62 protein-coding genes, 1 tRNA gene and 1 pseudogene (2 of these 64 only partly in view) are annotated in these 55,813 nt (G+C 64.0%); 33 read left to right on the top strand and 31 right to left on the bottom strand.

Going from position 1 to position 55,813, the window contains the following annotated elements; genetic code table 11:
* The 3 genes in view from folP to FFS35_RS02520 are tightly spaced (at most 36 nt apart) and all read left to right on the top strand, a layout consistent with a single transcriptional unit that may run on beyond the window.
* A protein-coding gene (folP, locus tag FFS35_RS02530; RefSeq protein WP_249341411.1) for a dihydropteroate synthase crosses the window boundary here: on the top strand, positions 1-1,018 show its 3' portion. It extends 29 nt beyond the left edge of the window; only the last 1,018 of its 1,047 coding nucleotides appear in the window; its start codon lies beyond the left edge, outside the window; its stop codon occupies positions 1,016-1,018.
* Between the two features lie 36 nt (positions 1,019-1,054).
* Complete coding sequence (locus FFS35_RS02525; protein ID WP_137785516.1) at positions 1,055-1,939, top strand: bestrophin family ion channel; 885 nt, start codon at positions 1,055-1,057, stop codon at positions 1,937-1,939.
* A 5-nt stretch (positions 1,940-1,944) separates the two neighbouring features.
* Entirely contained in the window at positions 1,945-2,640 is a 696-nt protein-coding gene (locus FFS35_RS02520) for an HAD family hydrolase (RefSeq protein ID WP_137785515.1), read from the top strand.
* Between the two features lie 21 nt (positions 2,641-2,661).
* Here the strand turns inward: FFS35_RS02520 and FFS35_RS02515 are convergent, their stop codons facing one another.
* Positions 2,662-4,083 (bottom strand): sigma-54 dependent transcriptional regulator, encoded by a 1,422-nt coding sequence (locus tag FFS35_RS02515; protein WP_137785514.1) that lies wholly within the window; start codon positions 4,081-4,083, stop codon positions 2,662-2,664.
* A 212-nt stretch (positions 4,084-4,295) separates the two neighbouring features.
* Here FFS35_RS02515 and FFS35_RS02510 point away from each other — a divergent pair, with 212 nt between their 5' ends.
* The 7 genes from FFS35_RS02510 (at position 4,296) to FFS35_RS02480 (ending at position 8,991) form a co-directional block, all read left to right on the top strand.
* Positions 4,296-4,421: an aa3-type cytochrome c oxidase subunit IV gene (locus FFS35_RS02510; protein WP_137785513.1), complete on the top strand. Its 126-nt coding sequence runs from the start codon at positions 4,296-4,298 to the stop codon at positions 4,419-4,421.
* Positions 4,422-4,426: 5 nt separating this feature from the next.
* On the top strand, positions 4,427-5,548 hold the full coding sequence (locus tag FFS35_RS02505; RefSeq protein WP_137785512.1) for an NAD(P) transhydrogenase subunit alpha: 1,122 nt from the start codon (positions 4,427-4,429) through the stop codon (positions 5,546-5,548).
* Positions 5,545-5,910, top strand: a complete 366-nt coding sequence (locus FFS35_RS02500) for a hypothetical protein (RefSeq protein WP_137785511.1) — start codon at positions 5,545-5,547, stop codon at positions 5,908-5,910. The genes FFS35_RS02505 and FFS35_RS02500 overlap by 4 nt, the downstream gene beginning before the upstream one ends.
* Positions 5,911-5,914: 4 nt before the next feature.
* On the top strand, positions 5,915-6,214 hold the full coding sequence (locus tag FFS35_RS02495) for an NAD(P) transhydrogenase subunit alpha (protein WP_137785510.1): 300 nt from the start codon (positions 5,915-5,917) through the stop codon (positions 6,212-6,214).
* A gap of 90 nt (positions 6,215-6,304) precedes the next feature.
* Positions 6,305-7,786, top strand: a complete 1,482-nt coding sequence (locus FFS35_RS02490; RefSeq protein WP_137785509.1) for an NAD(P)(+) transhydrogenase (Re/Si-specific) subunit beta — start codon at positions 6,305-6,307, stop codon at positions 7,784-7,786.
* A 148-nt stretch (positions 7,787-7,934) separates the two neighbouring features.
* Positions 7,935-8,867, top strand: a complete 933-nt coding sequence (locus FFS35_RS02485; RefSeq protein ID WP_137785508.1) for a hypothetical protein — start codon at positions 7,935-7,937, stop codon at positions 8,865-8,867.
* A 48-nt stretch (positions 8,868-8,915) separates the two neighbouring features.
* Positions 8,916-8,991 (top strand) — tRNA-Val (locus FFS35_RS02480).
* Positions 8,992-9,047: 56 nt separating this feature from the next.
* Here FFS35_RS02480 and FFS35_RS02475 read toward each other — a convergent pair.
* From FFS35_RS02475 to FFS35_RS02435, 9 genes are all read right to left on the bottom strand, one after another.
* The gene (locus FFS35_RS02475) at positions 9,048-9,359 is read right to left on the bottom strand and encodes a hypothetical protein (RefSeq protein ID WP_137785507.1); all 312 of its coding nucleotides are present in this window, start codon (positions 9,357-9,359) and stop codon (positions 9,048-9,050) included.
* Between the two features lie 20 nt (positions 9,360-9,379).
* Positions 9,380-10,612, bottom strand: a complete 1,233-nt coding sequence (locus FFS35_RS02470; protein WP_137785506.1) for a hypothetical protein — start codon at positions 10,610-10,612, stop codon at positions 9,380-9,382.
* Positions 10,609-12,831 carry a polysaccharide biosynthesis tyrosine autokinase gene (locus FFS35_RS02465; RefSeq protein ID WP_137785505.1) on the bottom strand — a complete coding sequence of 741 codons (2,223 nt, stop codon included), beginning with the start codon at positions 12,829-12,831 and terminating at the stop codon, positions 10,609-10,611. Before FFS35_RS02465 ends, FFS35_RS02470 begins: the two co-directional genes overlap by 4 nt.
* Positions 12,832-12,846: 15 nt before the next feature.
* Positions 12,847-13,560 carry a polysaccharide biosynthesis/export family protein gene (locus tag FFS35_RS02460; RefSeq protein ID WP_137785504.1) on the bottom strand — a complete coding sequence of 238 codons (714 nt, stop codon included), beginning with the start codon at positions 13,558-13,560 and terminating at the stop codon, positions 12,847-12,849.
* 41 nt (positions 13,561-13,601) lie between these two features.
* Entirely contained in the window at positions 13,602-14,969 is a 1,368-nt protein-coding gene (locus FFS35_RS02455; protein WP_171007478.1) for an O-antigen ligase family protein, read from the bottom strand.
* Positions 14,970-15,384: 415 nt separating this feature from the next.
* Positions 15,385-15,855 (bottom strand): hypothetical protein, encoded by a 471-nt coding sequence (locus FFS35_RS02450; RefSeq protein ID WP_137785502.1) that lies wholly within the window; start codon positions 15,853-15,855, stop codon positions 15,385-15,387.
* A 103-nt stretch (positions 15,856-15,958) separates the two neighbouring features.
* Entirely contained in the window at positions 15,959-16,372 is a 414-nt protein-coding gene (locus FFS35_RS02445; RefSeq protein ID WP_137785501.1) for a DUF6527 family protein, read from the bottom strand.
* Positions 16,373-16,385: 13 nt separating this feature from the next.
* Positions 16,386-17,567, bottom strand: a complete 1,182-nt coding sequence (locus FFS35_RS02440) for a ThiF family adenylyltransferase (RefSeq protein WP_137785500.1) — start codon at positions 17,565-17,567, stop codon at positions 16,386-16,388.
* A complete protein-coding gene (locus tag FFS35_RS02435) occupies positions 17,527-17,979 on the bottom strand; it encodes a hypothetical protein (RefSeq protein ID WP_137785499.1) in 453 nt (150 codons plus the stop codon). Before FFS35_RS02435 ends, FFS35_RS02440 begins: the two co-directional genes overlap by 41 nt.
* Positions 17,980-18,151: 172 nt before the next feature.
* On the opposite strand from FFS35_RS02435, the gene FFS35_RS02430 reads away from it, so the two are divergent.
* Positions 18,152-18,526, top strand: a complete 375-nt coding sequence (locus FFS35_RS02430; RefSeq protein WP_137785498.1) for a helix-turn-helix transcriptional regulator — start codon at positions 18,152-18,154, stop codon at positions 18,524-18,526.
* A gap of 25 nt (positions 18,527-18,551) precedes the next feature.
* Positions 18,552-19,394, top strand: a complete 843-nt coding sequence (locus FFS35_RS02425) for an ImmA/IrrE family metallo-endopeptidase (protein ID WP_171007477.1) — start codon at positions 18,552-18,554, stop codon at positions 19,392-19,394.
* A 93-nt stretch (positions 19,395-19,487) separates the two neighbouring features.
* On the opposite strand, the gene FFS35_RS02420 is transcribed toward FFS35_RS02425, so the two are convergent.
* From FFS35_RS02420 to FFS35_RS02390, 7 genes are all read right to left on the bottom strand, one after another.
* Entirely contained in the window at positions 19,488-20,660 is a 1,173-nt protein-coding gene (locus FFS35_RS02420) for an XRE family transcriptional regulator (RefSeq protein WP_137785496.1), read from the bottom strand.
* Positions 20,661-20,674: 14 nt separating this feature from the next.
* A complete protein-coding gene (locus FFS35_RS02415; RefSeq protein ID WP_137785495.1) occupies positions 20,675-21,292 on the bottom strand; it encodes a hypothetical protein in 618 nt (205 codons plus the stop codon).
* 155 nt (positions 21,293-21,447) lie between these two features.
* On the bottom strand, positions 21,448-22,131 hold the full coding sequence (locus FFS35_RS02410; protein WP_137785494.1) for a hypothetical protein: 684 nt from the start codon (positions 22,129-22,131) through the stop codon (positions 21,448-21,450).
* Positions 22,132-22,848: 717 nt separating this feature from the next.
* Positions 22,849-24,123 carry a cation:proton antiporter gene (locus tag FFS35_RS02405; RefSeq protein WP_137785493.1) on the bottom strand — a complete coding sequence of 425 codons (1,275 nt, stop codon included), beginning with the start codon at positions 24,121-24,123 and terminating at the stop codon, positions 22,849-22,851.
* Positions 24,124-24,450: 327 nt separating this feature from the next.
* Positions 24,451-24,981, bottom strand: a complete 531-nt coding sequence (locus FFS35_RS02400; RefSeq protein ID WP_137785492.1) for a hypothetical protein — start codon at positions 24,979-24,981, stop codon at positions 24,451-24,453.
* Positions 24,982-24,997: 16 nt separating this feature from the next.
* Entirely contained in the window at positions 24,998-26,311 is a 1,314-nt protein-coding gene (locus FFS35_RS02395) for an Nramp family divalent metal transporter (protein ID WP_212742153.1), read from the bottom strand.
* Positions 26,311-27,063 (bottom strand): CBS domain-containing protein, encoded by a 753-nt coding sequence (locus FFS35_RS02390; protein ID WP_171007476.1) that lies wholly within the window; start codon positions 27,061-27,063, stop codon positions 26,311-26,313. Before FFS35_RS02390 ends, FFS35_RS02395 begins: the two co-directional genes overlap by 1 nt.
* Between FFS35_RS02390 and FFS35_RS19885 the strand changes: the two genes are divergently transcribed.
* The 5 genes from FFS35_RS19885 (at position 27,043) to FFS35_RS19880 (ending at position 32,378) form a co-directional block, all read left to right on the top strand.
* Entirely contained in the window at positions 27,043-27,375 is a 333-nt protein-coding gene (locus FFS35_RS19885; protein WP_171007475.1) for a hypothetical protein, read from the top strand. The two genes, FFS35_RS02390 and FFS35_RS19885, sit on opposite strands and share 21 nt — an antisense overlap.
* Positions 27,376-28,195: 820 nt before the next feature.
* Positions 28,196-29,209, top strand: a complete 1,014-nt coding sequence (locus FFS35_RS02385) for a HAMP domain-containing sensor histidine kinase (protein ID WP_212742152.1) — start codon at positions 28,196-28,198, stop codon at positions 29,207-29,209.
* Positions 29,206-29,835 (top strand): response regulator transcription factor, encoded by a 630-nt coding sequence (locus FFS35_RS02380; RefSeq protein ID WP_137785489.1) that lies wholly within the window; start codon positions 29,206-29,208, stop codon positions 29,833-29,835. The genes FFS35_RS02385 and FFS35_RS02380 overlap by 4 nt, the downstream gene beginning before the upstream one ends.
* A 276-nt stretch (positions 29,836-30,111) precedes the next feature.
* Positions 30,112-31,479: a magnesium transporter gene (gene mgtE, locus FFS35_RS02375; RefSeq protein ID WP_137785488.1), complete on the top strand. Its 1,368-nt coding sequence runs from the start codon at positions 30,112-30,114 to the stop codon at positions 31,477-31,479.
* A 725-nt stretch (positions 31,480-32,204) separates the two neighbouring features.
* The gene (locus tag FFS35_RS19880; protein WP_171007474.1) at positions 32,205-32,378 is read left to right on the top strand and encodes a hypothetical protein; all 174 of its coding nucleotides are present in this window, start codon (positions 32,205-32,207) and stop codon (positions 32,376-32,378) included.
* Between the two features lie 132 nt (positions 32,379-32,510).
* On the opposite strand, the gene FFS35_RS02365 is transcribed toward FFS35_RS19880, so the two are convergent.
* Together FFS35_RS02365 and FFS35_RS02360 are read right to left on the bottom strand one after the other, a co-directional pair.
* On the bottom strand, positions 32,511-32,690 hold the full coding sequence (locus tag FFS35_RS02365; protein WP_137785487.1) for a hypothetical protein: 180 nt from the start codon (positions 32,688-32,690) through the stop codon (positions 32,511-32,513).
* Complete coding sequence (locus FFS35_RS02360) at positions 32,687-33,079, bottom strand: hypothetical protein (RefSeq protein ID WP_137785486.1); 393 nt, start codon at positions 33,077-33,079, stop codon at positions 32,687-32,689. The genes FFS35_RS02365 and FFS35_RS02360 overlap by 4 nt, the downstream gene beginning before the upstream one ends.
* Before the next feature lie 135 nt (positions 33,080-33,214).
* Between FFS35_RS02360 and ligD the strand changes: the two genes are divergently transcribed.
* The 3 genes from ligD to FFS35_RS02345 are packed head-to-tail and all read left to right on the top strand — an operon-like array spanning position 33,215 to position 36,797.
* On the top strand, positions 33,215-35,098 hold the full coding sequence (ligD, locus tag FFS35_RS02355) for a DNA ligase D (RefSeq protein ID WP_137785574.1): 1,884 nt from the start codon (positions 33,215-33,217) through the stop codon (positions 35,096-35,098).
* A complete protein-coding gene (gene xth, locus FFS35_RS02350; protein ID WP_137785485.1) occupies positions 35,095-35,892 on the top strand; it encodes an exodeoxyribonuclease III in 798 nt (265 codons plus the stop codon). The genes ligD and xth overlap by 4 nt, the downstream gene beginning before the upstream one ends.
* On the top strand, positions 35,889-36,797 hold the full coding sequence (locus FFS35_RS02345; RefSeq protein WP_249341400.1) for a hypothetical protein: 909 nt from the start codon (positions 35,889-35,891) through the stop codon (positions 36,795-36,797). The genes xth and FFS35_RS02345 overlap by 4 nt, the downstream gene beginning before the upstream one ends.
* On the opposite strand, the gene FFS35_RS20165 is transcribed toward FFS35_RS02345, so the two are convergent.
* From FFS35_RS20165 to FFS35_RS20160, 3 genes and pseudogenes are all read right to left on the bottom strand, one after another.
* A complete protein-coding gene (locus FFS35_RS20165; protein WP_212742151.1) occupies positions 36,770-36,919 on the bottom strand; it encodes a hypothetical protein in 150 nt (49 codons plus the stop codon). The two genes, FFS35_RS02345 and FFS35_RS20165, sit on opposite strands and share 28 nt — an antisense overlap.
* Entirely contained in the window at positions 36,910-37,161 is a 252-nt protein-coding gene (locus tag FFS35_RS20270) for a TetR/AcrR family transcriptional regulator (protein ID WP_349290315.1), read from the bottom strand. The genes FFS35_RS20165 and FFS35_RS20270 overlap by 10 nt, the downstream gene beginning before the upstream one ends.
* Positions 37,156-37,263, bottom strand: a pseudogene (locus tag FFS35_RS20160) (hypothetical protein); the annotation flags it as partial. The gene FFS35_RS20270 and the pseudogene FFS35_RS20160, both read right to left, overlap by 6 nt.
* Before the next feature lie 185 nt (positions 37,264-37,448).
* On the opposite strand from FFS35_RS20160, the gene FFS35_RS02335 reads away from it, so the two are divergent.
* Positions 37,449-37,694 (top strand): DUF6582 domain-containing protein, encoded by a 246-nt coding sequence (locus FFS35_RS02335; protein ID WP_137785483.1) that lies wholly within the window; start codon positions 37,449-37,451, stop codon positions 37,692-37,694.
* Positions 37,695-37,696: 2 nt separating this feature from the next.
* Positions 37,697-37,870: a hypothetical protein gene (locus FFS35_RS19875; protein WP_171007447.1), complete on the top strand. Its 174-nt coding sequence runs from the start codon at positions 37,697-37,699 to the stop codon at positions 37,868-37,870.
* A 515-nt stretch (positions 37,871-38,385) separates the two neighbouring features.
* On the opposite strand, the gene FFS35_RS02325 is transcribed toward FFS35_RS19875, so the two are convergent.
* The gene (locus FFS35_RS02325; RefSeq protein WP_137785482.1) at positions 38,386-39,183 is read right to left on the bottom strand and encodes an alpha/beta hydrolase; all 798 of its coding nucleotides are present in this window, start codon (positions 39,181-39,183) and stop codon (positions 38,386-38,388) included.
* 293 nt (positions 39,184-39,476) lie between these two features.
* A complete protein-coding gene (locus FFS35_RS02320; RefSeq protein ID WP_137785481.1) occupies positions 39,477-39,944 on the bottom strand; it encodes a hypothetical protein in 468 nt (155 codons plus the stop codon).
* A gap of 235 nt (positions 39,945-40,179) precedes the next feature.
* On the opposite strand from FFS35_RS02320, the gene FFS35_RS02315 reads away from it, so the two are divergent.
* The 9 genes from FFS35_RS02315 (at position 40,180) to FFS35_RS02270 (ending at position 47,439) form a co-directional block, all read left to right on the top strand.
* Entirely contained in the window at positions 40,180-40,434 is a 255-nt protein-coding gene (locus FFS35_RS02315) for a YciI family protein (protein ID WP_137785480.1), read from the top strand.
* 5 nt (positions 40,435-40,439) lie between these two features.
* Positions 40,440-40,841, top strand: coding sequence for a hypothetical protein (locus tag FFS35_RS02310; protein ID WP_137785479.1), 402 nt, complete (start codon positions 40,440-40,442; stop codon positions 40,839-40,841).
* 52 nt (positions 40,842-40,893) lie between these two features.
* Positions 40,894-41,526: a YoaK family protein gene (locus FFS35_RS02305; protein WP_137785478.1), complete on the top strand. Its 633-nt coding sequence runs from the start codon at positions 40,894-40,896 to the stop codon at positions 41,524-41,526.
* A 128-nt stretch (positions 41,527-41,654) separates the two neighbouring features.
* Positions 41,655-41,891 carry a hypothetical protein gene (locus tag FFS35_RS02300; protein WP_137785477.1) on the top strand — a complete coding sequence of 79 codons (237 nt, stop codon included), beginning with the start codon at positions 41,655-41,657 and terminating at the stop codon, positions 41,889-41,891.
* A gap of 250 nt (positions 41,892-42,141) precedes the next feature.
* The gene (locus FFS35_RS02295) at positions 42,142-42,852 is read left to right on the top strand and encodes a Crp/Fnr family transcriptional regulator (RefSeq protein ID WP_171007473.1); all 711 of its coding nucleotides are present in this window, start codon (positions 42,142-42,144) and stop codon (positions 42,850-42,852) included.
* A gap of 65 nt (positions 42,853-42,917) precedes the next feature.
* Positions 42,918-43,124 (top strand): hypothetical protein, encoded by a 207-nt coding sequence (locus FFS35_RS02290; RefSeq protein ID WP_137785475.1) that lies wholly within the window; start codon positions 42,918-42,920, stop codon positions 43,122-43,124.
* A gap of 1,297 nt (positions 43,125-44,421) precedes the next feature.
* On the top strand, positions 44,422-44,919 hold the full coding sequence (locus tag FFS35_RS02280; RefSeq protein ID WP_171007472.1) for a YetF domain-containing protein: 498 nt from the start codon (positions 44,422-44,424) through the stop codon (positions 44,917-44,919).
* Positions 44,916-45,428, top strand: a complete 513-nt coding sequence (locus FFS35_RS02275) for a CinA family protein (RefSeq protein WP_137785472.1) — start codon at positions 44,916-44,918, stop codon at positions 45,426-45,428. The genes FFS35_RS02280 and FFS35_RS02275 overlap by 4 nt, the downstream gene beginning before the upstream one ends.
* Before the next feature lie 136 nt (positions 45,429-45,564).
* Positions 45,565-47,439, top strand: a complete 1,875-nt coding sequence (locus FFS35_RS02270; RefSeq protein ID WP_137785471.1) for a YhjD/YihY/BrkB family envelope integrity protein — start codon at positions 45,565-45,567, stop codon at positions 47,437-47,439.
* A 265-nt stretch (positions 47,440-47,704) separates the two neighbouring features.
* Here FFS35_RS02270 and FFS35_RS02265 read toward each other — a convergent pair whose 3' ends face one another.
* From FFS35_RS02265 to cyoA, 6 genes are all read right to left on the bottom strand, one after another.
* On the bottom strand, positions 47,705-48,409 hold the full coding sequence (locus FFS35_RS02265) for an NAD(P)H-dependent oxidoreductase (RefSeq protein WP_137785470.1): 705 nt from the start codon (positions 48,407-48,409) through the stop codon (positions 47,705-47,707).
* Between the two features lie 249 nt (positions 48,410-48,658).
* Positions 48,659-49,357: an SURF1 family protein gene (locus FFS35_RS02260; protein ID WP_249341399.1), complete on the bottom strand. Its 699-nt coding sequence runs from the start codon at positions 49,355-49,357 to the stop codon at positions 48,659-48,661.
* Between the two features lie 34 nt (positions 49,358-49,391).
* A complete protein-coding gene (gene cyoD / locus FFS35_RS19870; protein WP_249341398.1) occupies positions 49,392-49,775 on the bottom strand; it encodes a cytochrome o ubiquinol oxidase subunit IV in 384 nt (127 codons plus the stop codon).
* Positions 49,772-50,404, bottom strand: a complete 633-nt coding sequence (gene cyoC, locus FFS35_RS02250; protein WP_137785468.1) for a cytochrome o ubiquinol oxidase subunit III — start codon at positions 50,402-50,404, stop codon at positions 49,772-49,774. Before cyoC ends, cyoD begins: the two co-directional genes overlap by 4 nt.
* Position 50,405: 1 nt before the next feature.
* Positions 50,406-52,403, bottom strand: coding sequence for a cytochrome o ubiquinol oxidase subunit I (cyoB, locus tag FFS35_RS02245; RefSeq protein ID WP_137785467.1), 1,998 nt, complete (start codon positions 52,401-52,403; stop codon positions 50,406-50,408).
* Positions 52,400-53,554, bottom strand: a complete 1,155-nt coding sequence (cyoA, locus tag FFS35_RS02240) for a ubiquinol oxidase subunit II (protein WP_283214509.1) — start codon at positions 53,552-53,554, stop codon at positions 52,400-52,402. Before cyoA ends, cyoB begins: the two co-directional genes overlap by 4 nt.
* Positions 53,555-53,748: 194 nt before the next feature.
* On the opposite strand from cyoA, the gene FFS35_RS02235 reads away from it, so the two are divergent.
* Together FFS35_RS02235 and FFS35_RS02230 are read left to right on the top strand one after the other, a co-directional pair.
* A complete protein-coding gene (locus tag FFS35_RS02235) occupies positions 53,749-55,083 on the top strand; it encodes an MFS transporter (RefSeq protein ID WP_137785465.1) in 1,335 nt (444 codons plus the stop codon).
* Positions 55,084-55,249: 166 nt separating this feature from the next.
* Positions 55,250-55,795 (top strand): hypothetical protein, encoded by a 546-nt coding sequence (locus FFS35_RS02230; protein WP_137785464.1) that lies wholly within the window; start codon positions 55,250-55,252, stop codon positions 55,793-55,795.
* On the opposite strand, the gene FFS35_RS02225 is transcribed toward FFS35_RS02230, so the two are convergent.
* Positions 55,792-55,813: the final stretch of a Crp/Fnr family transcriptional regulator gene (locus FFS35_RS02225; RefSeq protein WP_249341397.1), read on the bottom strand. Its footprint extends 689 nt past the window's final position; only the last 22 of its 711 coding nucleotides appear in the window; its start codon lies beyond the right edge, outside the window — the gene reads right to left on this strand; the stop codon is at positions 55,792-55,794. The genes FFS35_RS02230 and FFS35_RS02225 overlap by 4 nt on opposite strands.

Genomic DNA, 55,813 nt, shown 5'->3' with positions numbered 1-55,813 from the left:
CACGCCTGTCGGCTTGCCGGAAGGCAGCGTCGCGCGGCTCGCGGGAGGCATGCTGTGGTTCGCTGCCTATGAGGTGCGCGAAGGCGCTGCACGGCGGATCGTGCCGCTGTCGGAAATCGCGGGCCTGGGCGCGCGCGCGCACCTGCTGCACGAGCGGATCATTGCGTCTCGGCCGCCGCTGACGCTGGGCGAACGGACGCTTCGGTTCGACCAGCCGGTCGTTGCAGGCATCCTGAACGTCACGCCGGACAGTTTCTCCGACGGCGGCGCGCATGCCGACGATCCGGTCGGCGCGGCGGCTGCGGGGACCGACATGCTCGCCGCCGGTGCGGCGCTGATCGATCTTGGCGGCGAATCGACTCGTCCCGGCGCGCCGCTTGTCTGGGAAGGCGACGAGGCGAAGCGGGTTGCGCCGGTGGCCGCGCAACTGGCGGCGGCGGGCGGGCTCGTTTCGATTGATACGCGCAAGGCGCCGGTGATGGAGGCGGCGCTCGCCGCCGGCGCGCGGATCGTCAACGATGTGTCCGCCCTGCTCTGGGACGAGCGATCTTCCGACGTGGTCGCGCGGGCCGGCTGCCCGGTGATCCTGATGCACTCGCCCGATCCGAAGGCGGGGCCGCATGGCGGCGTGGGATATGCCGATGTCGTGGGCGAGGTGTTCGAGTGGCTCGACGCGCGGATCGAGGCGGCAGTGACAGCCGGGATCGATCGCGCCCGCATCATCGTCGATCCCGGCATAGGCTTCGGAAAATCGCTCGCAGACAATCTCGCGCTCATCAACAATCTTGCGCTTTTCCATGGGCTTGGATGCCCGATCATGCTCGGGGTGAGTCGCAAGCGGATGATCGGCGCGCTATCTAACGAGGCGCCGGTGGGCGAGCGCCTGGGCGGCTCGGTCGCGCTGGCGGTGAAAGGTGCGGATGCGGGTGTGCAGATTCTGCGCGTTCATGATGTGGCGGAAACGGTACAGGCGCTGCGCGTCTGGCGCGGGCTGCGGGATCGTGCGCTCGTCGGCTGACGCATCGTTATTCGCGCACGAGCGTTGCTGCGCGCGATGATCGTTTCACCCGCCCCCCGCTTCAGCCGGCTCCTCCACGAAGTATGGCGCCCGCTCGCCATATTGTTCGTGTGGGACGTAGCCGTAACCATTGTCTATTTCGTGCTGCCGTTTCGCGCCCCGTCGCTGCCGCTCACCCTGTTCGGCTCGGCGCTCGCGCTGTTCCTGGGGTTTCGCAGCAACTCCGCCTACCAACGCTGGTGGGAGGGGCGCGTATTGTGGGGCGCGATGATAAACGCCTCGCGCAGCCTTTCGCGCCAGGCGCGAAATTTCCTGAACTTTCCCGAGGCGCATGATTTGCGACGGACGATCGTCTTGCGCCAGCTGGCCTATGTCAACGCGCTGCGCTGCCAGCTTCGTCGCCAGCCGGTCGATGGCGAAGTATTGCGCTTTCTGTCGAAGGGAGAGGCGGAGCCGGCGCTGGCGCGCGTGAATATCGCCAACGGGCTGCTCGACGGCACCGGGCGGCGGATTGACGACGCCCGGCGGCGTGGCTGGATCGACACGATCCTGCAATCGCGGCTGGAGGCGACGTTGGTGGATATCGCCAATGCGCAGGGCGGAATGGAGCGACTGAAGAACACGCCGCTGCCGACCCAGTATCGCTTCATGCCGACATTGTTCGCGCATGTATTCTGCGTCCTGCTGCCGATCGGGCTGGTCGAATCGCTCGGTTTCGCAACGCCGCTGGGATCAACCGTGGCCGGTCTGATGTTCCTCGCCGTGCTCAGGATCGGCGACGATCTGGTCGATCCGTTCTCGAATACGGTGCACGACGTGCCGCTTTCCGCCATGTGTCGCACGATAGAGATCGACCTGCTCCAGTCACTGGGAGATGAGGCGCCGGCGCCCCTTGCGCCCGAGCGCGGTATCCTCTGGTAACGCTGATGACCGTCGATCTGATCTGCCTGGATGCGGACGATACGCTCTGGCACAACATGCGCTTCTTCGCCGCGGCTGAAGAAGCGCTGATGGCCATGCTCGCCCCGTTCGCTGACGCCGGGATCGCGCGCGAGACGATGGCGGCGGTGGAGCGGCGCAACCTTGAACTCTATGGTTATGGCGCGAAGAGTTTTACGCTTTCGATGATCGAGGTTGCGCTCGAGCTTGGCGGCGAGGCGCTGCCGATCGCGGCGGTGCGCGAGATTCTGGCGGCGGGGCGCGCACTGCTCGCCCACCCGGTCGAACTGTTCGACGGGATCGAGGAGACGCTGGAGCGGTTGGCGGCGCGCGGGCGGCTGGTGCTGGTGACCAAGGGCGATCTTCTGCACCAGGAAATGAAGCTAGCCGCCTCCGGGCTTGGCAGCCGCTTCTCCGCGATCGAGATTGTCAGCGACAAGACGCCGGATACGTTTCGCCGCCTGTTCGCGCGGCATGATGCGCGGCCCGAACGCTGCGTCATGGCGGGCGATTCGATGCGCTCCGATGTATTGCCGGCGCTTGCGGCCGGGGCATGGGCGGCGTTCATCCCGCAGGCGGGCGGATGGGCGCACGAAGCGGCCGCGCCGCCGGACGACCGCGCCCGCTTCACCACGTTGCAGCGGCTTGGCGATCTCCCGCGCTGGATCGACAGCATCGCTTGAACAGGCCGCGCATCGGCAATGCTACGCCGCGTTGTCGATCCCGAGTTCCACCAGTTTGCGGTACAGGGTCGAGCGCCCGATCCCCAGGCGGCGCGCCACCTCTGTCATGCGCCCGCGATAGTGGCCGATCGCGAGCCGGATCACGTCCGCCTCGATTTCTTCCAGCGCGCGCATGTGTCCGTCAGCGCGAAACAATGTGACGCCGCCGGAAGTCGCCATCCGCTGTGCGGCCGGCACGGCATCCCGCCGGCCCGCAAGCGCCGCTATCTGCGGGAAATCGCCGCGCGTCAGCGCATCGCCTTCACAGACCACCGCGGCGCGGAAGAGCGCGTTCTGAAGCTGGCGGACATTGGCCGGCCAGTCATATTCGACCAGCAGCGAGAGCGCATCATCGGTGATGCCAAGCTGGCGCAGCCCCGGCTGGCGCGCGATCCGCGCCAGCAGATGCCGCGCGAGCGCGGGGATATCGCCGGTCCGCTCGCGCAGCGGCGGGATCGTCACCTGCACGGCACTGAGACGGAAGAAGAGATCCTCGCGGAACCGCCCTGCCTCCACCTCTTCGCTCAACTTCCGGTTCGTCGCCGCGATCACGCGCACGTCCACCTCGCGCGCGTGGCGCGCGCCGATCGGCTGCACTTCCCCGGTCTGGAGCACACGCAGCAGCTTTACCTGGGCCTCCATCGGCAACTCGCCGATCTCGTCGAGAAAGATCGTGCCGCCGTCGGCATCGATGAACTTGCCGACCTTGCGATCGAACGCGCCGGTGAAGGCACCCTGCTCGTGCCCGAACAGTTCGCTTTCGATGAGATTGGCCGACATCGCGCCGCAATCGACCGTTATCATCGGTTTGCGCCCGCGCGGCGATGCGGCGTGCACGGCTTCGGCGACCACTTCCTTGCCGACGCCGCTCTCGCCCTCGATCAGCACGGCGACGCGTGCACGTGCCGCCTTGGCGGCGATCGCGAGCGCGGCGCGGAAATCGGGCGCGGAGCCGACGATTTCGTCGAAGCCGAGCATTGCCGGGATCTTCTCCGTCAGCGGCCGCAACTCACCGGCGTCGGTGCCGGCGACCGCGGCCTCCAATGCCGTAAGCAGCCGCTCCGGCGCGAGCGGCTTGACGAGAAAATCGGTCGCCCCGGCGCGCATCGCCTCCACAGCGTGTGAAACGGAACCGTCGGTAGCGGTCACCAGCACCGGCAGCGCGGGGCGGCGCGCGCGAATCTCGCCGATCAGGATGCCGGCGGAATCGTCGGTGCCGCGCTGATCGAGCACGATCGCGTCGAGCTGCATGCCATCCTGGGTGCCGAGCGTCGCGAGTGCCATCTCCGCATCGTCCGCGAATATCGTGCGCCAGCCGCCACGCGCGGCGAGAGTCGCCACCAGGCGGCGCTGGCCGGGCTCGTCGTCAATCAGCATCAGCAGCCGTTGGCCGTTACGCGTCATTCCATTGATCCATTCCGATACGGCGGGGACGGATTCGGCTGATAGGACAGGATGGGTAAAAGGCGGCTTAAGCACCCGGCCCGGTGCTTCGGAACGGAATCGAGCGACGGTTGTGTGTCCGCGCTACGCACCGTCGCAGCAACCGGTCGGGCTTGAGGCGCGAGGCAAGCGTCGATAAGGAGCGAGACGAATCAGGGGAGCGAGAGGACGCCATGGCCGAAAAGTCAGAAATCAAGGCGCACATCGCGACCTATAACAGCGTCATCGAACTGCTGAAATGGGGCTCGGTCGGCGTGGCGTTGATCGCCGCGCTGGTGATCTGGCTTATCTACCGCTGACCGGCATGAAGATCGCCGTCCTCAAAGAAACCGTGGATGGCGAAAGGCGCGTCGCCGCCACGCCCGAAACGGTCAGGAAATTTATCGCGCTTGGCGCGGAAGTCTCGGTCGAGCACGCAGCCGGCGCGGCTGCGGACTTCGGCGACCAGGGATATATAGACGCTGGCGCGACGCTGGCTGACCGGGCAGGCGTGGTTTCCGGCGCGGATATCCTGCTGGGCGTGCAAGGCCCCGATCCGGCGAGCATCACAGGAGTGAAGCAGGGCGCATGGCTCGCCGCCGGACTGAACCCGTTCGGCGAACGCGCGCGGGTCGATGCCTATGCGGCGGCCGGGATAGAGGCGCTGGCGATGGAATTCATGCCGCGCATCACGCGCGCGCAATCGATGGACATCCTCTCGTCCCAGTCGAACCTGGCCGGCTACAAGGCGGTGCTTGACGCGGCCGCCGAATACGGGCGCGCCTTTCCGATGATGATGACGGCGGCGGGCACGATCACCGCCGCGAAGGCATTCGTCATGGGCGTCGGCGTGGCGGGGCTTCAGGCGATCGCCACCGCGCGCCGGCTGGGTGCGCAGGTTTCCGCCACTGACGTGCGGTCCGCGACGAAGGAGCAGATTCAGTCGCTCGGAGCAAAGCCGATCTTCGTCGAGAATGTCGCCGGTATCGAAGGCGAGGGATCGGGGGGATATGCCACCGAGATGTCGCCCGAATATCAGAAGGCGCAGGCCGAGCTGGTATCGGCGCACATCGCCAAGCAGGATATCGTCATCACCACCGCGCTGATCCCCGGCCGCGCCGCGCCGCGCCTGATTTCGGACGCGCAGATCGCGACGATGAAGCCGGGCAGCGTGATCGTCGATCTCGCGGTGGAGCAGGGCGGCAATGTCGAGGGGGCGGTGGCCGGCCAGGTCGTGGAGCGGCATGGCGTTAAAATCGTCGGGCATCGCAACGTGCCGTCGCGCCTCGCGGCGGACGCATCCGCGCTGTTCGCCCGAAACCTCTACAATTTCCTCTCCGCCTTCTGGGATAAGGAGCAGGGCCGCCCGATCCTCGATGAGGAAATCGGTGATGCGGTGCGGCTGACCAGGGACGGCAAGGTGGTCAATGCGAGGTTGCTCGGATGATCCTCGCGCTTCTGCTTGCCGTTGCTGCGCCGGCGGCGGCCGATCGGCGGCCGGTGGACGTTCGCGCAACCGGCGAGGGCGTGCTGACGCAAAAGCTGTCCGACGCGCTGATCGCCAGCCTGGGCAATGCCAAGCGGCTGCGCGCGGCTGGCGGGGATGACAAGCCAGGGCTCTCGCTCGTCATCCTCGGTGACGTCGCCGAAAAGGGTGACCGCTTCGACTATATGGTCGACCTGGTCGAGCCGGGCAGCAACCTGTCTTCGCGGCGGATCGCCTCGATGAGCGGCACGTGCCGCAACGCGCAGGTCGCGAAGTGTGCGGCGGACATCGTCGCCAGGGCCGAGCGCAAGGTGAGGAGTTAATCCCGTGGATTTCATCGCGATCCTGTCGATCTTCGTGCTGGCATGTTTCGTCGGCTATTATGTGGTGTGGTCGGTCACGCCTGCGCTGCACACGCCGCTGATGGCGGTGACGAACGCGATCTCCTCGGTCATCATCGTGGGTGCGCTGATCGCTTCGGCGGCGACCGGCAGCGCCAGTTCGAAATGGCTCGGGCTGATCGCGGTGACGCTGGCGAGCGTCAATATCTTCGGCGGCTTTGCCGTCACCGCGCGGATGCTGGCGATGTACAAGAAGAAGGACCGGCCGGCGGCCGCCAAGCACTGACGCTTGCATCACCCCGGCGAAGGCCGGGATCGTCCGGCGTGATGACGTAATCTAACCCCGGCGTTCGGGGCGACGTTTTGGGGGAATGGAATGGAACACGTCGCGGTAAATCCCTGGGCGGCATTGGCCTATCTGATTGCCGGCGTGTGCTTCGTTCTCGCATTGCGCGGGCTGTCGAGCCCGGTTTCCAGCCAACGCGGCAACCGCTTCGGCATGATCGGCATGGCCATCGCGGTGGTAACGACGCTCCTCACCCACGCGCCGACGATCGAGGTGCTGGTCGTCGGGCAGACGCCCGAGATCGATTACTGGGCGGTGTTCAGCCGGCTTGATCCGGTTGCCTTCGGCGAAATCCTCCTGGCCATCGGCATTGGCGCCGCGATCGGCATCACGACCGCGCGCCGGATCGCGATGACGGCGATGCCGCAGCTCGTCGCGGCCTTTCACAGCCTCGTCGGCATGGCGGCGGTGCTGGTCGCCTGCGCCGCCTATCTCAACCCGGCGGCGTTCGGCATCGTCGATGCGGCGGGGCAGATTCTTACGGTCAGCCGGATCGAGATGGGTCTCGGCGTCGCGATCGGCGCGATCACCTTCTCCGGCTCGGTCATCGCCTTTGCTAAATTGAACGGCAATATGGGCGGCGCGCCGATCATGCTGCCCGCGCGTCACGTGCTCAATCTCGGCGTGCTCGTCGGCATTCTCGTCCTGATCGCCTATTTCACACAGGATCAGTCGCCGTGGGTATTCTGGACAGTGACGGTGCTGAGCTTTGTCATCGGCTTCCTGCTCATCATCCCGATCGGCGGCGCGGACATGCCGGTAGTGGTGTCGATGCTCAACAGCTACTCCGGCTGGGCGGCGGCGGCGATGGGCTTCACCCTTCATAATACGGCGATGATTATCACCGGCGCACTGGTCGGCTCGTCGGGCGCGATTCTCAGCTACATCATGTGTCGCGCGATGAACCGGAGCTTCATCAGCGTGATCGCTGGCGGCTTTGGCGCCGAAGCTGCGAGCAGCGGCGATGCGGCAAAGATCGATCGCCCGTGGAAGCGCGGGTCGGCGGAGGACGCCGCGTTCCTGATGAGCCAGGCCGAACAGGTCATCATCGTTCCCGGCTATGGCATGGCGGTAGCGCAGGCGCAGCACGCGCTGCGCGAGATGGGCGACAAGCTCAAGGAGCACGGCGTCCGCGTGAAATATGCGATTCACCCGGTCGCGGGGCGAATGCCGGGGCATATGAACGTGCTGCTCGCCGAGGCGAACGTGCCTTATGACGAGGTGTTCGAACTGGAGGACATCAATTCCGAGTTCGCGCAAACCGACGTAGCCTTCGTGATCGGAGCCAATGACGTGACCAACCCGGCGGCGAAGACCGACAAGACCTCCCCGATTTATGGAATGCCGGTACTTGATGTGGAGAAGGCCAAAACGGTGCTGTTTGTTAAACGGTCGATGGGCGGTGTCGGCTATGCCGGTGTCGACAACGACGTTTTCTACATGGACAACACGATGATGCTGCTGGCCGATGCGAAGAAGATGGTCGAGGAAATCGTAAAGTCACTCGACTGAGTTTCTGCAGATTCCTCCATTTCGGACGTAGTCCGGGCGAAAATTGTCGATTCTACTCCGTAATGGAGATGTATCGGCTGCGCCATTTCGGTTCTTTGCATAATTTCAACGGATTGCCGCAGATCGGAGAACCGGGATGTTTCACGATATGACGGAGCCGTACGAAGCTGTCGCGCGGTTCGACGCGCTCATCGTCGCCGGGCCAGGCCTTTCCCGCGATCAGCCGCTGCGAGATGCCGTGCGCGTGGCCGGCGGGCGAGTTCTCGCCAGCGTAGATTGGGAAGGCGCGCTCGATCAGTTCGAGGAAACCGCCGCCGAACCGTTGCTCCTCCTCGATGCGCGCGACGTGGACGACCAGCGCCTTGCGTCCACGCTTTATCGGCTCGACGGCATCGCGACCGGGCGTAATTTGGCGATTGTGGCGGGTATTTCTCCCGCGCAGATCGATATCGCCGGTGCCGGCCTGATCGGGCGGCGGGTCGATCTTCTCTGTGACCCGACCCTAGCGGATTGGGCGATGGCCATTTCGGTATGGCGGGCGGTGAACGGCGCGCAGCTGCGCGATCATATCGCAGAGAACGAAGCGACACGGCTAGCGCGGCTCAACGAGGAGGTCGCACGGATAGCGGATGTGCTCGCACGGCTCAGCAGGCCGCAGGCCGCGCATCCCGGGGAGCCCTCTTCCGTTGCCGACGCGCGCCCGGTTTATGCCGCGCGAGAAGATGAGCCGATCGCGATCGATGCAGGCGAGATCCGCCAGCTCATCCGCGCGCGCCGGCTGCGTGACAGGCAATTCGGGAAGGGGCTATTCGAGGATCCGGCGTGGGACATGATGCTCGATCTGTTCGCTGCGCATCTGGAGCGGGCGGACGTATCGGTCTCCAGCTTGTGCATCGCCGCCGCCGTGCCACCCACGACCGCGTTGCGCTGGATTACGCGGATGAGTGACGCAGGTAGTCTTGAGCGGCGCCCCGACCCGTTCGACCGGCGACGCGCGTTCATGGGCCTGACCAAGTCAGCGCTCGATGGGATGCGCTCCTATGTTGGCGCCGCCCGAGCAATGGGCTTGCCGCTGGCCTGACGGCTAAGGCTTGCGATCTGCGACCGGGTCTGCCATCGGCTGCGGCGAGGGCGGTTAGCTCAGTTGGTAGAGCATCTCGTTTACACCGAGAGGGTCGGCGGTTCGAGCCCGTCACCGCCCACCATTGACTTGGGTCGCATCAGCAGTGATCGACACGCGAGTCGCGACCAACCGCGTGAGTTACCGGCCTTGGGGCTTTCCGGCGGAGCGCGCCTGATCGCCGGCGACCTTGAATGGGGAAGTCGCGTTGGCCTGTGGATCGTAGTTCCGGTCGATGCGATTGCGAATACGCGATTGGATGCGGTTCTGGATGCGATTGTCGATCCGTGCCATCGGCTTGATACCGGCCACGCCAACTTCCTTTGTCCGACGCAGGCCCGCGTCGCCGACCGTGGAGCTCGCTACGCGCCCGCCGGACACGTCCTGCGCCATCGCCGGGAGCGCAACCACCAGCGATATCACGGCAATCGAATTGGCCAAGCGCTGTAGCATCGTCGTTCCCTCGCTGCCGATCAATGCGCCGGGGCCAGCTGCACCCGGTCAACCTGCCCGCTCACCCCGCCCACTGCATCGGATGGTTGGACGACCAGCGATAGATATTGCGTTACGCATCCTGCGGGAACGGTGAACCGTCCAGCGAAATTGCCGCCGGCCTGGGCCGACTTGGGAAAGGCGACGCGCCCAAGCTCGCGCCCGTCCTGGCAAGTCAGTGTCCAATACGGTCGCGAACCGCCCGGCGGATCGATGTTCAGGCTATGGCCCCCAAGCACATAATCACCGGCCGGCAACAGCTGCATCTGCCGCAAGACTGGCCCGCCGACGCTTGCCGGCGCGGAGAAATCGAAGATACCATTCCTGCCTTCCCTCTGGATCGAGGCGGAAATGCCGCCATCGGCGATCGGCACCCAGTCCAAGGGGGAGGGCGTGTCGAGCGCGGCGACGAAGCGCGGATCACGCGACATGCGCCGGTCTGCCCCGGGGCGAATCGACGCGTAATAGCTCCAGGCCTCGTCGCGAAAACCGGCGCTCAGCAGCGCGTTGAGCAGCACCGCGCTGGCGTTGCCGGAGATCGGCACCCCGATGCGCCGCAGCCTGGCGAAAAGTCCGCCGGCGCTGCGCGGATCGGGCGCATGACTGGCGGCATAATCGATGAATGCCTGCGCCCAGACCGGCTGCGCGGCGAGCGTGCCGACAAGCGCATCGCGGATCGCCGGATCGGCTATCGCGGAGGACAACACCGGGAATAGCAGATCCGAACCATATGTGGAGGTGCGGAGCGTGATGTCATATTGCCTCAGCGCCCCCGCCACGTCGCCACGCCCCACCGCATCCTCGATCGCCCAGAGGCGGGTACGCAGGTCGCGCCGGGAGAGCATCTGTGCATAAGCGAAAATGCGCCGCGCGCCGGCGGTATCGCCGCGAAGCTGAGCATCGATCCCGAGCGTAGCCGCAGCGGGCACGGCGGTGGGATCCTGCCGCAAGGCGAGGCGGGCCAGCTGGTCAGCCTTGGCGCGCTCGGCGGGCGTGGCCTCCGGGCCGGACAGTTTCTCCGACAGGAGCGCCGTGATCCGCCCGTCGCCGGGCGCGAGCTGGTGCGCCAGTTCAGGGGCGGCGCCGCGTTCCGAATATGCCAGCGACTGCATCACCGACCAGGTTCCCACCGTCGCCATAACCATCGCCAGCGCGATGCGAATGCCCCATTCGCTGGCTCCTCGTCGTGGCAGGATACGGCGTCGTCGACTCATCCCCCGCGCGCCGCCTTGTCGACCTTGCCGTCACGGCCGTAGCCGTAGCCATATTCATAGCCATAGCCGTAATGCGCCTTGCGCGCCTCGAACTTGGTGAGCACGCCGCCGATGATATGTGCGTTGGCGCTGACGAGCCTGCCCAGCGCGGTCTTGACCAGACTGGAGCGGATACCGTGCGATTCCACGGCGTAGATCACGCCCTCCACCCGCGAGGCAATCAGCGGCGCGTCGGCCAGCCCCATTACCGGCGGAGAATCGATCACGACATGATCGTAGGTTTCCAGCAGCCGCTCGATCAGCACCGCAAGGCGATTGCCGGTCAGCAGCTCTGCCGCATTGGGAGGGATCGGCCCGGCCGACATGGCGGTGAAGCCCAGATCGGTCATGGCGAAGGTCAGCGAGGCGATGTTGTCGTCACCCGAGAGGAAGTTGCTGAGCCCACGTTCATGGCTAACCCCGCCAAGGTGATGGACCGAGGGCGAACGCATGTCGCCATCGACCAGGATTACCTTGCGCTGCGCACGCGCCAGCGTGGTGGCAAGCGCGAGCGAGGTAGTCGACTTGCCCTCCGCCGGCCGTGTCGACGTGACCGCTAAGGAACGCGGCACGCCGTGTTCGGTAGTGAAGGCGAGGTTGGTCTGAACCGCGAGATAGGCATCGAACAGATCGGACTTGCGATCGAGCAGCGCCTCCTTCGGAGTGGCCCCCTCCACCTTCGGTACCGAACCGAGCAGCGCCAGGCCGAGCCGCCGCTCCACTTCCGCCGGATCGGCGATCGCTTCGTCCATCTGTTCCAGCGCGAAGGCTGCGAGTGCGCCAATGCCCAACCCAGCGAACAGCGAGATGGCAAGGTTGATCAGCAGACGCGGACTGGACGGTTTTTGCGGCGTATCGGCCGGATCGACGACAGAGATATTGTTGACGCCAACACCGCCGGCAACGCCGATTTCCTTGTAGCGCTGAAGCAGACCGTCATAAAGCGCGCGGTTCGTATCTACCTCTTGCTGATAGATATTATATTGAATGCTGCGCCGGCGCAGATCGAGATAGCTGCCCTTGAGTTGGTCGACCTTGGCCTGCAGCGATCTTTCGCGCTCCTGCGCCTCGCGATAATCAGCCTGCAGCGACCCTGAAACACGGCTTTCCTCGCGCGCAATCGAGCGGTCAAGCTGGTCGATCTGCGACTGGATCGCCTTCGCGGCGGGATATTCCGGCTCGAACTGCATCATCATCCGCTGATATTCAGCAGACAGCTCCGCGCGCTTCTGCCGCAGCCCGTTAATGGCGATATTGCGCAGCGCCTCTGTTGAGGCGCCGGCACGTCCCGCCTGTTCGTAGCGCGCCTCCGCCTGAATGCGATCGGCCGTCGACTGCGAAAGCGCCGCGTTGAGCGAGGCGAGATCATCCGCGACGATCGAGCGTTCGCCCGTTGTTTTGCCATCTCCCGACTGGGCCGGCAGGTTGATGATCTTCTCCGCCGACGCGTAACTGACGAGTTGGCGGAGGGATTCGTCCAGCTTGTCTTTCAGCTGCCCAAGCTGCCGCTGCAGCAGGTTGCGGCCATAGGATGTTGCCTGGGTCTTGCGCTCCAGATTGGTCTGGATGAAATTGTCGGCCCAGGCATTGGTGACCTTGGCGGAGAAATCGGGATCGGGGCTGGTGAAGGTGACATCGACCAGCCGCGACAGTCTCGTCGGGCTGACACCCAGATATTTCAGCAGCGTCTCGCCAGCCACGCGCTGGCGCTCCTGCCTGCCCATGGACGGATAACGCCCGTTAACGAGCTGAAATGCCGGATTCTTATCCGGAATGCCGAACATCTGGAAGAACTTGGGATCGTCGACGAGCCGCAACTGCGTCGCCACCCGTTCCGAAAGCGAGCGCGATTTCAACAGGCCATATTGCGTCTGATAGAATTCCTGATCGGCGACGCTTGCTTCGCGGTCGACCCCCTGGAAATTGGTGACCTTGTCTGATTCGCGCGAAATCTCGATTGTCGCCGTGGCGGTATATTTCGGCGTCATCAGCAGGGTAGCGATTAGGCCTAGCAGAACACAACCGGCCACCGCGCCAAGAATTACATAGCGCCAGCGCAGCGCGACGCGCAGATACTGACGGATCAGCGGGATGCGATCGTGCGTGCCGATACCCGTCTGGGCGACTATCGGCCCGGTGGCCGGGCCGGCGCCCAGCAAATTGGAAGTGACCAAGTTCATGTCGGTTGCCCCTTCCTAGTTCACGATCGCGATCAGCGGCGCGGCAAGAATAGGCGAAAGCGAGACAAAGTCGCGGAACAGGCGACGCTGCGGCGAATCCCCGACAACGATCACGTCGTTCGCATAGATCGGCGGATCGTCATATCCCCCCCGCCGGATAGCGCCGACATTGTAGAGACCTGCCATTTTTCGTCCATCCACGGTGCGCAGGATCACGACATCGTCCTGCCGCGCATATTCCGACAGGCCCTTGGCCGAGGCGATAGCCCGCATCAATGTCATCTGGTTGGTCACGGGATACAGCCCCGGTTCCACCACCTGCCCGTCGACCGTCACCACCTGGCTCACCGAGCTCTTGATGTTCACCGTCACTTCCGGATTGCGCACGTAGCGACCGCGCAGCGCCGCCTCGATGGCCTCCGCGAGTTCGGCCGAAGTCTTGCCGCGCGCGTCGATTGTCCCGGCCAGCGGCATGGAAACCCGGCCACTGGCGTCGACCTGCACTTCGCGGCTCAGATCGGGAACGTTGAACACATCGACCTGGATCGTATCTAGCGGCCCGATCAACGAGGGCCGATCCGGCGCGGTGAGATCGAGCCGGTTAGGCCCGGGCAGCGTCGTGCTGTCTTTCACGACGGTAAGGCGCTCGGTGGATTGCAGAGCTTGTCGGCCGGCGCATCCCGCAAGCGCGGCGGTCGCCATCAGCAGGGCAAGGCAAGGGTAACGCATCTAACTGAAACTTCCACAGATGAAGGAAGGGTTGCCGTGGCCTATAGGTCTGTCCTCCCAATGGGTAAAGCTGGCCGCGCCCGCCCTTCCGCGTTTCGCGGCCGTTCGCCATTCAGCCACAACGCCGCGATAATCACGCAGGTCATGATTATAGGAGTGCGCGCCGGATAGTCGAACAGACTGGCGACCAGCACCAGCAGCAGCAGCGCCGAACCCAATCGCGGCAAAGCCTCCGGTTTTTGCCATGCCTTGACGCTCGCCCACAACCACCACGCGAGCGAAACCGAAAGCAGCAGCAGGCCCGGCAACCCGGTGTCGAGCACAATCTCGAGAAAATCGTTATGGGCGTGGTTGAAATAGGTGAACGTCAGCAGCGCAAAAGGCTCGTGTATCCTGAATATCGGATCGAAGGCGCCAAGCCCCGACCCCGCCGGGAAATACGTTCGAATCAGTTCCAGCACCGTCGGCAGCGCACGTCGCCGCATGTCCTCGCCGGGTTCAATCGTCAGCACCCGGCTGATTGAGACTGCGCGATCCGCCGCAATGCTCAACGCCACCAGCGCCAGGATCATCGCGACAAAGCCACCGATCATCGCGGGCAAAACCCAGCGCGGGTAGCGGCCCAGTTCCCTTCGCAGCGGGCGCCATGGGATGATCAGCCCCACCGCCAGGCCAATGACACCGACAAGCATGCCGGCGCGTGATCCGCTTGCCAGAATGGTCAGCGCAAAAAGCGGAAGCAGCCCGAATGCGATCGGGGCCCGCCAGCCCGGCCGACGGCCGCCCTGGAATGCCCATACCGGCGCCAGTGCGCAGCCGATCGCCACGAAAAGGGCGAAATGATTGCGGTTCGCGAAAGTCCCGCTAACCTGCCCCCGCGTGTCGTTGACAAGCGGGTTGTTGAAGCCGGCACCCGAGAACTGCAGCAGGCCAATCAACATCGAAGCGACAATCAGAGCCAACAGAATGCCGGGCAGGATTGCGCGCTCGGCCGGCCTTGTGCCGAGCAGCAACAGTAAAACCGTCAACGGCACCACCAATGAAAATAGCGCATTCGCCGTTGCGCCGGGAACAATCGACCAGGGGCGCCAAGGCTGCCCTGCTCCGCCGAGCGCTGCGTCCGCGAAGGGCGCTCGGCCGGGCAGCTCCTGCCACAGGGCGGGCGGCAGCGGCACTAGCTGCAGTGCAGCCAGCGTGATCGACGCCGCCAGCAGCAGTGCAACGGGCCGCGCATCGCGCCAGCGGGGCCAGTCGGCAGCGAGCGCACCGGCGACCAGCGCCAGCCACGCCGCGCCACGCACGATCAGTTGCCCAGGAACGTCCGCACGTGAAGCGCCGCCGGCAATCCATATTGCGGCGAGCAAAGATAGCAGCAAGGCAAACGACAGTGACGGTCGCGACGGGATCAAGGGGGTTCGTAAGGCCATGACAGGATCGCTCTATGGCAATCCCGCCAGGAACAAAACCATCTCTACACCAAACAGGATCGCTAAGGTGGCCCAGGGTTCAGCGCTCGCTCAGTTCGGCAGGCGGCGGACCTGGCCACAGAATAGCCGGTGAATGGTAAGCCCCGCGCCAGGAATGCCATCGCCGCCGTTGTGGCGCGGTTCCGCTGCATAAAAAGCGATCCATCAGGACCGCTTAACCGCACGATTTTTTTGTTTTAAATTTGGAGCGGGCGAAGGGATTCGCTCGTTACCGTCGTTCCTCCGGGCAACGGTCTAAGAGCCAACGCTGCCTCATTTGAAATGCCGAAACCGGGCCGTTAGCAGACCGACGGCTTTCGTTCCGCGATCTGAAATAGCTGCCGTGGGTTCACGTCGCTCATCGCTTCGTCCGGCGCTGCACGATTGTTTGCGCTAGGATTCGGCGGTTGATCTTGCGCTTCCAGTCCAATTGGGCCTGAGACAGTGTGCGCTTTCGAGCAGTCTGAATCAGGAAGCGATATTCCTTTTCGCTGTACAGGTAGCCCATGCGATAGGCGTGCTCGATCAAATCGTGGTTGGCATTTGCGGTCTCATCTTCGGCGATGCGCCTCAGACCGTCGAACAGATTTCCGGTACTAATCTGGATGAAGCGATTGATGCAGACGTTGCCCACATAGGTGCTGTTTCCGTTGTGACGGTTACGAATGTAGCAATGTTCCTTGATGTCCTGACCACAGGGGCAATTATCCCACTCCTCGCTGATCTCAACAGCGACAAGCTCCCATTCCTGACGGGCTGCCTCGAAATTTGATGCGACGGATAACGGAAGAATATGCGCCTTGAGATGCTCGAAATTGGGAGATGTCATAGCGGTTCAGCCTTCCCGGATTATTAGGCTTGCTCGTCCTTTTTCGATTTTGCGTATATCGTCACCTCCCCAGGCGGAGCGTCTGGTCGGACAGGTGCCAGCATCATCGTCCAAAGATCGACAAGAGCTTGCGGAACGCCTCGCCAACCCTGGACTTGATGCGGTCGCGCCAAGTAACAGGGACAGGTTCATTGTCGCGCAGCGCGTGTCGGGCGATTTGCAGCTGCATTGTGGTGGCCGCCATCGCACTCGAAAATGTTGGAAGCCATTCCACCTCACCGCCGCGGATGAAGTAATGCGATTTACAGGGCGCATCGCAGACCGAAATGGACGGGTGGATTGTCGCCAGATCGTCTGCGGACGTGATCTCGTGGCTATCCGGCACCAGAAGGCTGACACGGTGGCCACACCCGCAAGCACATAACAGCGCTCCGATCTCAAACTCTTCGCTGTGATAGACGACGCCCGGGCTCAGCTCTTTGGGAATGCGCTCGACAGCTTGATATCGATATTTCACGGGCTCACGCCTTTCAGTCGATTTCGAACGGCACCGAGTCAAAGATATACGCGCTTGCAGTGCCCTCGTAATCGAGCAAACCGAAGTGCTGTTTGAACCGGATGACAGCCATCGCTGCGTTCAGCGCGTTCAACTCGGTGATCTGCGGGCGCTTGCGATATTCGTCGTCCTTCGGGTTTTGGATCGGCAATCTTACCGATCCGACATTCTCTTCGAATGCCCGACGATCGGTGCCGGTTACGCGAATGAACGCGCTCAAGCCGACCGCAGAGCGCGTCAGGCCCATACCGCAATCGACAAACGGAACATTGTTGGCAGTTAGCCAATCGACGATCACAAGCCTCGACGGGCCATCATCGACCGATACAAAGACGAAGTCGAAGTCTTTCAATTGCGCGATATTGTCGTGCGTCACCCGTTCCGGCACCGGCTCGATCGCGCCATGCCACTGGCTATATTGCGTCGCCAGCGCGTTGACCTTGCGTTGCCCGATAGCGCGAGGGATGAAGCCCGGCATCCGGAAGATGGTATGTACGTGCACCTTGTCGTCGTCGAAGAGCCGAATGGTCGCGAGATGCGTGCGCGCAAGGAAGTCGAGGATATAGGCGCCAGTTCCACCTAGCCCGATGATTGCGACCCTCTTGCCGCGCAAGCGTGTCGACAGATCATTGATCTCATATCGCGCAGACATCGTGTCCGGAAATTTGAGCGGGGATTTCTGTTCGGCGGCTCTAACTTCGATGGCGGCAAGCGGCGTCGCGTCAGGAAACGCCGCAAGCGCGGGTCCCGTAATCTTTTCGAGATAGGTTTCGATCTTTTCCGCAAACGAGGTGTATTCGCGCATCTGACCAGAATCGCCCAGCAGCTTGCACGAGAAGGACTGGTTGGTCGAATAGTCGTCGGTGATGGCAATGGCACTCTCGCCGCCGCCAAGTGCCAACGGCTTTCCACTTAGATCGCATGGTCGGCTACCGCGCCACAGTGCCTGATGGTCCTTCGGTTCCATCACGCCATCAGCCAAATTTACGGAACTCAGCCAATCTCCATGCTGGAGGTGCCCGTCCGCATCGAGATAGGGCCAGCCGTACAGGATGAGGTATCCGCCGACAAAGTCGATCAGATGCCCCGTCTCGTCCAAATCCTTCAGAAAAGGATTACGATTCACCAGTTCCGGCAACGCGAAATCGCATTCCATCTTTCACCTCCACGTTGGGTCCCTGGACGAGCGTGCCGCTCGGATTTTTGGCCGGCCCGTGAGAATACTTGACCAGATATTCGGCCGATGCCGTGCCGCCGCTGCCGAGGTAGAGATTGACGACGCGGTCGTAGTTGATGTGGTTGGTATCGATCACGTGGTCGTCGCCATTGACCAGGATATCGAACACCTGCTTGCTGTAAAAATGCGCGTCCGCGACCAGATCGAGGGGCGTGTCGTCGCGCACGATGCGCTCGTCTTCCACGTCGCCCTGGACTTCGCGGTACAGCGCTTCGTTCTTGGGGATATCCCCAAGCTCGTACAGTGCGTCGCCAGTGGTCGGACTGGGCGAATGATAGACTTCGCGGTTGATATGAATGCGCACCTCGTCCGCCGCAGCATGATCGTTCATCTCAAACCTTTCTCCGCCTGAGCGGCTTGCCTTTTGCCTCGCCGGATGCCATTTTGGTGTCCGGCCAGACAACAGATAAGGCCAAAAAATTGCCCTGGGCCTCAGATCCGCAGGGCTGTTGTCTGACTGGACAACATATGTGACTGACGTCGTGTTTTGTCAAGGAGGTCTGATGCCGGAATCGGCGCTTGGAAATTGGTTGAAGGCGTTGCGTGGCGATCGCGGCTGGAGTCTAAGGGAAGCTGCCCAGCGTGCCGAGGTCGATCACGCTTATGTATACCGGCTGGAAACGGGCGCCAAGGAATCGCCATCCGAGGACGTGCTCGACAGACTTATCGGCGCGCTGACTCCATCGGCGCGCGACGCCGACATTCTACGACTCCTGGCAGTGCATCCGAACGTGGATCCCGCATTGGCTGACTTCGCGCGCAATGATCCAACGATCTCACCGCAGGAACTCCATATGCTGACCACCGTGGTGAACCGGGGCGCCCGTGCCGACTATACACTGTCGCTCGAGCGCATACGCAGGTTCATGTCAGCGTGATGCCTTGAACGACCAGGATGCCGCCATGAAAGCGCGCGCGTTTATCGCGGCCGTCGGTCCGTCGGTTTTGCCGGTGCCGGTGGAAGCCTATGCCGCGCACATCGGTGGCACGGTGTCGGCAGAACCGTTGGGCGACCAAGAAGATGCATGGTCGGTTCGACTGCCCGACGGCACATACCGGATATGCGTCAATTGCGGGCAGAATTCCCGCCGGCAACGGTTCAGCATCTGCCATGAAGTGGCGCACGTAGTGCTTGGCATCCCGGCTGAGCATGAGGCACCGAGCTGGAGCTATGCGCGTCGCGCGCCCGGCGAGGTTGCGTGTGATGTGTTCGCCTCTGAACTCTTGCTGCCCCACAAAATGTTCAAGCCCAAGGTCGATGCCGTCGATCCCGGAATGGACGCGATTGCTAGTCTGGCCGACGAATTTGACGCGTCGCTGATCGCTACCGCGTCACGCTTTGCAACTTTTTCGCGCGAACTTTGCGCTTTCGTCCTTTCAGAGGCTGGCAAAGTCCGGTTTTGCGCCAGATCGACATCGCTGCGTGCAGCTGGCGCTTTGGTGAGACCGGGAACGATGCTGCCGAGCGATTCGCTAAGCGCGCGGCTGCGGCGTGGCGATACGGAAACAGGGCCCGTCGACGCCGAGCCCGACCAGTGGTTCGACGACTGGACCAGAAGCGGATACCTGTATGAGGATAGTCGCCATATCGGACAGTGGGACCAGACGCTGACGCTGTTATGGTTCGAAAACGAGGAGCTGCCGCCGCCACCCGCAGAACGTGAACGCTGGGAAAGCGAGAGAACGGGACTTCGCGAGCTAGACGGAATCCTGCCCTGGCCCGATAAAGCCAAACGGCGGCGCTAGGGCTTCGAGCGATGAACCGTCGCCACCTCGAGCTCCCAAGGCAGATGCCCGTCCGAAGGAGCAAACCCTGCGCTGATTAGATACTTCGGGGCGTCAGCCCAATGCATCGTCCACGCGAACGTCAGGCGCGAAGTCAGCCTTTAGTCGAATAGGCACTACTCGCTGATCCAGATACCCCCCCGGCAGTCCCGCCAGTCCCTCGACATCGCGCAGGTTCAACCCTAGGGCCGCTTCGATCTGCGCCCGCGTGTAGACCCCGTGCTCGACCAGCATCCGTAGGCCTTCGGCGAGCATCGTGGGCCGATTGACGGGAAACGCGTCGTCGAGTGGCTCGATCTTACGGATGCGAAGACTGTTCATCTGCCGGAACAAGTAGGAAAACTGGTTCTCGGAGAGGATCCCGAGATCCCGGCTTCGATACGCCATCGAGGCGATCGACACAGCCCAGCGCGCCTTCAGCGCCTTGAAATAGGCGATTGAGCTGCCGAGCACCTCCCGGCTGAAGGTCTCGCGCGGAAGCAAGAAGGCGCTCGCGAAACGGTTGGCCTGCTTCTCTATCATGTCGAGGTTCGAGCTGGTGACCTCTATGTCCGGATGAAGTACCAGGTGGCCGAGTTCATGGGCGAGGTTGAAGAGGTCGCGCGGTCCCCCGACCACCTCCTCGGACATAAGAACGATCGGCCGACCCCCGATCCAGCAGCTCACGGCGTCCATGTCCTGGCAGCGCACCGGCTCGCGCACCAGCAGGATCCCGTTCGCCTCCATGGTGGCACCGAGGTTGCGGATGGGACCACGGCCAAGACCCCAATGGTCGCGAAGCCTCTCCGCCGCGCATTCGATGTCGTCTTCGTCGCCGTGCTCGGCATCGAACTCCAGACCGGGGAAGTTCACGGCCGGCAAGGCGATGAATCGCTCGAGCAGGGTTCCGATATCCCCCGCCCATTGCATGCGCCGGACGATGCGACGGCGATGGTGCTGCTCCATCCGTTTCAGGCTGCGGAAGAACGGAGCACGCGGCTCGCCCGCACGCGACGGCAGGCCGGTGAAGAACGAGATCGGCTGACCGGTCTCACCGATGATTCTACCCATCGTCTCGCCGCTCGGCGACGCCTGTCCGGTCTCGAACTGCGCCACCGCCTGCCGACTGACACCGATGGCTTCGGCGAATGCCTCGCCGGTGAAGCCGCGAGCCTCCCGGGCTTCCCTGATCCGTTCCGGAATCGGTTTGGCTCCGGCCGAGGCCGGAGCACCGCGATCATTGCTCATCCCGTTACCCGCAGTCAGGATTCGTTGTCGGAAGTCGACTCGTGCTCGTCATTGCGCAACGCTTCCTCGATGTGGTCGCGGAAGCGCAGCACGACGGCGGGCGCGGGCACGTCAACTGGCGCCGCCTCGATCGGGCCCAGGCGGGTCAGCACGTTTGTCCGCGCAAGCCAGCTGTTGCGCCCGGCCTCGGGCATGCCCCAGCACAGGTGGGTGAGATCGGACCCGTTGGCGCCGAAGGTCAGCCAGGCATACATCTCCTGCGGTGACGGAGCGCGGAACGGCACGACGACGGGATCGGGATCGAACAACTCGAGCTGATTGCTGAGCCGCTGGTCCTGGCGGGTGGGCGTTTCCTCGGGGAAGGCCACCGGGCCATCCGTCCGGCACACGTGGGCGCGGAACGCCCCCGACCGCAACTCGACCCAATGCCCGCCGCCCAGCGGCATCCGCGTCATTTCCGACGCGAACGGCAGGTCGCCGACCTTGCAGCCCTCGTGCACGCTAAACAAGACGGCGGCGCGGCGGATATGCCCCTTGATGTCCGCACCGATCAGCGACTTGAGGAACGGCTCGTTCTCCATCACGTCGCCGGCCAGCGCGATCGCTTGGGACACCGAACGCATCAGCGCCACGTCGGCACTAGGCGGAAACGCCTCGTCGAGAAGCTGCTGAAATGGAACCATTGCCTGCCCCTAAAAATTTTGATCGCAAGCACATTCCCGAATCTATCATCTCGCGTCAAGTGATTTCGCGAATCGATCGAAATGAGCCGCTAGGTCTCGCCACCTTACTGCTTCATGCGCGCGAGCGACCTGTCGATCGCGGTAAGTTGGCGGCCGACGGCATTGAGCTCGGCGCCGATCCCGGAGGACACCGCGGACAGCAGCTGGCGCGCGTTGCTCAGCTTGCCCAGGACCTCGCCCTTCGCGTCCTCGCCGCGCTTCAGGAAAGCCGTCCACTCCTCGTCGGTCATGGCGTAATCCTCGCCCTCCTTCTCAGTGTGGGCGGGACGATGGACGTCGTCGAGCGTGTCGATCAGCGCGTCCAGGCCCTTTTCCAAGCCGGCCCGCGCGGTCTCGACCTCGGCGGAGTCGCGCCAGCGATACTTGGTGCCCAGCCAGGTCCGGGCCGTCGACAGCGCTTGGTCGTGGTAGAAGGCGCGTTCCTCGTCGATCTCGTCACCCTCTTCCCAATAGACCGCGTGCCCCAAGCCCGCGAGCGGCTCGCCGACATTCTTATCGAGCGCCTCGAGCGCCTGGCGCAGATCGCGCTCGCGGTCGAGCAGCATTCCGCGCATCACCGCGTCGGATTGCAGCCGCATCATGTCGAGCTGACGGTAGACAGGTCGCGCGGCGAAATAGGCCGCGACCACCGCGGCGCAGCCCGCGATCAGCGTCTGGTAGTCGTAGATTGCACGTATAAGGCCGTTGATTGCGCAGCCGACTAACACCCAAGACGCACAGTGCATCAATGCACACCCCCATTTCGCGGTGGCGATAGCACGGTTCCGACGGATAATGCCTGCCTCAGTTCTGCCGATACGGCATAATCACTTCATAGGGTGCGACGTTGAGCCCTTACAATAACGGCTGGTTTCGGGACTTTAGGTCGCGTGCCGCAACGGCCGGATTTAGGGCGCATTGCCGAAGGACCGATTTCTGACAATTTAGTAGCCTACGCCTACACGAAAGGGCCTTCGGCCGCCGGCCTGTCAATCGGCAGAAGAAGGGCCGCTTCTCCTTCCGAAGATACGGCCCTTATAGAGTCAGCACTTGACGTTATGGCCAACTCGAGTGCGGCAACGGACGACCTTTATCGGGTGCTTGCGCTTGAGGTTAACGCTAGGACGGAATGCCTTGTGGCATTTGACGTGATGGCCGCGAACATAGGTACGACATACCTTCGCTTGCGCCGGGATTGCCGAGGTAACGGCAGCGCCTGCCAGAGCGATCATTAGTGCGATCCGTGTCATATTCTTCTCCATGGCGATAATCCGCCGCGAGGGTCTATGAACGACTTCACCGACAAACAGCATTCATTTCGCTTATGTCGATCACGGCTGCTCTGCAGTCAGGCGCGAGGATGCCCCATCATCGGTTTTGCACCATCAGGCCAGCGTTGATGGGCCAACGAACTCCCGGCTTTACCCAACGCTATCATCTTCTTCGACGCCGCCCGGGGTCTCTAATTACGCGGAGGGATAGTTTTCGTACTCCGAATGGTCCCAGTTGCGCCCGTGCTGCTTTCGAAGCTGATCGGCATATGTCATCAACGGCGTCGAGACCGTGCCGTGGACGATGATCGACGCGAGAATGGCCGTCCCCGCGATCGCCCAGAGCTGTTCGCGTTCGGCGAAGTCGCCGCGTCCGGTCGCGTAGAGGATATAGTAGATCGTGCCGATCCCGCGGATGCCGAAAATGCCCATCATACGCTTGGCGGTCCGCGGAGCCGAGGAGCCGATGAACGCAATCCAGCAAGCGATCGGACGGAACAGCAGGATGAGCGCAATCGCCAGCAAACCACCCTGCCAGGTCAAAGAAGCGAGCAGGCCATGGCCCAGGGTCCAGCCGAACAACACCAGCACCAGCATGATCAGCACACGCTCGACCTGATTGGCGAACGCTGCCATCTCGGCGTGAAACTCGTCCTCGGGCCGCACCGCGCGGATGGCGAGCCCGGCGACGAACACCGCGATGAAGCCATTGCCGTGCAGAAGCACGGTCGCGGCATAGGAAAGGAAGGTTGCACCGATCGCCACCAGCCCGTCGCCACTGTCGGATATCTTCCTGAGATGCGGCAGGCGGAACAGCGCCCGGCCCATGAGCCAGCCAAGCACCGCGCCGACAACGATACCGATCAGGATCTCTGCGGCGAACTCGATTCCCAGCCAGTGTCCCCAGTTGGCAGTGCCGGCATGGAGAGCCAGTGCAAGGAGGATGAGGGGAAAGGCCAGTCCATCGTTAAAGCCGGCCTCGGCGGTTAGCCCGAAGCGGGTTTCGCCATCTTCTCCCTCCCCAGGCGGACCGGTCTGGATATCGCCAGCCAGAACTGGGTCGGTCGGCGCTAGGGCTGCCGCAAGGAGCAACGCCGCCGGGGCTGCCATTCCCAGGCCCCAGTGCGCCGCTGCGAAGACCAGGATCATCGTAATCGGCATCGCGATGAGCAGCAGGCGCCACGGCGTACCCCATGCGCGCCAGCCGAACACCCGATCGATCCTGAGACCGGCGCCCATCAACGCCAGGAGCATCACGATCTCGCATAGCGCTTCGGCGGTATGACTCGTAGTCAGATCAGCGACAGATGTGACACGAAGGATCGACGTGAACGACGTGCCGTAGCCCATCGCGAGGCATATGATCGGCAGCGAAAGCGGCACCCGCTTCAACAGCATCGGCAGCCACGAGATCAGGAGGACGAGACCACCGCCAAACAATAATATCAAGGCGCGGTGACTGTCGTCCATCTTTTCCCTTCGCTGAATCGGCATCACCGACATGTCTTCGGACTCGGTGATTTACCCTTGGGACTTTAACGCACCAGCGCCGGATATATCCGGCTCACTCTGTTAATGACCGCAATCGCGGAAGCGACACTCGAATCCAGATACTCGACTATTGCTGTCGCCGACTTAGGGAAGGAGCAGTATTGGACGGATGATGGCTTCGGGCTCATGCATCGCCAGCGGTCGCGGTGGCAACGAGCGCTTAGGGGGCCAATTCAGGCGCGAAACCAAGCGCACTTTATTTCGGCGTGTGAGTCCGCCGCAGGGAGACGGAACTCAAGTGCACTCCTAGATGCGGTCAACATCTATCAATCCCGACGAACACTGTGCTGCATTGGCGACTTCTTCGTTCCAGGCAGACCCGGCTACGACGATAATGGCATGGCCAGCCTTGAGATGTTTCTCAGCAGCGAGCGCGGATGCCTCTGCCACCCCCACACCGATAAGAGAACCGGCGAGCCCGCCCAACGCTCCTGCGGTGATGGCGCCGGTCAAGGCTCCCGCGATCGGACCCACAGCGAGGAGAGGTCCAAAGCCGGGGACGACCAACAACCCCAAACCGGCAAGCAGGCCACCTACTCCGCCGGCAAACGACGCAGCGCCGGCACCCACCGCGCCTCCGGTCTCGATGTCGTGATCCAGTGTATCGTCGCGGCGACGCTTTTCGATCGGGTCGGTATGCACGAATAAGTTAATGTGTCCGGGCGACACTCCCATGCCGACAAGGTCTTCATAGGCATGCTCCGCCGCATCACGCGTGGCGAATGCGAGCACATGGAATGGGCCGGGTTCCGGACTATCCGGGGACTGTTCGCTCAAGCACACCTCCTATATTTTATCCGAAGCCCAACATCGTCATTGCCACCAGGGCCAGGCTCATGAGGCTCAGGATGCCGGCCGTGGCCCACTGCACAGCCTGCAGCACGCGCCCGCTGACATGCTCGCCCATGAGCCCTCGGTCGGCCGTCATCAACGCGATGAACACTAGGATCACCGGCAATTGCAGGCCGTCCACGAACTGGCTGGCAAGCATGAGCTTCACGAGCGGCATATGCGGGATCAGGGCGACGGCAACGCCCAGGCCCAGCGTCGCTGCGTAAATCCCCATGAAGACCGGCGCTTCCCTGAAGCTCCGCGCAATCCCCCGCTCCAGGCCAAATGCTTCTGTCACCACATAGGCCGTGGCGAGCGGCAGGACGGTCGCGCCGAACATTGAGGCGCCGACAAGTCCGACGGCGAATAGGATTTCAGCCCAGGATCCCGCCAGCGGAGCAAGCGCACGCGCGGCGTCGGCCGCTGTTTCGATCTTGATGCCGTGGGGATGAAGCGTCTGCGCCGTCGTGATCACGATGAAGAACGCGATGAGATTGGCGAACACCGACGAGATGATCACGTCGGCGCGCACGAATGGAAGCTCGCGGACGCTGGTGCCCTTCTCGACCTCCGTCGCCTGCAGGAAAAACTGCATGTAAGAGGTGATCGTCGTGCCGATCAGCGTGATCGCCATGAACAGATAGCCCTGATCGGCACGAAAAGTCGGGATAACGGAAGCCTTGAGGACCGGCCCCCAATCCGGCGTCGCGACGAACGCAGTGCCGACATACCCGAAGAATACGACCGTCGCCGCGAGGAAGACCTTCTCGACGATGCGGTAGGTGCCGCCAACGACGAGATAGAAGACGATGATGAAGGCAACCGGCACGGAGATATAGCGCGATACGCCGAACAGTTCACTAGCCGAACCGATGCCGGCGAATTCCGAAGCGGTGGTGCCGAGCGAAGCGATGAAGAAGGTGACCATCGCCAGCGCGGTCCAGCGAATGCCGAACTTCTCGCGGATGAGCCCGGCCAGTCCCTTGCCGGTGACGATCCCCATGCGCGCGCAGGCTTCCTGCACGACGATCAGGCTCAGCGTGATCGCTGGAAGCACCCAGAGCAAGTCGAGCCCATAGGTCGCGCCGGCCACCGAGTAGGTGGCGATCCCGCCTGCGTCGTTGCCGGCGTTGGTGGTGATCAGGCCCGGTCCCAGCGCGGCGAGGAAAGCGAGAACGCCGCCCTTCGGCACGCGCAGGCGTCTGCGCCGGGCAAGCCGGCGAACAGCGGGCGGAACCATCGCCATGTTTTCGGGCGCGGGAGCCGTGCTCTCCATCAACTGAACAGCCGCGGCAGGTGCCGGCGCATGGATTCGGGTAGCATCAGGTCGAGAACATCGTCGGCGGTCACCAGACCCAGCATCCGGCCGAGCTCGTCGATCACCGGCAAGGCGAGGAGGTTGTACTCACCCATGATCCTCGCGACCTCCTTGCAATGCTCCTCGGGACGCGTGGTGTGAACCGTCGAGCTCATGCAATCGCACAGCCGCATCTCCGGCTCGGCCAACAGCAAGTCCCGAAGCGACATGACCCCCTGCAGCCTGCGGGCTTGCGGATCGTCGACGATATAGACGTAATAAACGAGGTGCGGGCGACGCAATTGCCCCCGTACATAGGCGATCGCTTCCTCGACCGTCTCGGTATCGAGGGCCATGACGAAATCCGTCGTCATCAAGCCGGCGGCCGAATTGTGGGGATAGCTTAGCAGCAGCTTGATGTCGCTCGAGGTCTCCGGCTCCAGGAGCGAGATCAGCTTGTCCGATTTGTCGCGCGGCACGGACTCCAGTAGGTCGGCGGCGGCGTCCGGCGCCATACTGTCGAGGATCGCCACCGCACGGTCCTGCGGCAGATATTCAAGGAACTCCGGCTGACGAAGCCGTTCGACCTCTTCGAGCGTATCGGCGGCCAGTTCGGTCCCGAGCGCGCACAGAATGCGCGCTCCTTGCCGGTACGGCAGATGATCCATCAGCGCCGCAATGTCGGCGGGATGAAGTTCCCGAAGGCCCGCATGGCTGAACACGAAATCCATGCCGGGTGGTGGCTCGATCATCGGTTCGATTTCGTCCCATGCCACGGTGTGACCTTCGAACCGATCGGCAAAGGCGCGAGGCACGAGCCGCCGGATGAGGCCAGCCGCGCTCGCATCGATCGCAGCGCAAGTCAGGCAGGTTCCGTCCCATTCGATGACGGCATCGTTGACCCGGACGATCCGCTGCGCCGGCCGGTCGATCACTTCCCCGTCAAGCAGGTCCGCGAGGATCAGAAACTCGCCGCTTCGCCGCTCGAACAGCGGCTGATCGATCGGCTCGACCGCGACGACGAGAGGTCCGCCCGGCCGTAGATCGAGGAAAGATGCCGCATCGATCCGGACATTGCGTCCGTCACATCGGACTATGACCGCCTGCACCTGCGCGGCGCCCGCTTCACCCGGGACAGCGATCAGATCGCGGAGACGCCCGCCGCTGCCGTGCCGGCCCTCGACCGCGATTCCTCCAAGAGCGCTGGCATTAAACCGCGTGGCGTCGGCTCGCTGTTCCCTCGGCGGCCTCCTTCCGGGAATCGCGCGCCGGGAGGAATGACCGATATGGTTGCGTGGCGAGGCACGCTCGGCCTGCCTCACGCACGATCGCCAGGCTGGGCGCGCGAGGCCGGACGGCGCCCCGGTTTTACCGGGCCAAGCTGCTCGACCTTGCGGGCAAGGCGCCTGGCTCGCATTCTTCCCGACCAAAGAATCACAAGAAGTCCCAACCCTGTCGCGAGCACCATGGTATGGCGTGCGATGGTGAAGACGGGGCTGTGCCAACCGAATGCACCGCCAATTCCGAGCAGGACCATGACAAGGAAAAGGCCTATGCCAAAAGCGAATGGACTACCGATCAGACGAGCAATCCTGTTCATTCAAAAAGGCCGATTTGGTGAAACGATAGCTTCACAGGTCTTAACTGCGGCAGCAGCAATCCGCTAAGAGAAATGGCGTCTCGGCACCTATGTATATATTTGATATACGAAGGTATATTCTTGGGACCGAGACGCGGCTTGTCCTACGCTCTACGATCATTCCATACGAACGCCGGTATGCACACGAGCTGCCGCGCCTGGCGGACGAGGGAGCAATATTGCCGGATAGTCTTCGCGGAGTACGGAATCGGCGTCTGAAGCTAGTGGCTTTAGCCGGGCTGCTGGTCGCCGTCTTCATCGTCGACACAATCACGAGCTACGAGATCGCCGCCGCGGTCTTCTATGTCGCGGCGATCCTGCTCGCGGTCCAGGTGCTGAGCCGCCGCGGCGTGGTCCGGCTGGCGATCGTCTGCATCTCTTTGACGCTGATCAGTTTCACGCTCAGCCGGTTCGGCGAGCACGGTGCCGGAATCGTCAATCTTGCGATCAGCGTGTCGGCGATCGCGATAACGACCTTCCTTGCCCTTCGGATCGTTGCTGCCGAGACTGCGATTCACGAGGCCCGGGCTCAGCTTGGTCGCTTGACCCGGCTGACAAGTTTCGGCGCGCTGACCGGATCGATCGCGCACGAGGTCAACCAGCCTCTCGCCGCCATCGTCGCCAGCGGTAACGCCGGCCTGCGCTGGTTGGGGCAGACGCCGCCACGGCTCGACAAAGCGCAAGCCGCGCTTTCGCGCATCGTCGCTGACGGTAATCGTGCCAGTACGATCGTCGGCAATCTGCGCCGCCTCGCACGCGGCGAACCCCCGCAGAAAGTCGCGGTCGACCTCAATGCGGTCTTGCGCGACACGCTCTCGCTGGCGCGCCAGGAGTTCGACCGCAGGGACATCGAGGTGCGGCTTGATCTGACGGATGGCCTTTATCCGCTGGCGGACAAGACTCAGCTCCAGCAAGTGCTCGGAAACCTGCTCCTTAACGCGATCGAGGCGATCAAAGACGGGCAAAGCGATCACCGTCTTATCAAGCTGTCGTCCGAACGGATCGGCGACGATGCGGTCGTAACCATCGCCGACTGCGGGAGAGGACTGTCCACGCTTGACCAGGAGAAACTTTTCGGAGCGTTCTGGACGACCAAGGAAACGGGGATCGGCATGGGGCTGACCATCTGCCGATCGATCATCGAGGCTCATGGCGGCTTCATCTCGCTCGATCCGAACCAGCCGAGCGGCGCACGCGTCAGGTTCGGTTTGCCGCTGTTGGAGGTGCCGGCCGCATGACTGACGGGCAAGCTGCCGAGGACGTCCCTCTCGTCTATGTAGTGGACGATGACGCGTCCGTGCGCGATGCGCTTGGCGACCTGCTGGAATCGGTCGGTCTGGAAACGCGCATGTTCGCGTCAGCGGAAGCGTTTCTCGCCTGGCCTCGGCCCGAGCGTCCCGGCTGTCTGGTGCTCGATATCAGGATGTCCGGCATGAGCGGCCTCGAATTCCAGCGTGAAGCGCTCCGCTCGAATAAGACTCTGCCGATCATTTTCATCACCGGCCACGGCGATGTCCAGACATCGGTACGGGCGATGAAGGCCGGCGCGATCGAGTTCCTGACCAAACCGTTTCATGAGCAGGATCTGCTGGACGCCATTCAACAGGGCATCAGCCAGGACCGCGTCCGGCGCGCGCATGCAGCCGTCCGCCACGATTTGCAGCGTCGCTACGACTCGCTCGATGCCAGGGAAAAGCAGATCATGGCGCAAGTAGTCGGCGGGGCCTTGAACAAGCAGATCGCCGCGTCTCTTGGCCTAAGCGAGATCACGGTGAAGGTCCGGCGCGGACAGATCATGCGCAAAATGCGCGCGCAATCGTTGGCCGAGCTCGTCAGGATGGCAGAGAAGTTGCCGCCGGCGTGAGACCAGCCTGGGCCGACAGCATATCAGCGTTATACGATGGTATATCAGGGATATACATGAATGTCGCTGGCGACTGTCGCCTTGACCTCGGCGCGCGCTCTCGCCATTTCGGCGCCGCACCGACCAGCTCTGTCCGGTGGTGCGGAGCTAAGGAAACCCAACCCCATGCCAAGCGACAGTAGTCGATTGTCCTTGCCGTCACGGCTGACGCTGGCCTGACCCGCAGGGGTTAGCTCGCCCGCGATCCGCCGTGACGGCGGATCGAGAGGTGAGATTATGGAAGATACCCGCACCGCGCCCGGCGCGGTCGATCTGGCGTTGTTCGCCGATCTGTTTGACGCGCACGCCGCCGACATCGTTACCCGTCTCAACGAGGAAGATGCCGACACCGCCGCAGCGGTGCTCGCCCATCTTCCCCTCGAACGCGCGATAGACGTGTTCGACCGGCCGGAGCTGATCCGCGCCGGGGACTTGCTGCTCGACCTGCCGCAGGGTCGTGCCGGTGACATCCTGAAGGGCATGGCCGACGACCGCGCGGCCGATGTACTGCGCGAGCTGGACGGTGATGATCGCTCCGAACTGCTCACGCGCGTCGATTTCGACAGCGCCTGGCCGCTCAAGCGGCTGCTCGCCTATCCCGAAGGCACGGCCGGCGCCATCATGTCGACCGAGTTCGTCAGCGTGCCCGCGACCTATACGGTGGCCGATACGCTGCGCCATATCCGCGAGGTCGAACGCACTCGCGAGACGGTCTATGCGATCCACGTCGTTGATCCGGAGACGCGCGCGCTGCTGCGGGTGGTGACATTGCGCCAGCTCATCACCGGTGAGCCGCGGCAATCGATCCTCGCTCTCGCGCCCGATCGCGAGCCGATCACCGTTCAGGCGGACATGGACCAGGAGGAGGTCGCCCGGCTGATCTCGATCCATGACTTGCTGTCGGTGCCGGTGGTCAATGACCGGCATCAGCTGCTCGGCATCGTCACCGTCGACGACGTGATCGACGCGATCCTCGCCGAAGGCAGCGAGGACGTGCAGAAGTTCGGCGGCGTCGAAGGCGCGAGCGAGCCCTATCTCACCACCGGCTTCCTCGGCATGTACCGCAAGCGGGTCGGCTGGCTCGGCGCCCTGTTCATCGGCGAGATGCTGACCGCCAGCGCCATGCAGCATTTCGAGGACGAACTGGCCAGGGCGGTGGTGCTGACGCTGTTCATCCCGCTCATCATGAGTTCGGGGGGCAATTCCGGCTCACAATCGACCTCGCTGCTGATCCGCGCGTTGGCGCTCGGCCAGATCCGCCTGCGCGACTGGTGGCGGGTGGCGCTCCGCGAACTGCCGGTCGGCATCGCGCTCGGCGCCAGTCTCGGCGTCATCGGGATAATCCGCATCGCCGCGTGGCAGGTTCTTGGCATCTTCGATTATGGCCCGCACTGGCAACTGATCGGGCTGACGGTCGGTGTCGGCCTCATCGGCATCGTCACCTTCGGCTCGCTGGCTGGTTCGATGCTGCCTTTCCTGCTCAAGCGCCTGGGCTTCGATCCGGCGAGCGCGTCGGCGCCGTTCGTCGCGACACTGGTCGATGTCACAGGACTCGTCATCTATTTCAGCGTCGCGCTCGTTATCTTGCAAGGCACGCTCTTGTGACTGTTCAACAGGCTCCCTTAGCGAGACAATCCCACAATCAGGTCGCAACCTTTGAGTAGCCATCAGAATGGAAGTTCGCGCAGTATGGGGACAAACTCGATTAGGCCGCCAGATTCTCGCTTGCACGAACGGCGGCTTGTGGGATCTCGGACGGATCGGTTGAACGACCGTGATTGGGGCGCAAAGCAGCCGAAGGGTGTAACGGACTGTCGAAGCCTTGTAATTCAGCGCCCGTCAAAAGCGTCTGGGCGCATTGCCGATCGTGTCGCAAGTACCGCGGAACCCATAACTCGCTGTTCCCTGCACGCTGATTCGGCCGCTACGACGATCGATGCGAAGACGCGGTTTGTTCAACCCGTTCAGTCGATAGCTGGCAGTGATCAGGTCAGGTCCGACCGCGACATCGTACAGATCCCACCATCCGTTTTGGTAGGCGGATGCGGCCACCGCCCGACCAGATCTGGACCATCAGAGACGTGTCGAACACCTCGGTCGTAGATTGGGTGTACGTGCCGTATTCGTAGCGATCGCGCTTCGCATTCCATGTCCATGTCGTGCCGCTGCCGATCCCGTTGCGCGAGCCGTCGCCAAAACAAACCAGCCCTAGATCGACCGGGCGTCCGCCCACGATAGGTCCGTTTGAAGGATAGGCCGGCCGATCGGGACGATAGCCTGGGCGACCAAAGTTGGAGTCCGGGAACCTAATTGTACACGGCTTAGCTGGCGTGAGCGCTGATCCTGCAAAAGGTGAGCCGCATATCCTGTGTGTGCAGAGCGTCGCCGACCAAAAGAAGTCGACGAAAATCACTCAATCCGAATTGATCGAGCTTTGCGACGGCATCGAACGCTGCCGGCGGGACATAGAACTCGTCGCCTATGCGGCCAGACCCACCTTATAGCTGACCCGCGGTGGGGCGGCTGCTTTTGGGACGTTGAAATAGGACGCCAGCGACCGGCTAAGGGCGCATAGTGGTCGCTCATCAGACGATGACTTTATAGCGATTGTCCGATTGCCTTAGCAACGCGCGCAATCAGACTTTTTTGAAATGGATCGGCGTTGTTCCCGAGCCCGGAGCGCGCGGCGGATAATCGCGCACTTGCTCCCACCATATCCTTCTGGGCCACCAGCACTTGCGCGAGCGCAAGATCCAGCGTGGACCCCACGCCGCATCGCCGACCAGTTCAGCCACCTTGTTGCGATCGATGTTCACGGGCGGTGCGCTTCGACCGCACGACCCGAATATATGAGGCAATCGGCGACAGTAGTCCGGATCGCCATGGGCGAGTGCTGTTTCCCGACCGGGCGACGCGCGCGCGACGGCGAGCGCGTTGCGAGCATTTGCCACCCATCATCGTAGAGTCCGGCGCGGCGTTGCGTTTCCGCGGTATCTGCGCGACCCGCGGCGGCTTGAAAAGCCGCTGGCCCCTCATGGGCCGCAGTCGTCCGCCACACCCGCTCGCTCTCCTTGGCAACTTCAGCATAGCGACCTAGCGTACCGAGCGACTGCGCACGCACCGCCAACAATTGCAGTGTGCGGCGGTGGTCCGGGCCGAGTTTCTTTTCCATCAGCGGCAGCAGCTTGTCGGCCTCGGCGACCACCTCGACATGCCGGTGGGCGATCAGTAGACTTCTGCCCTTCGATCGACATCAGTCGTTTCTACCGTCGGATCGAACCAACAATTCCCTAAGGCGGCGCCGGTGACGGAACGAGACTCGGGCGCGGCGAGTCTATCAATGATGGCAGGGACCAAGACAGAACCGCGCGTTTCGAGGGCTGCGTCGAGCAGGGCGGCGGGGAAGCTCGACCCCCCGCCCTTCCAGCCGGTCCAGCTTGCCACGCTCGTCGACACCGTGCCCACCGGCGACCGCTGGCTTCACGAGATGAAGTATGACGGCTACCGGCTGCTCGTCGCGGTCGGTGGCGGCAGGGCGCGCGCCTACACGCGCTCGGGCCTCGACTGGTCCGAGAAGTTTGCGGGCATCGTGGACGAGGCGGCAGCGCTCGGGGTTCGGTCCGCCCTTCTCGATGGCGAGGCGGTCGTCATGGACGAGCAGGGCCGCTCCAGCTTCCAGACGCTGCAGGGCGCATTGAAGGGGGCGCCCGCCAGCATCGACTTCATCGCCTTCGATTTGCTGGAACTCGACGGCGAGGATTTGACCGGGCTGCCATTGACCGAGCGCAAGGAGCGGCTGCGCGCCATCCTGCCCGAAGGCAGCCACAGGATACGGTATTCCGAGCACATCGAGGGCAACGGCGAGAAGCTGCTGCACGGGTTCTGCGACGCCGGACTCGAGGGCGTGATCTCGAAGAAGGCGGACGGCCGCTACATCGGCTCCCGGTCCGGCGGCTGGTTGAAGGCGAAGTGCATCAAGCGGCAGGAATTCGTCATCGTCGGCTGGACGTCGTCGGACAAGTCCCGGCTGTTCCGCTCGCTGATCCTAGGCGTGCACGAGGATGGAATGCTGCGCTACGCGGGCAAGGTCGGCACCGGCTTCGGCAACGACGAGATCGTCCGCCTGATGGAGACGATGGCGCCGCTCGAGCAGGACAAGCCGACCGTGAAGGCGCCGCGCGCCGAGGTTCGCGGTGCGCATTGGCTGAAGCCCAAGCTGGTCGCCGAGATCGCCTACACCGAGATGACCAACGAGGGGACGCTGCGGCACCCGAGTTATCTGGGCCTGCGTGCGGACAAGAAGTCGGAGGCGGTGGTGCTGGAGGTCGAGCAGCCCGTGGCCGAGATCGCCGCGCCGGCGGTCTCGAAGGTGAAGGTGACCAATCCCGACCGCGTGATCTTTCCGGAATCCAACATCACCAAGGGCCAGCTCGCCGACTATTACGCGGCCGTCGCGCCGATCATGCTTCCTTGGGTTGGCAGCCGGCCGATGAGCCTCGTTCGCTGTCCGCAGGGCCGCGCGAAGAAATGCTTCTTCCAGAAGCACGACGCCGGGAGCTTCGGCGACACGGTCAAGCACGTCGGCATCATGGAGAAGGACGGCCACGAGGAGCCGTATCTCTTCATCGATACCGCTGACGGTCTGTTGACCTGCGTCCAGATGGGCACGATCGAATTCCATGGCTGGGGTTCACGGATCGAGGACGTCGAGAAGGCGGATCGGCTGGTCTTCGACCTGGATCCCGACGTGGGATTGGACTTCGAGGCGGTGCGGACGGCGGCCTTCCACTTCCGCGACATCCTGAAGTCGATCGGGCTCGAGACCTTTCCGATGGTGACCGGCGGCAAGGGCGTCCACGTCATCGCCCCGCTGGTGCCGAAGGCCGAGTGGCCGGAAGTGAAGGACTTCGCGCACCGGTTGGCACAGGCGGTCGCGCAGAGCGATCCCGACAACTTCACCGCCGCGTTGCCCAAGGCCCAGCGAAAGGGTCGCATCTTCGTCGACTACCTGCGCAACCAGCGCGGCGCGACCGCGGTGATGCCGTATGGGGTGCGTGCTCGCGAGAACGCGCCGGTCGCCGTGCCCATCACCTGGAAGGAGATGGAGACGATCCACGCGCCCAACCATTTCCACATCGGCGACGCGGCAGAGCTTGTGAAACGTGCAGGATCGAAGGCGCTGTCGGGCTGGGGGCGCGCCGACCAAGAATTGCCCGACCTGTGAAGATCGCCACTTACAACGTGAACGGCGTCAACGGCCGGTTGCCGGTGCTGCTGCGCTGGCTCGCCGAGAGCCAGCCAGACGTCGCCGTCCTGCAGGAGCTCAAGGCGCCGCAGGACAAATTCCCGGAGGCCGCCGTCCGCGACCTCGGCTACGACGCGATCTGGCACGGCCAAAAGAGCTGGAACGGCGTCGCGATGCTCAGCCGGGTCGGCGAGATCCACGAGACGCGGCGCGGCCTGCCGGGCGATCCCGACGACACGCAGAGCCGCTACATCGAGGCCGCGGTCAACGGCATTCTGATCGGCGGCTTGTATATGCCCAACGGCAACCCGCGCCCCGGACCCAAGTTCGAATACAAGATGACCTGGTTCGAGAAGCTCATCGAGCACGCCGCCGGGCTGCTCGAGTCCAAGCTGCCAGTCATGCTTGCGGGCGACTTCAACGTGATGCCGACCGAGCGCGACGTCCACAAGCCGGAGCGCTGGCTGGAGGACGCGCTGTTCGCGCCCGAGGTGCGCGAGGCGTTCTTCCGGCTGACCGGCCAGGGCTGGACCGACGCGCTGCGCACGATCCATCCGGACGAGACGATCTACACCTTCTTCGATTATTTCCGGAATGCCTACGCCCGCAACGCCGGTCTGCGCATCGACCACCTGCTGCTGAGCCCGGCGCTCGCCGACCGGCTGGTCGATGCGCAGGTCGACCGCGACGTGCGTGGATGGGAGAAGACCAGCGACCACGCACCGGTGTGGATCGAGCTGGCCGACAAGCCGAAGCTGAGGAGTCGCGCGTGAAAGGCGGACCGCACCCCTTTACCGGTATCGAACCGATGGAGGCCAAGCTCGTCGACGCGCTTCCGTCCGACGCCGGCTGGCAATACGAGCCCAAGTGGGACGGCTTCCGCGCGATCGCGTCTCGGTCGGGCGGACACGTCGAGCTGATGTCGAAGTCGGGCAAGTCGCTCGCCCGCTACTTCCCCGAAATCGTGGTTGCGTTGCTGGGCACCGAAGCCGACGACTATGTCGTCGACGGCGAGTTGATCCTGCCGATCGACGGCGTGCTGTCCTTCGACGCGTTGCAGGCGCGGCTCCATCCTGCCGAGAGCAGGATCAAGCGGCTGTCCGCCGAGACGCCAGCGCACTTGATGCTGTTCGATTGTTTGGCGGTCGGCGGTGACTTGCTGATCGACCGGCCGCTCGCCGAACGCCGCAAGGCGCTCGAGCTTTTCCACGCCGCCGAGGGGACCGCGACGATCCTGCTCTCGCCGCACGCGCCCGATCTGGCGGGCGCGCAGGCGTGGCTCGCCGCGAGCGGCGGTGCGCTGGACGGCGTGATCGCGAAGCCGCTCGGCGGCCCATACCGCGCGGGCGAGCGCGCGATGTTAAAGGTTAAGCAGCATCGCGCCGCCGACTGCGTGGTTGGCGGCTTCCGCCGCACGAAGGACGGCAAGCTCGTCGCATCGCTGCTGCTGCTCAAATACATGTCGGACGATCGCGTCGCCGCGCGCCCGTGGCTCGCCATCTACGGCATCGGACCGCACGCTGACTTCGACGACGTGCACCGCGACTTCGTCGAGGCCTATAGCGTCGAGCAAGGTGACAGAATTCTCATCCGCCCGGACGGTTACATCGCCGCGGTCGTGGCGCGTGACCAGACCAGGATCCTGGAGGACTATTTGCGCGGTGTCGGCATCGTCTGATCTGCGGCCCGACCCTCGATGCCATTAAGCCGTTCGAGATAGGCGCAGAACATGTCCGCGATGCCGTCGGCATACCGCTTGATCTCCGCATCCCTGCGCGGCGCCGCGTCGTTCAGGGCCATGCGGACATCCGCCTCGTCACATTCCGAGCGGATGACGTGTGCACGAGATCGCGCAGCCTTTCGAGCGGCGGCCGCGTCCCGTGCCTCAGGATGGCGCTGAGGATGTCAGTGGTCTCGCGCCACTCGTCGCTCTGCAGCCGGAACAGGATCGACGCCTTGTTGGGGAAGTATTGGTAGAAGGAGCCCACGCTCACCCCCGCGCGCTCGGCGACTCGCGCTGTCGTGCACCGTCGCGCAGCCACCGGCCGGCCCCGCAGCGAAGGGTCGTCACGCTGCTCCACTGACGCGAAGAACGCGTCCATGTCGACGTGGATCACTTTCCTGATGACGGAGTCGCCAGCCATCTGGCTGAACCAGCACAGGTCGAACATAGTGAGAACAGCAGCGAGACTTCGGGTTTACTTTTTTGAACTGTCCTCGGCCGGCCCTTAGCGGTGATGCGGGTGGCCACGTCGCGGACCGCCAAGAGAGGATATTGACCCAAGTGCGCCGGCCGAGCGTTTGGCATCTGCAACATATGGAGATGACGATGGCGGAGCTCAGCACGAAGGATCGCGAGAAGCTGGGCAAGCGGGCGTTCGCCTTTCCCGACCAGGAGAAGGAGCCGCTCGAGAACGCCAGCCACGTTCGAAACGCGATCGCGCGCTTCAACCAGGTGAAGGGCGTGAGCGACGACGACCGCGAGGCGGCGTGGAAGCGCATCAAGGCTGCGGCGAAGAAGTTCGACGTCGAGGTGAGCGAGAAGAGCTGGCGCGAGATCGGCAAGAAGGACTGACGATGACCGAGGCGACTTGGAACGACGACGCCAAGACCCCGACGATCGACTGGCGCATGAGCGCATCGCTGGAAAACGTGCACCGCGGCGACGAGGATCTCGCCGAGGTCACCAGCCTTGAGCGCGCGGTGAGGGTTGGCAGGAGCTCGAAGGTGCGCTCGCGCATGTGCTGGTAGAAGGCTCGTTGGCCCAGGCGTTCGGCGAGTTGGCCCCATTCCTGCCAGCGGTCCCTGCGGATCGCCGTCCACTGGAGCAGAGCCTTGAACGACCGCGATTCGGCGGCGTCGCGATGCCATAGCGGTTCGACCTCGCCGCGTTGCTCGAGCATCGGCGAACGTCCCGATCGTATCCCGCGACGCGCGCACGAACACCTCGTCCCCGGGCTTGAACAGCGTGACGGCGGAGCCGACCGCGCTGACGACGCCACTCGCGTCGAAACCGATGCGCCGCAGCATCCTGTAGTGGTTGATCCTCTTCGGGTCGCCCCTGATGATCGCCAGATCGATCGGGTTCAGCGCCGCCGCGCGGATGTCGCACACAATCTGCCGTGGCATGGGAACGGGCGGTGCCTCTTCGGCCAGTCGGATGACATCGTCGATCTCCCCATATCCAGTGATCACGTAGGTGTGCATTCGACTCGCTGACCGCCCCTCAACTCAGACTGCTTCTTGGTCCAGTCAGACCGCCGAGCTCAATCGGCCAACGCTGCCTTCTTCGCGCTGCTTGCGGAGCTGTTCGCTTCAAGGAACGCAAGGGCGCAGTCCGCGACCTCCTCCCAGCCGGCTTCGTTGCAGATGAAGTGGCTTCGCCCGGCGAAGGGCGCGAACTCGGTCACGCTGCCCTGATCGGTGTAGGCCTTGAAGTTCTTCTCTGTGAGATGCGCCGGGATGATCTGGTCCTCCTCGCCGCCAATGAGGAGGAGCGGGCCATGCGGTGCGTCGACGTCGACCCGACCGTCCGCTCCCATGCATCCGCGCAGCACGTTCCGGCTGTCGTGCGTAGCGGTCGCCTCGAACGCCTGCGTGGCGGCCTGCTCGCTAAGCGTGTTTGCAAACGCGCTGTGGAAGGTCTTCGCGTCCATCTTGATCGGCGAGTTGCCCATCAGCGGATTGGCAATGATGGTGCTGTTCTTGATGAAGCCCCAGTCGAGGTCGACCATGCCGTTCGGCGCGACGGAGTCGATCGCCACCCCCGCCGACGCGAGGCCGCGATTGAGCAGGATCTGCGTGATCAGTCCGCCGACCGAGTGGCCGATGACTATCGGCCTATCGTGCGCGCGGACCACCTGCTCGATGCTCCCCAGCACGTCTACGAGCGTCAGGTCGCCTAGGCCCTCCGGTGGATTCTCGCGGAGCTCGCGCGGATCGCCCTCGTGGAGCGGCCAGACCGGCGCGACGCAATTGTAGCCAGCGGCGCTGAATCTGGAGACCCAGCCGGCCCAGCTCGTGTCGTTCTGGAACATCCCGTGGATGAATATCACGTCGGTCATGGCTCAAGCTCCTGCGTGGATCAGATGAAGGGGTCGGGAGCCAACAATCGTGAGACGTGCGCGGTTCCTGCCGCACACCCGCTGCAGGCGCCGAAAGTGGCGCCTTCGAAGGACGGGTATCAGCTGCCTGTCTGAACGATGGCGGGCAGCGCAGTAATGCCGAGACCATCGGATGGGGAGAGGCTTGGGCGCGCGCTACTAGGCACACGCAGATCGAAACTAGACGGCGGCCTGAGCCCGTCCTTCATCCGATCGCTGGATTTCGCCGAACTCTTCTCGCGGACCATGAGACCTCAGCGCAGACCGCCCGTCAGCACCCATGCAGCGGCAAAGCCGAGTAGGATGGCCGTCGCCCAGAAGTCGCTGACCATAGCGACGAGTTCGTTCCTTCCCCGATGGTCGGCGCGAGCGTGTTCGGCTCCGGCGACGGCGTAGAAGATGCCAGCGCTGATCGCGGTGGGGAGCACAAAGCTGGGCGCGGCGATCGACGCTAAGCCGAGGACGCCCGAGGCGACGTTTGCGCCGCCCAGCTCGCGGACCAGCACGAAAACCTCAGCGCTCTCGATGCCCATGATGTCGCGGCTGGTAAAGGCGGGCTGCAGATACTGCCGCAGCCCTGCGAGCATCAGACGGGCGCCCACCGCCCAGAATACGAACCACTTCCCCACGAGCCAGAGGAGCGGTGCCGACCCGGCGTCGACCACGATCGACGCGGCCGGAAGCAGCAGCATGGTGGAGGCGACGACGATGAGATAGATCACTGGACCTCGCGATCGATCGGACTTGCAACAGGCGATATCATCAGGCGTGCCTCCAGTCGATCCGTCGCCGGCCGCTCGAGGTCGGCGTAGCGAGGGCGCGTCCTTCAATGCCCTATGGCATGGACGCGCCGCGCCGCTTTAGTCTAACTGCCCGCAGGATGAAGGGAGAGGTCGCCGTGCCCGTCTACGCGGTATCGTATCAGCATCCGACGAGGAGGGCTGGGCCCGGCACGTCATGCCGCACGTCCAATGGCTGAGGGAGAGGCTCGGGGACGGCTCGCTGCTCGCGTCGGGACCGCTGGCCCACCTCGACGTGAGGGCGGCGCTCCTGATCATGACGGCTCCCGATAGGGAAAGCCTCGAACGCCTGATCGCCACCGATCCCTTCGCGTTGGAGGGTCTGATCGAGGACATGGTAATCAACGAGTGGGACCCACTTTTCGGCGCCTTCAACGCGAGTTCGAGCATTCCGGCTCGGACACAGGGCTGACCCGCATGGCCGAGCCATTCACGATTTCCTTCGATCCTGAACATCGCATCCTGCACCTGACGATGACGGGGTTCTGGGACGTGGCGACGGTTGCCGACTTTGAGCGGGCCATCGACGCCGCCGTGGCGGAGATTGGGCGGGGATCGAACTTCGACGTGCTGAGCGAGTCGGTCGACTTCCCCGTGCAGTCGCAGCCCGTGAGTGAGGCACTCGCGCAGATGACGACGGGCTTTCAGTCGCGCTGGACCGGGCGGACCGCGCTGGCGGTAAAGAAGACGCTCAACAAACTTCAGGTCGAGCGGACGATGGGCGGGCCAGCAGTGCGCGCCTTCCTGACCGTTGACGAGGCGCGGGCCTGGTTGTTGTCGGACGGCCCGGGACCTGCGACCACCGTCCCGCCTCCATAGCTACCCGCCGACGCTGGTGTCGCGGCCGGGTCGATCGTGATATGGTCGGTGGATGATCCGCTACGACGTTCGGCACCGCATGCTGGCGATGGGCTTCGCGGCTCAAGCGGGCTTCGTCGATGCCGTGGGCTTCATGAAGTCCGGCGGCCTTTTCGTGTCGTTCATGAGCGGAAACTCAACCCGGTTGGCGGTCGGACTTTCGCAGGGCGACAGGGTGGGACTGATTGCCGCCGGTCTCATCGCGCTGTTCGTCTCCGGCGTCGCCATCGGCGTCCTGTTCGCCGGCATTGCCGGTTCCGACCGCAAGTCTTCGGCCGCCGCCTTCGTCGCGCTACTCATCTTGCTGGGCGCGGTTTCGGGATCGTCGGGGTTGCCGAGCGTCGCCATCGGGCTGCTGTGTCTGGCGATGGGCGCCTCAAACGCGGTGTTCCAGCGCGACGGGGACGTCGGCGTCGGCGTGACCTACATGACGGGCACGCTAGTGAAGCTGGGCTACCGCCTGGCCGACGCGGTCCGTGGGCGCCCGTCGATGCAGTGGGTGCCGTATTTGGCGCTCTGGCTCGCCCTCGTCGTCGGTGGGGTCGCCGGAGCGCTCTGCGAGTCGCGGGTTCCTGCAGGCAGCCTGTGGATCGCAGCGGCGTCGAGCGCCGGCCTCGCCTTGGCGTGTCGTTTCGTTCGACCTTAACAGGACGGGAAACGCGCGGCGTCCCGGCAATGGTGCGCCTCCCCATTTTGGCCGGAAAGGTCTTTTCGCTCAAGGGGTCCATAGGATAAGGTGCCGAGCCGGCCGTTTCGGCGCGGGAGTGGAGGGCCGTGGAGAACGCGAACGTGGTGTGTAGGGAAAATGCGGCAAGGCAGCGCGAGGTCGCGCTTTCGCTGATGCAAATGGCGCTGGCACTGCTTGACCGCAGTGGGGATTCGCTGCCCGCCATCCATCTTCAGTATGCCGTCGATACGCTGGAAGGAGGTCGGGTCCGGTCTCCGACTGACGACGAGATCGAAAAGTTCTTCGCGGGACACGATGCGGGATGGGTCGCGGACCGCCACTGACGGATGCACGACGTTCAATTCGCCGCCTCCTGCCATATCCGCGCGAACCTGAGGCGTAGTCGAAAACCGGCCCGATTCACCAGCCAGGGAGGAGTCGGGGGTCGGGTTGTCACGCTGCCGGATGCGGTGCATGCTGGGCTGCGGGCCGGGGCACGGAAGGAAGCCCAGCATGACTTTGACAGCCGTTCAGCCTTTCATGAGACCGAGTGCGAAGAGAATACAACTGCGACATGACCGGGACGGCGGAGCGATGGTCACGCGCGACGGGCAGCCGGGCGATGCGCTGATTCACAGGCTAGTCGGACTCGCCGACCTCGGACCGGCGGATTGGTGGCTCGTGAAACAAGCCCTGGATTCGTCCCGACGGCTGCCCGCATGCGCCGACCTCGGCAAATTCGCGGCCGAAGGGTCTGCCCGTGAAAAGCGGCTCGCTATTCTCGAAGGATCCGCAGCCCGGGTCAGGGTGCTGGCCAACGGCCGGCGCCAGCTGATCCGACTATACGTTCCGGGCGAGATGGTCGTCGATGTCGGCGACGATTCGGGCGACAGTCTAAGGGCCATCACCCCGGTCAGCGTCTGCGTGATGCCTGACCCGGCTACATTAGAGGCGCGCTCGGAGCTTGCGCTCGCCTACGAGCGCGCGCGGCGGCTGGATGACCTCTACATTTTCGCACAGGTCGTGCGCTTGGGGAGCTTGGACGCGGCCGACCGGCTCGGCCACCTTTTGCTCGAACTGCGGGAACGCTACTACTCTGCCGGCCTCACCAATGGGGACGGCATGCCGCTGCCGCTGACGCAGACCGATCTTGGCGATCTGCTGGGGCTGACCAGCGTCCACGTCAACCGCATGCTGCGGTCGCTCCGGACGGACGGCTTCCTTACGCAGCGGAAGGGCTGGATCGCGCTTCAAAACGACGCGAAGCTCGCGAAGAGGGTGGGCTTCGTCCCCGCGACATCGTGACGGGAGTCGGGAAGGACCCGATGAGCGCTGGCGCGTTCATCCTAGGGGACGCGGAGGCGAAGCCAATGCATCCGGATTCCCGCTGGGGTGGGACGGTGGACGGCGATGCAGAGTATCTGCGTAAACGGCTGGACGAAGAGCGGCGCCGCGCCCAGCGCGAAGGCGATCCGGCCGTCGTGAAGGCGCATCGCGTGATGGCAGATGCCTACGAGGCAAGGCTTTCCGCGATGAAGGAAGGACAGACGGCGCCACTGGTCAAGGGATCGCCGTGACAAGGTCCCCCTCACTCCATTCGACCGGTCACGGCAGCGCGTGCTTGCGGAAACGTTCTCAAATGTCTTGACCGCCTTGCCTTGGCGTTAGGGGATACGACGATCGCGCAGGACCGGGCTCGGGTCTCGCCGCCCACGATCTGCGCGAGCAGCATTCACTTGAAGTGACGTCGAGCTCGGATCGCGGCTTCGTTTCACCATCACGAGGTCGTGACGCATGCGCCAGCATGGTTACGGCACGATAGGAGCACGCAGACGAGAAAGTGCTGTCGAGGATGACAGCGGTTCGCTCGCGGTGCGCGGCGAGAGTAGCCGTCCAAGACCACCGTGAACTTGGCGACCCACCGCCGAACTTCACAGTCCGGCTGATCCCTGGCTACGAAGTGCCACTAGCTCTTCAAACGACGTAGTCTGCGTTCGTCTGCAGGAGGGGATCACACCGTGAGCCCTCGAGGTGATCTTGCGCAATCTGTCTATCGAGCGCAGTGTTCCGGACACGAAACGAAAGAGGAGATAAGGATGTTTCGGATCGCTATGGCCCTCGCTGCGACGGCAATGATCGCGTCGCCAGTGGTGGCGGCCCCGTGCAAGGACGCGAAGGGCAAGTTCATTAAGTGTCCGCCAAAGGCTTCGACGAAGGTGACCGGCAAGTGCCGCAACTCTAAAGGCCAGTTCGCGAAGTGCGGAACGCCAGGCGCGAAGCCAGCCTAGGATCGCCCTGAGATTCGATCCGCACCGGGGCTTGCCGACCTGACGCCCTGGGGTGCTCGTCGGCTTGGGGGCGGTCCGTGGCGGCGATCCGGAATTCGTCGGGCGCCGCCACGGATTGGCGCGAACCTGGTCCGCCTCGGGACGGGAGTCCTCTTACGCCGGATGGGACGCTGCTCGTGGTATGCGCAGATACCTCGCCGGTCGCCGTCGGCACACCAGTGACCGTGGCTAGGTTGCTTGATGTGCGGCGACAAGCATCACGCGGCCTCTTAGGCCGACGGAATTCTTGGCCCGATGATTGGTTCGCCAGCTTTATCAGGGCCTCCCTTCATTAGAGTAAAAGCCCCACCCGGCTATCAGATACCACGTCAGAACGTTGCGAGTCTGAACGCGGCGACCGCGAACGCCGCCCCGCTCAATATCGCAATGAGGCGGCTACGTCACTGACCACTCGCGGTGTCATGCGTCCGGTAGTTGGGCTAGAGTGGCGCATCGCGTGATGCCGCTCGCGATTCTTGATGCCCGCGCGGTTCGGCAGCGCCCGCGATCGCAGGGTTGGTCTGGGCGCGCTGCACGGGAGGATAACGTGATAGATTGGTTAGTCGCGGTGATCGGTCCGGACGATGGCAGCGCTTCGACAGCGCAGCTCTGCGCACGCGCCGCAATCCTTCTCCCGTTCGGTATCTTGTGCATGCGCGTCGCCGGTCGCCGCACCTTCTCCAACCTCACTCCGCTCGACATCTTCGTGGCGATCGTCGTCGGATCGAACATAAGTCGGGCGATGACAGGCAAGGCTCCGCTTCTTCCCGCGCTCGCCGCGACGCTAATCCTCGTCGCTCTGCACCGACTTCTCGCGATGGCAACGGTCCGCTCGAACCTCCTGTCACGCTTCGTGAAGGGGAAACCCGTGGTGCTCGTGCGCGACGGGGTGATAGACCGTCGCGCGCTGACCGCGAGCCACATGAGCGAGGACGATCTGCTGGAGGCGATCCGCATGGAGCAGGAGTCCGGCGTCCACCGCGTCGCGCTCGCCACGTTCGAGCGTGGCGGCAAGGTGAGCGTCGTGCCAATGGAGAAGTCGTGAGCGAGCTGCTGGCGGTCGTTCCCAAGAAGGTGGAGGCGTCCGCCCGCGCCCTCCTCGACGCGGCGTGCGCGCGGGGTCTTTCGATCGTAACCGCCGAGAGCTGCACGGGCGGCCTGGTCGCCTCACTCTTGACCGACGTCGAGGGCCTCAGTCGTGCATTCGAGCGCGGCTTCGTGGTCTACACCGACGACGCCAAGTGCGATCTCCTCTTCGTCGATCGCCGCGCGATCGAGCGGTGCGGCGCGGTAAGCCGAGAGACGGCGATAGCGATGGCCGAGGGCGCGCTGCGGAATTCGGAAGGCGACGTCGCAATCGCCGTCACCGGGTTCGCCGGGCCAGCGGGTCCGGGGGACGAGCCCGGCCTCGTCCATTTCGCCTGCGCGCGGACGGACTGGGGCATTCGTCACCGTGAGGAGCATTTCGGCGACATCGGGCGCGGCCCGGTGCGCCTCCGCTGCCTCGCGGTGGCCGTCGAGATGCTGCGGCACGCGGTCGACGCCGAAATCTGAATTGGCTTCGAGGGCGCTCGAACAAGGTGACGGCGCCGGACGGACCGCCGCACTGCGGACGGACGTTGGCGACGCAGCGGAACGATGGGGCTGGCGGCAGGTTGGTCGGGTGGTTCGTTGGACGAGGATGCCCGCAATGCCGTTCCGCCTGATCGCCGGGGGTGCGCAGAGCCCTTGGTCCATGTCACGTTCGACTTGGCGAGACGTCGCCCTCCGCACGTGGAAAGAGGCGGGCGAGGACAACGTCAGCCTCGTCGCCGCTGGAGTCGCGTTCTACGGTTTTCTGGCGCTCGTCCCGCTGTTGGGCGCGACTGTGCTGACATATGGATTGGTCGTCGATCCCGCCACCGTCCTGCAGGATGTGCGACGGCTCGCCGCCGCGATGCCGGCCGAGGCTGCGCGGCTCGTCGGCGAGCAGCTGCTGGGAGTGGTGAACACGTCCGCGGGAAAGAAGGGGTTGGGTCTGGCCATCGCTCTGGGCATCGCACTCTTCGGCGCGCGCAGCGGCGCGGGCGCGATCGTCACTGCCCTCAACATTGCCTACGAGCGCAAGGAGCGTCGGGGCTTCTTGCAGGTCACCCTGCTCGCGCTAGCCATGACTGCGGCCGCCGTGCTCGTCGCGGTGCTGGCCGCCGCCGCGATCGCCGCGTTGGGACATCTTCAGCGTCTGCTTCCCGAGCTGCCTGGATGGGCGGCCGCCTTCGGCAAGGCCGTCTCTTATCTGGTGCTGGGATGCGTCGCGGCGGCTGCGGCGGCGGCGCTATACCGTTTTGGTCCGTCGCGCGAGGGTGACGAGGCCGACTGGATCTGGCTCACTCCGGGCTCGGTGCTGACTGCATCACTGTGGCTGCTGCTGACCTTGGGCTTCGGCGTATACGTCGCCAACTTCGGCCACTACGACGCCAGCTATGGCTCACTGGGGACGGTGGTCGTGCTGCTCACGTGGCTGTATCTTTCCAGCTACATCCTTCTGTTCGGCGCGGAGCTGAACTTTGAGTTCGAACGCGAGACGAAGGCAGCAAGTGTTGAGACTGTTGGCGACAAGCCACCGCCGGCGGATCCTTCTGCCAAGCCAGACGGCGGACCTGTCGCCAGTCAGGAGGCGATGCCCGGAATGGGCGACGAACCGACGCCAGGCTCGGGTCCGTCGGCCGGCGAGGTGGCGGGCGAGTTCGCGAAGGGACGTATCGCCGCGAGGATTGCGCGGACGACCGGTTCAGGAAAGGTCGGGCTGGTGACCTCGGGAATGGCGGCCTACGGCTTGGCCAGCCTGCGCCACGGGCGCCGCTCGGTGCTGGGGATTTCGATGCTCGCGGGTGCTGCTTCCATCGCATGGCTGCGGCGCGATCGCTTGCCGACATTAGGCATCCGGGCGATCTTGTTCGACATTGATGGGACCCTCGTCGACAGCAACGACGATCATGTTGAGGCATGGGACCAGGCGTTCCGATCAGAAGGCCATGCGATCGGTCGCCCCGCCATCCACGCCGAGATCGGCAAGGGCGGAGATCAGCTACTTCCGGCGCTCCTTCCCCAGTCCTCGTCCGCCGAACGTCGGCGCATCTCTGACGCCCACGATGCCGTGTTCAAGGACCGATTCCTCCCGCGTGTCCGACCCTTTCCCCGGGCCGCCGACCTCGTCCGGGCGGCGAACGCTTCTGGTAGAAAGATCGTCCTTGCCTCGTCGGCGTCGAAGGAAGAATTGGACAATTACATCGAGCTGCTCGGCATTTCGGACGTCGTGGATGCGAGCACGAGCATCGACGACGTGTCGACGTCCAAGCCGGCGCCCGACATCTTCGTCGCTGCGTTGAGGAAGGTGGGCATCGCCCCGGCGAACGCGATCGTCGTCGGAGATAGTCCATATGACGTCGAGGCAGGTCGGCGCGCCGGGGTGAAGGTGATCGGGCTGCGGTCGGGCGGTTTCCCCGACGACCGGCTTGCCGGCGCGGTAGCGATCTACGACGACGTGGCCGACCTACTCGCCCATCTCCACGACTTGGTTGTCTGAGGTTGGGACTACGTGCCTCGATCACGCCGATGTTCAAAAATATGTGCGCCCGACGCCGCTCCGCGACTTCGAGCATCTCCAAGATATTGGTCTTTCCGCGGGTCGAAGACTACCCGCTACCGCGTTGCGTCCGACCCGGGAATGCAACGCGTTTCGGGCCGGACTTGGCGAGTTGTCGCGTCGTGATTTTCCCAGCTCACTCGCTCGAACGCGGTCCGAGGCTTTGACTTGGGAGGATGAGCAGCTGTAGCGCTCAAGCGCTGGCTTATTTCCCGGCGTCGTCGTCCCTCGCGCTCGCTGCCTGTCGGCGGCTGATCGCCGCCTGCGCGGCGTCCTTGTAGCGGCCTGACGAAAGCATCGCGCACGCGGTGGTCGCGGCCTGGCGCACGCGCTCCAGCTGCTCGTCGGCATATTGCTGGGTCATGTCGGGGACGACAGAGTCGATCCTGATGTGCTCGGCCTGGCTCATTCCCAGCCCTTGCCAGAGGTAGACGTCGAAGACCTCCTTGAGCGCAGACACTTGGCCGTGCTCGTTAAGCCAAGGGAGCGACGTCCCCGATGTGCTGAACGAAAGGAGCGGCTTGCCCGCAACGACGGGCTGTCCGGCTTCGGTCTTGAGATCACGGAAGCTGTAGCCCGCCCCGAGAACGCGGTCGACGTAGCCCTTGAGGATCGCGGGCGGCAGCCCGAACCAGATCGGGTAGACGAACACGACGATGTCCGCCGCGCGGAGCTGCTCGAGCTCCACCGCGACGTCGCTGGCGGGCGCCCAGTCGGGCTGCGTCGGCCGCTCCTCGGCCCTGAGCAGGGGGTCGAAACCGATCGCGTATAGGTCGCGGACCGTCACCGAGTGGTGGTTGCGTTCGGCGACTTCCCGATAGGCCTCGACGATGGAATGGTCGAAGCTCTCTGACGATGGGTTCGCAAGCACGACGAGGTGGCGAATCTTCTGCGAACTGTCATCGGTCATGGGCGACTCTTCCGTAGTTGTCGGGCGCCGGCTGCGTTGTCGCGGCTGCCACGGTAGCGCAGCGACCCGCTTGCGGACGCCAAGGTTGAGATACGCGCGGCCGGGGACCGTGTCGAGCGGGCAAGCCCTGCCGAGCCTGCATGAACGTGTCGGGCCCGCCCGGCGATGTCGAGCGGGACCCGCCAGACTGATAGTCGCGTGTCGCCACGGAGCGACTGAGGTCGTGACGGGTGACGGGCAGCTCAATCGTCACGGTTGGTTTCGCATCGCCAGGACGCAGGCGTATGCGCTCAGCATAGCGAGGCCGAACCAGGTGAGCGCGTAAAGAAGATGATTGTTCGGGAAGGTGGTCACGGTGAGGCCGCCGCGAGGCCAGCCGCCCGGATTGGGAGAGGAATCGGCATCGACGAAGAAGGGCGCCACGTTCGTCAGCCGCCTCGCGTTGGCGATGGCTGCCACATCTCGGGAATACCACCGGTTATCCTGCGGGCGGTTGGGCCGCAGGAGCCGCCCGCCCGGCTCCGTGATCCGCAGCAGCCCGGTCACCCGCACGTCGCCATAAGCCGTGGCAGCCTTGCGGGTCCGGGGATCGGCGCGATCCGGCGGCACGTAGCCGCGATTGACGAGGAGGATATCGCCGTTCGGCAACCTGAGCGGGGTGATGACCCAGAAGCCGTTGCCGATCTCGGTGACGGCTTCGACAAGCGTTTCCCGCTCGCCGAGCCAGCGCCCTTGTGCGGTGACGTGCCTGTATTCGTCGCCGCGCGCGGTTATCGACGGCCATTTAGTGCGTGCCGGCACGGCGGAGGGTGGCGCTTGGACGCGCTCGTCGACCGCCTCGATGAGCGCGAGCTTCCACGTGCGCCTCTCCACCTGCCAGATCCCGAGCGCGGCGAAGAACAGGGTGCCTGTCAGCGCCAGTCCGAGCAGGAACGCGCGCTTTGCCACACCTCGGTTCGCCATGTCTCGGGCTCGACGGCGCCTAGCGCACCGGTCCGGCCGGGCCGCCCGGCATCGGCATCATGTTGCCGTTGAGGTGGAGCATGACCCACACTGATCCACCTATGGTGACGACCACGATCACCGTCGTGAACAGGAAGGCGAGAAGCGTCCATCCGCCCTCGGACCGCGTGTCCAGATGCAGGAAGCAGATCACGTGCACGGCGATCTGGATCAGCGCCAAGCCGAAGATGATAGCCGCCGTCGAGCCAGGGGCGGGCTGCGGTCCCGACATCACCAGCCAGAATGGCACTATGGTCAGCATGATGGCGAGGAGGGAGCCAATCCGGTAGCCGAGGCGGCTGCCGTGTCCGTGGGAGTCGCCGTGCCGTTGCAGGCTGGCATCATCATGGGGTCGGATGCTCAACGGATCACTCCATAAAGATACACGAAGGTGAAGACGCCTATCCAGATGATGTCGAGGAAATGCCAGAACATGGACAGGCAGACGAGCCGGCGCCTCATCGCCGGGATGAGACCGTGCTGGCCGAGCTGGATCAAGGTCACGGCGATCCATACGAGACCGACGGTGACGTGTGCGCCGTGCGTGCCCACCAGCGTAAAGAACGCCGACAGGAAGGCGCTGCGCTGCGGGCCCGCGCCTTCGGCGATGAGATGGGCGAACTCGTAGAGCTCCACGCTTACGAAGGCGAGGCCGAGCAGCCCCGTCACGGCCAGCCAGAACCGCGTCGGGCCGACCCTTCCCGCCTCCATGTGGGGCATCGCTTCGCCGAAGGTGATCGAGGACGCGAGCAGGAAGGCGGTGTTGAGTGCGACGAGCTTCAGATCGAAGATCTCGCGCGGCACCGGCCCGCCGGCGTAGCTGGTGCTCACCACGCCGAACATCGCGAACAGCGAGGCGAAGATGAGCGCGTCACTCATCAGGTATATCCAGAAGCCGAGCACCGTGGCTCCGCTGGCTTCGTGGTCGTGATGATCGTCGGCCTGGTGCCAGACCGGGCCGGTATCCTGCTGGCCTAGCGCGTGATCGGTCATGTCAGGCTCCGGCATGCAGCGGCGGCTGCCGCTTGCTTTCTGTGCTGGCCACTTCCTCGGCTTGGATGAAGCGGTCTCGGTTGAAGTTGAACGTGTGCCCCACGGCGACCACGAGTAGGCCTGCGAAGCTGAGCGCGGCGAGCCACCACATATACCAAACCATGGCGAAGCCGAGGACGAGCGCCAGTCCGGCCAGGATCACGCCGCTCCCGGTATTGCGAGGCATGTGGATCGGGCGGAAGCCCTCGCAGGGGCGCTCGTAGCCACGCGCCTTCATGTCATACCAGGCATCCAGTTGGTGGATGACCGGCGTGATGGCGAAGTTGTAGTCGGGCGGCGGCGAGCTGGTCGACCATTCGAGCGTGCGGCCGTCCCAGGGGTCGCCGGTCGTATCCGCCAATTGGTGGCGCTTCACGAAGCCCATGACGATGCTCATCACGAAGCCCAGGATCCCGACCAGGATAATCAAGGCGCCAACCGCGGCAATGACGAAGTAGGGCTGGATGGTGGGATCGTCGAAGTGGTGGACGCGCCGGGGCTCACCCATCAGGCCGACGACGTAGATCGGCGTCCAGGCGACCCAGTAGCCGACGACCCAGCCCCAGAACGCGACCTTGCCCCAGAACTCGTCCATCTTGAAACCGAAGGCCTTGGGGAACCAGTAGGTCATCCCGGCGAAGAGCGCGAAGACGACGCCGCCGATGATCACATTGTGGAAGTGGGCGACGAGGAAGAGGGAGTTGTGGAAGACGAAGTCCGCCGGCGGGATGGCGAGCAGGACGCCGGTCATGCCGCCCACGGTAAACGTCAGCATGAAGGCGACGACCCACATCATCGGCAGTTCGAACCGGATGTCGCCCTTATACATCGTGAAAAGCCAGTTGAAGATCTTCGCGCCGGTCGGGATTGAGATCACCATCGTCGCGATGCCGAAGAAGCTGTTCACGGTAGGGCCCGCTCCCATCGTGAAGAAGTGGTGCAGCCAGACCAGGTAGCTCAGGATGGTGATGACGACGGTAGCGTAGACCATCGAGGAATATCCGAACAGCGGCTTGCCCGAGAAGGTCGCGGTGATCTCGGAATAGATCCCGAAGGCCGGCAGCACGAGGACGTAGACTTCGGGATGGCCCCAGATCCACACCATGTTCCAATACATCATGGGCGCACCGCCCAGTTCGTTAGTGAAGAAGTTGGTGCCGACGTAGCGGTCGAGAAGCAGTAGGAAGAAGGCGGCCGTCAGCGCGGGGAAGATCGCGATGGCCAGCACGTTCGAGCACAGCGCGGTCCAGCAGAAGACCGGCATCTTCATCATGGTCATGCCCGGCGCGCGCATCTTGATGATGGTCGCCACCATGTTGATCGCGGATAGCGTCGTTCCCACGCCCGCTATCTGGAGTGACCATAAGTAGTAGTCGACGCCGGTGTCGGGGGAGTAGGCGAGCTCGGCGAGGGGCGCGTAGGACAGCCAGCCCGTGCGAGCGAATTCGCCGACGAACAGCGAGATCATGACCAGCACCGCGCCAGCGACGGTGAGCCAGAAGCTGAGGTTATTGAGGAAGGGGAAGGCGACGTCGCGCGCACCGATCTGCAATGGCATGACATAGTTCACGATGCCGACGACCAGCGGGATCGCCACGAAGAAGATCATTATGGTGCCGTGGGCCGTGAAGATCTGGTCGTAGTGGTGCGCTTCCAGGTAGCCCTGGTTGGCGCCGAAGGCGACGGCCTGCTGAGCCCGCATCATCAGTGCATCGGAGAAGCCCCGCAGCAGCATCACGATGCCCAGGACGAGATACATGATGCCGATCTTCTTGTGATCGACGCTCGTGAACCATTCGTTCCACAGATAGCCCCAGAGGCGGTAGCGGCTGACGACGCCGACGATGCCGAGCCCGAGCAGGGAGACGACGATGAAGGTGCCGAGCAGGATGGGCTCGTGGAAGGGGAAGGATTCCCAGGTCAGCCGGCCGAAGACGGTCTTGAGGAGGTTGTCGGTCATCGTGCTTCCGTTCGCGGGAGATCAGGCCCGCGCGGCGCGGGGGCGCCGGGGACGGTGAGTGGTGAGACGGCGGACATGTTCCGGTTGCGCTGATCGCCCGGCTTCGCTCGACCCGGCGCGCCTGGCTCGGCTGGCTTGGTGACGTTGGGGCCCGAACCCTTGTCCTGCGGCGCCTTCTCAAGCGCGGGGACTGGCTTCCCGCCGGCTATGGGCGCCGTGTCGCGGCCGGGCGGCATCCCGGCGCCCATCCGGGCATCCTTGGGATTGCCGCCGCCGCGCGCCATGTCGCGCGCCATGACGTCCTTCATGCAGGGCTTGTCAGGCTCCACGCAGCCGTTGACGACCCTGTCGAATAGCCCGCGCTCGACCGCGCCGAACCGCATTACCGGCACCTTCTCGCTTGGCTTGGCAAGCGAGAGGTAGCTGGCGGTCTGCAGGGAACCGCCGCCTGCTTTCACGCTCGCGACCCAGCGGTCGAAGTCTTCCTTGGTCTTCCCGATCAGCTTGAAGCGCATGTCGGAATAGCCACGGCCGGTGTAGTTCCCCGAATATCCTTCGCTTTCGCCCGGCCTGTTAAGCACCGCGTTCAGTTCCGAGCGCATGGTCGGCATTGCGTAGATCATTCCCGCAAGGGTCGGCGCGTAGAAGGTGTTGAACTGGTCGGTAGAGGTGATCGAGAAGTGGACCGGAACGTCGACCGGGACTGCCAGCTCGTTCACGGTGGCAATGCCTTTGTCGGGATAGATGAACAGCCACTTCCAGTCGAGCGCGACGACCTGCACCTCGAGTGGCTTGGTGCCGGCGGGGACGGGTCTGCCCGGCGCGATCCGCTCGAGCGGCCTGAACGGATCGAGCAGATGGGTGCTCGTCCAGGTGACCGCGCTCAGGGCGATGATGATCAGGAGCGGGCATGCCCAGATGATCAGCTCGAGCGTCGTCGAGTGGTCGAAGCCTGGATCGTAGGTCTTGTTCGCGTTGCCGCGCCGATACTTGCGGGCGAACACGACCGTCAGCACCATCACGGGAACGATGATGAGCAGCATGACGGCAGTCGAGAAGAGGATGAGGTCCCGCTGCTGGGCGGCGATGTCCCCCCCGGGGTTGAGCACGACCATGTTGCAGCCCCCCAGCAGCGCGAGCGCCGTGATCACGGGTAGGCGCGCGGCGGTTCGGATTGTGTTCGATCCTGTTCTCAGCATGGGGGTTCGCTAGACCCGGACTGATCGACCGACTTTGACGAAGGTCAAAGTTGGCGCGATTGTCTTGAGGTATCGAGGACGTCACGAGCCGGTTCGGCGCGAGCATGATGCGCGGCCCGTCACGTTGGATCGGAGGACTTGACCGGATGGCTGCCAGCACCCTCGAGACGGCGAACTCGACGCCGTTGGAGCGCGATGCCCGCGTTATAGACGCGCGCGGACACCAAGTCCGGCCCGGCGATATTGCGGTCGGAGTGATCATCGGGCGGTCGACCGAGTTCTTCGACTTCTTTGTTTACGCTATCGCCTCGGTGCTCGTTTTCCCGAGCTTGGTCTTTCCATTTGTCAACGCGCTGACGGGAACGCTTTACTCGTTCGCCATTTTCGCCTTGGCCTTCGTGGCGCGGCCCTTCGGCGCCCTCGTTTTCCTGTGGATCGACAGAAGGCATGGCCGGGGGGTCAAGCTCACCATAGCCATGTTCCTGTTGGGGGGCTCGACAGCGGCGATGGCGTTCCTGCCAAGCTATGCGCAGGTGGGAGGGGCGGCCGTTGCGCTGCTCGCGCTGTTCCGGGTGGGCCAGGGCTTCGCGCAGGGCGGGACTTGGGATGGACTCCCTTCGCTGCTCTCGCTCAACGCGCCGAAGGAGCGTCGGGGATGGTTCGCGATGATTCCGCAACTCGGGGCGCCTATCGGCCTGTTCGTGGCGGCGGCTGTATTCGCATTCCTGCTCACGACGCTGAAGGCCGGCGACTTTCTGGACTGGGGATGGCGCTATCCCTTCTTCGTCGCCTTCGTCATCAACGTGGTAGCGCTGTTCGCCCGCCTCCGCCTGATCTCGACACCGGAGTTCGTCGAGCTGTTCGAGAACCGTGAGCTTCAGCCATCGCGGGTCACGGACATGTTCCGCGAGGAGGGAAGAACTGTAGTGCTTGGCGCGTTCGCTCCGCTCGCCAGCTTCGCGCTGTTCCATCTGGTGACGGTATTCCCCCTCTCTTGGGTGATCCTGAAGTCCGGCGAGGGGGCGGTGCACTTCCTCGTGATCGAGATGGTCGGCGCGATGGTGGGGCTCGCTGCCGTCGCGGCTTCGGGCGCGATCGCGGATCGGATCGGGCGGCGGACGCTCCTTGGCCTGTCCGCCATCATGATCGCCGCCTACAGCGGGTTCGCGCCGCAGCTTCTGGACAGGGGACCCGGTGGCGAATGGGTCTACATGATGCTCGGCTTCGTGCTGCTCGGGCTGTCGTTCGGACAGTCGTCGGGTGCCACGAACGGCAGCTTCTCGGCGCGCCATCGCTACACCGGTGCAGGCACGACCGCGACGGCCGCCTGGTTCATCGGCGCGGCTTTCGCCCCGCTGGCGGCGTTGCTGCTCGCAAGCAATTTCGGTCTGATATCGGTGGGTGCCTACCTTCTCTCCGGGGCCGCGTGCACGCTCGGTGCGCTGGCGTTCAATCGGGACTGGGCGGCGAGAGCCACTTGATGGGTGGAGCGACGATCGGCGACAAGTGGCACATCGCCACCGCTTCGTCGCCACGTCGAACGTGCCCAAGAGTGTTAGTTCTGCCCTGTACGCCGACCCTGCCGGTTTTGACCTGCGTCAAAGACTGCGACGGCATCTGTGGCAAGCGGATCGGGGAGTGCTTGTCATGGGAAAACCGTCCGAGCGGGACCAGCCCGCCGCCTTTGGAGGCCACTGGTATTTGATAGACGAGGTCGATCTGGCTCCCCTGCTCGCCGACCACTCGGCCATCCGGGGCATGTGTTCGAAGGTCGAGGCGCTAGCCGACCGGTTGGCCGATCTTCCGACTCTTGAGGAGCGGTGCGAGGTAGCAGATCTGATCCAGAGCCGAATCCACGATCACGTCGTCGTTACCAGCAACTTCATGAAGGGCGCCTTCGCGGGCACTCGTTCAAGACTAGGAGGCGGCATATTGACCCGCGTCCTTGTCGATCAGATCGCCGACGGCATTCACGCAGAGGACGTCGTCGAAGCGCTCCGAAGGAAGGATCTGGCGCCGGCGCAGGTGGACACGCTGGCATATATGCTGCGCTGCCTGTTCGACGGGTGCCGCCGCGCTCTCGTATTCGAGGAACTGGGGTTGCTGTTCCTTGGTCGCCACCGTCTGGCTCGCGACGCGCGGCTCGCGCTCAAGGAGCTTCTCGAGCGTGAGTTCGAGGGATTACGGGTCTAGGCGGCCGCTGCGATCGCT

Source organism: Sphingomonas sp. 3P27F8 (assembly GCF_005502745.1).
Taxonomy (GTDB): domain Bacteria; phylum Pseudomonadota; class Alphaproteobacteria; order Sphingomonadales; family Sphingomonadaceae; genus Sphingomonas.
This window is presented reverse-complemented; position numbering and strand designations above follow the sequence as displayed.

Bases quoted from the DNA above. Each gene is read 5' to 3' on its own strand.
- FFS35_RS02525 (WP_137785516.1), top strand. From the start codon at position 1,055: ATGATCGTTTCACCCGCCCCCCGCTTCAGCCGGCTCCTCCACGAAGTA.
- FFS35_RS02520 (WP_137785515.1), top strand. From the start codon at position 1,945: ATGACCGTCGATCTGATCTGCCTGGATGCGGACGATACGCTCTGGCAC.
- FFS35_RS02515 (WP_137785514.1), bottom strand. From the start codon at position 4,083: ATGACGCGTAACGGCCAACGGCTGCTGATGCTGATTGACGACGAGCCC.
- FFS35_RS02510 (WP_137785513.1), top strand. From the start codon at position 4,296: ATGGCCGAAAAGTCAGAAATCAAGGCGCACATCGCGACCTATAACAGC.
- FFS35_RS02505 (WP_137785512.1), top strand. From the start codon at position 4,427: ATGAAGATCGCCGTCCTCAAAGAAACCGTGGATGGCGAAAGGCGCGTC.
- FFS35_RS02500 (WP_137785511.1), top strand. From the start codon at position 5,545: ATGATCCTCGCGCTTCTGCTTGCCGTTGCTGCGCCGGCGGCGGCCGAT.
- FFS35_RS02490 (WP_137785509.1), top strand. From the start codon at position 6,305: ATGGAACACGTCGCGGTAAATCCCTGGGCGGCATTGGCCTATCTGATT.
- FFS35_RS02485 (WP_137785508.1), top strand. From the start codon at position 7,935: ATGACGGAGCCGTACGAAGCTGTCGCGCGGTTCGACGCGCTCATCGTC.
- FFS35_RS02475 (WP_137785507.1), bottom strand. From the start codon at position 9,359: ATGCTACAGCGCTTGGCCAATTCGATTGCCGTGATATCGCTGGTGGTT.
- FFS35_RS02470 (WP_137785506.1), bottom strand. From the start codon at position 10,612: ATGAGTCGACGACGCCGTATCCTGCCACGACGAGGAGCCAGCGAATGG.
- FFS35_RS02465 (WP_137785505.1), bottom strand. From the start codon at position 12,831: ATGAACTTGGTCACTTCCAATTTGCTGGGCGCCGGCCCGGCCACCGGG.
- FFS35_RS02460 (WP_137785504.1), bottom strand. From the start codon at position 13,560: ATGCGTTACCCTTGCCTTGCCCTGCTGATGGCGACCGCCGCGCTTGCG.
- FFS35_RS02450 (WP_137785502.1), bottom strand. From the start codon at position 15,855: ATGACATCTCCCAATTTCGAGCATCTCAAGGCGCATATTCTTCCGTTA.
- FFS35_RS02440 (WP_137785500.1), bottom strand. From the start codon at position 17,567: ATGGAATGCGATTTCGCGTTGCCGGAACTGGTGAATCGTAATCCTTTT.
- FFS35_RS02435 (WP_137785499.1), bottom strand. From the start codon at position 17,979: ATGAACGATCATGCTGCGGCGGACGAGGTGCGCATTCATATCAACCGC.
- FFS35_RS02430 (WP_137785498.1), top strand. From the start codon at position 18,152: ATGCCGGAATCGGCGCTTGGAAATTGGTTGAAGGCGTTGCGTGGCGAT.
- FFS35_RS02425 (WP_171007477.1), top strand. From the start codon at position 18,552: ATGAAAGCGCGCGCGTTTATCGCGGCCGTCGGTCCGTCGGTTTTGCCG.
- FFS35_RS02420 (WP_137785496.1), bottom strand. From the start codon at position 20,660: ATGAGCAATGATCGCGGTGCTCCGGCCTCGGCCGGAGCCAAACCGATT.
- FFS35_RS02405 (WP_137785493.1), bottom strand. From the start codon at position 24,123: ATGGACGACAGTCACCGCGCCTTGATATTATTGTTTGGCGGTGGTCTC.
- FFS35_RS02395 (WP_212742153.1), bottom strand. From the start codon at position 26,311: ATGGAGAGCACGGCTCCCGCGCCCGAAAACATGGCGATGGTTCCGCCC.
- FFS35_RS19885 (WP_171007475.1), top strand. From the start codon at position 27,043: ATGGCTGAACACGAAATCCATGCCGGGTGGTGGCTCGATCATCGGTTC.
- FFS35_RS02390 (WP_171007476.1), bottom strand. From the start codon at position 27,063: ATGGATTTCGTGTTCAGCCATGCGGGCCTTCGGGAACTTCATCCCGCC.
- FFS35_RS02380 (WP_137785489.1), top strand. From the start codon at position 29,206: ATGACTGACGGGCAAGCTGCCGAGGACGTCCCTCTCGTCTATGTAGTG.
- mgtE (WP_137785488.1), top strand. From the start codon at position 30,112: ATGGAAGATACCCGCACCGCGCCCGGCGCGGTCGATCTGGCGTTGTTC.
- ligD (WP_137785574.1), top strand. From the start codon at position 33,215: ATGATGGCAGGGACCAAGACAGAACCGCGCGTTTCGAGGGCTGCGTCG.
- FFS35_RS20165 (WP_212742151.1), bottom strand. From the start codon at position 36,919: ATGGCCCTGAACGACGCGGCGCCGCGCAGGGATGCGGAGATCAAGCGG.
- FFS35_RS02335 (WP_137785483.1), top strand. From the start codon at position 37,449: ATGGCGGAGCTCAGCACGAAGGATCGCGAGAAGCTGGGCAAGCGGGCG.
- FFS35_RS19875 (WP_171007447.1), top strand. From the start codon at position 37,697: ATGACCGAGGCGACTTGGAACGACGACGCCAAGACCCCGACGATCGAC.
- FFS35_RS02325 (WP_137785482.1), bottom strand. From the start codon at position 39,183: ATGACCGACGTGATATTCATCCACGGGATGTTCCAGAACGACACGAGC.
- FFS35_RS02315 (WP_137785480.1), top strand. From the start codon at position 40,180: ATGCCGCACGTCCAATGGCTGAGGGAGAGGCTCGGGGACGGCTCGCTG.
- FFS35_RS02310 (WP_137785479.1), top strand. From the start codon at position 40,440: ATGGCCGAGCCATTCACGATTTCCTTCGATCCTGAACATCGCATCCTG.
- FFS35_RS02305 (WP_137785478.1), top strand. From the start codon at position 40,894: ATGATCCGCTACGACGTTCGGCACCGCATGCTGGCGATGGGCTTCGCG.
- FFS35_RS02295 (WP_171007473.1), top strand. From the start codon at position 42,142: ATGGTCACGCGCGACGGGCAGCCGGGCGATGCGCTGATTCACAGGCTA.
- FFS35_RS02290 (WP_137785475.1), top strand. From the start codon at position 42,918: ATGCATCCGGATTCCCGCTGGGGTGGGACGGTGGACGGCGATGCAGAG.
- FFS35_RS02270 (WP_137785471.1), top strand. From the start codon at position 45,565: ATGCCGTTCCGCCTGATCGCCGGGGGTGCGCAGAGCCCTTGGTCCATG.
- FFS35_RS02265 (WP_137785470.1), bottom strand. From the start codon at position 48,409: ATGACCGATGACAGTTCGCAGAAGATTCGCCACCTCGTCGTGCTTGCG.
- cyoC (WP_137785468.1), bottom strand. From the start codon at position 50,404: ATGACCGATCACGCGCTAGGCCAGCAGGATACCGGCCCGGTCTGGCAC.
- cyoB (WP_137785467.1), bottom strand. From the start codon at position 52,403: ATGACCGACAACCTCCTCAAGACCGTCTTCGGCCGGCTGACCTGGGAA.
- FFS35_RS02235 (WP_137785465.1), top strand. From the start codon at position 53,749: ATGGCTGCCAGCACCCTCGAGACGGCGAACTCGACGCCGTTGGAGCGC.
- FFS35_RS02230 (WP_137785464.1), top strand. From the start codon at position 55,250: ATGGGAAAACCGTCCGAGCGGGACCAGCCCGCCGCCTTTGGAGGCCAC.